Origin of the sequence: Paraburkholderia sp. (genome assembly GCF_047605525.1) — a bacterium.
In the GTDB taxonomy this organism is placed as follows: Bacteria; Pseudomonadota; Gammaproteobacteria; order Burkholderiales; family Burkholderiaceae; genus Paraburkholderia.
Window position 1 is genome coordinate 113,538 of sequence record NZ_JASGFN010000006.1, and the last position, 57,671, is coordinate 171,208.

Sequence of the window (57,671 nt, forward strand, 5' to 3'; positions counted from 1 at the left end):
ACGTCAGGCAGTTCGTGTTCAGTTCGTCGGCGACCGTGTACGGCGTGCCGGAAAGCTCGCCAATCGATGAATCGTTTCCGCTGTCGGCAACCAATCCGTATGGTCAGTCGAAGCTGATCGCCGAGCAGATCCTGCGCGATCTCGAAGTGTCGGACCCGTCGTGGCGCATCGCGACATTGCGCTACTTCAATCCGGTCGGCGCGCACGAGAGCGGTCTGATCGGCGAGGACCCGGCCGGCATTCCGAACAACCTGATGCCGTACGTCGCGCAGGTCGCGGTCGGCAAGCTCGAGAAATTGCGCGTGTTCGGCGGCGACTATGAAACGCCCGACGGCACCGGCGTGCGCGACTACATCCACGTGGTCGATCTCGCGCGCGGACACCTCGCCGCGCTGGATGCGCTGGTCAAGCGCGATGCGAGCTTCGTGGTCAATCTCGGCACGGGCCAGGGCTATAGCGTGCTCGATGTGGTGCGCTCGTTCGAGCAGGCGTCCGGCAAACCGGTGCCGTACGAAATCGTCGCGCGCCGCCCGGGCGACGTCGCGCAGTGCTTCGCCGATCCGAGCGCGGCGCAGAAGATCATCGGCTGGCGCGCGCAGTTCGGTATCGAGCGGATGTGCGCCGACCACTGGCGCTGGCAATCGATGAATCCGCAGGGGTTTGCCTGACGGACGCTGAAGATCGACCGCGGATCTGGCGAGTCGCGACGCACGGACTCCGCCGTGGTTGGTCTTTGTGGTTGGTCTTTGCGGCCTTGCTGGCGATGATGGAATTCGCTGGCAAGGTCCCCATCTGCGCATCGAATGCTTTCGCTCGTTTTTCCCTACCCGGTCTGCCGCGGCAACAGAACACCAAAGCACGTACTTTTCTGAAGACACGGTAGCGCTCGGGACTTCTTTGCTCACTCACTAGCGCTTACACACGCCTCTACGAGTCGGCGCGCAAGTTGACATAGCAGTGCGGCAACACCCTTCCCGACGAATGCGAGTTTCATTTCAGTTTTCTGTGTAAAGCACACGTGTCGAGTACTTCTACCTTCTCGCATTCATGGTGAACATCCATTCGAATGACGACGTTGATAAGAGTACTTTCGACAATCCTCTCAACCTTCCATTTCCATCAATTCGCGTTCTCTAGAAATCAACGGACGCTTAACCGTCTTCCATTTTTTCTTCGCAATGAGCGAAGATTTTCCGCACATCTGGGAAGGAAAAAAATACATGGAACTCACGCGACAGTACTTCGCATTTCGCTGTGACGACTAGCTCTCAATAGTACATTGTCCGAAAAGTACTAGCGGCTCTTCTCTGCAAGTAGTACGGAATTTCATTTATCCGACGAATTGAATGGGCACGATATTTCCCCAGCGATATTTATGAATCGCTCAAGTCAAGTAGTTCATTGTACTTTTTTGGTTGCGGGAGAAGACCTGCCGCGTACTACGCAAGATTCAAGGAAAAACTGACTCCGCAAAAACGGATGCGGGGAGCTCTCGCTTTTTTTCCCAGATCTTTGCCCACGTTGCAGAACTGAAACGTTTTTTGAGATATATTTTGTGCCCTCGAACTGCGCGGGGAAACCCTATCGCGCAATTCTTTCTGATGCAGTACACCTTGTCAGCAATAGCGCTTCGCGCTTCGCGAATTTGAAAGGTTTTTAGCCGTGGTGGAGTGTGAATGCCACGGCAACCTGAGCGCTCGCACTCAACGGGATCGACGCACACGCATCTCGATCTGGAAGAGTCGTGCCGGTCATACCAAGCAGTTCTATCGAAGTTCCACCCCGTCGAGTTCGTAAAGATCCATACGCTTTTCGCTCAGAGCGTGGACATGCATACGTCAGGATCGAAAGAAGTACACCAGGCGGGTACATCACGGAAAGCGGTCGAACGAGAGATGCAATGATAGTTACATTTTTAAACAATTTAATTGGCAGCCCCAATTATCCAGACTGTTCATTTTTTGTATGGCGGAATTTCCGCGGAAGCACTTCGATCGGCGAAGACGTCGCCTGAGTTGTCTTCCTAGGTCGACAAACGGAATGTGATCCTGGCAAGTGACCATCCCCCTGTGAGGAGGGACGGTCGCGCGAAGTACTCGAACACGCACGCCGTTACTTGACAACGCTCTTGAACCGAACAGGGCGTCGCGAGGGTTCGTCACCCCCTCCAGTCGAGAGCATCCACCGTCGGATGTCGGTGGATAACGCGTGGTGTCGAGGTGATGTAGTCACGAGGTGACTAACTGATAAGAGGAGGAGTCGAAATATTTGTCATCGAAAAAATCCGATAGCAATTCGCAATGCTCACCTGGTTATCACGTTCACGACGCGACCTGGTGAGAGCGAATCCGCTTCCGGAAGTCAGCCAACTCGCAGGGCTTTGCCGCTGCGAACGGCGTAATGGCCTTGTTGGATTTTGCCGCGGCCGAGGCGGCAGCCAAAGCGCCTTCGGGCAGGTAGCCCGTTTCTTTTCGTGGAGCCTGAGGTACAGGGCTTCGAGTCTTCAAATAAATTCGAAGGATACTGGTAGTGTCACAAAAATTGAAAACTAATATTTCGCGAGCCATGCTCGCGGCTTGTGTTACTTTTTTGGTCGTGGGTTCGGTGCAAGCGCGCGGACACTATTCGCGATCGCAACATTCGCAAAGTTCGCAAACGTCCACATCAACGTCGACTGCCTCGACTACTTCGACTGCCTCGACAACCACGTCGTCGACCGCATCGGCAGCCGTACAATCGACACTGCTGCCTGCAAACACTTCGGCGAGCGCGGCCTTCTCGGGCTTGTCGAACGGTACATTGTCGGGCGCGACCAACGTCTCGAAAGTCAACGTTCACTCGCTGCTCTATCCGGGTAACACCACGAAGGTGCTGGTGCACTATCTACCCTGGTTCGACGGCGGTAACGACACGGGCGTCAACGTCAACTATTCGAATGCCAATCCGACTTACATCAATGCATTCTTCGCCGACATCGTAAGTCGCGGCGTCGACGGCGTGATGGTGGACTGGCAGGGGCAGACCGATATCAGCGACAAGGACTGGCTGGTTTCGCAACCGCTCATTCATAATTACACGACGCTGTCGGGCGACAAGCTGACGTTTGCGATCATGCTCGACGCAAACCTGCTGAACAACTACAGCGGAAGCAACCAGACCAAGGTGCTGTCCGCGCTGAGCTACATCAACTCGCATTACCTCAGCGACCCGTCGTATCTGACCTATAACGGCAAGCCGGTCGTCGGTGATTTCGGCTTGACGGCAGCAAGCGGTCTCGACTGGACGGCCATTCAGGCCGCGTACCCGAATATCCAGTTCGTGCATCTGGACAACGCGACGTCGCCTGATGGCTTCAGCATCGCCAAGAGCGGCGGCTCGTTCCTGTGGGTCAACCCGACCTCGCAAGATGTGTCGCCGCCGGATCTGTCGGGCATGGACGACTTCTTCACCCGCGCCAATCAGCACCCGACCGAAATTGCGATGGCCGGCGCATACAAGGGCTTCAATTCACAATACGCGTCGTGGGATGGTCAGGAGTATGTCGATCAACAATGCGGTCAGACGTGGCTGAACAGCTTCACCAAGATCAACCAGTATTACAACTCGGCGAAGCAGCTTCCCTTCCTGCAACTGGTGACCTGGGATGACTACTACGAGGGCACCCCGCTCGAGACGGGTGTCGACAACTGCCTGACGCTGAACACTTCGGTGAGCGGCCGCACGATCTCGGTTTCCCCTTCGAGCACGAGCACCCTGGATCATCTGGAGTTGTGGAGCTTCAACAACTCCGCGTGGAGCCAGGTGACCTACCCGGCCACCACGACCACGATCCCGGTAACCGCCGCGGGCACCTACTACGTCAAGGCCGTGGGCAAGCCGTTCATCAAGAACACCCTTTCTTCGGCCATCACGGTCAATTAAAAGTCGCGTTCGCGCCGCATGGCATCGAATGCTGCCATGCGGCACCTCGCGTGCTGGAATTGACTGCCGGCCAGGGTCTCCGGAGGGAAGTGCGCTGCGCAATGCAGCGCTTTTCAGTCTTCTTCCCTCCTTCAATAAAACAGGTAACAACAACGGCACACAACGGCGGAACGCGACGTGCGTACACGCGGGTTGAAACCCGGTTCAGTTACGCCACGCAGAAAGCGATTTCGTTGCCGCACTCACAATCGGCAAGCTGCCGCATTGTGTCGCAACCGACGAGCTTACAGCTACCTGACGGTTTTTCTATGTTCCGGTCTGTCCACTGCACTGACGTGCCACCCTCGACCAGATGACGACCCTTCTTTCCGACACGGCAAGACCCCCTGATTGATGCATGTCATGCGCCTACATAGCAGTTCGGTGCGGCGGCGCACAGAATGAAATCTCCTTTCGTACGACATTAGCTTCGTAACACCCGCGATTAGGAGAAAACAAACGTGGACCACACTTCACATGTACCATCCGTCGGGAGGATCGTACGGACAAAATTCTCTTGCGCCATTTGCGGAGCGGGTCCGTCGGGGATGGGCTTTTTGTTCCACGCTTTCAAAACGGGCAACCTGCCGGAGATCGCGAGAAATGGCCTTCTGATCATCGACAAACGCACCGAACTCGGCGCAGGCAAGCTTGGCGAGTATGTGAACGTCACCGGCAATACCGTCGGAAATACGTTTCTCGCTTGCCTCGAACATGAAAACTTCGAAGAGGTGTTTGCCGACCTCAGAGAAAACTCGCCGCTGCACAAGCGGATGGTCGAGGTGGCCGATGGGCCGCCGAATCTCGCCGACGCCGGTGCATTGCTTGCGCTGGCGACCGAACTGCTCCTTGCTTACCTGACGGCGCGTTACGACGTCACCGTGCTGCGCGGTCACGAGATCGACAAGATTCGACGCCTTGAAAACGGCGGCTTTGAAATCGAGTATCACGATGTGAATGATCCGACCGTGGTCAGTACGAAGTCGAGCGACACTGTCGTCATGAACCTTGGTGGACAGCAACACGTGAGCGAAATCGACCAGCTGTGCGAGGGGCTGGGGCTGCCGCCGCCGGACGCAGGCATCAGAACCTACGTGTCCGACGATGTGCTCAGCCTGACGACTCCGCAATTGATCAATGAGTTCACGCGCCACTTCTCACAGCAAGGAACAGGCCGTCCGAACCGGATTACGGTTATCGGTGGATCGCACAGCGCATTCACCGTTGTCGACCGCCTGGCGGTGGAACTAGGAAGCGAAGGCCTGGATGAAATTGTCGTGATTCATCGGTCACAGGTTCGTCTGTTTTTCGAAACGGTCGAGGAAGCACACGCCAATGGTTACGAGGTCGACGAAGAGAACGATGTCTGCCCTGTCACCAGGCGAGTCAACCGTGCCGGCGGTCTGCGTTATCGGGCCTTCGACATTGCGCGCTCAATCATGGCAAACGGCCATGTCCCCGCCACGAAACCGCGCGTCGAACTGATCGAGGCGGATTCGAGTGACGCCGCCCGGTCGCGCGCGCGCGAGTGCCTGAGAGAGTCGATCGCTGTCATTCACGGCGCCGGATATGGGCCCAACATGTCGATACTCGTCGATCATTGCGACCAGCCGATTTCGCTGCAGCTCGGCCAGGGCGGAGTGGTCTCCGACAGTTACGGATGCCCATTCGATGCCAGCGGCGAAGCAGTGCGGGGGCTGTTCTCGTTTGGACTGGGCTCGGGGTTCCGTCCGGACGAACAGATCCGGCGCGAGACCGGGTTCGAGGCGGCGTTCCGCGGCCGCATTTATGGTGTATGGGCGTTTCATCATGACTTCGGCGGCCGGGTCATGAATGGGGTGCTCGAGGCGCTGGCGACTATACCGTTCGCACGCGAAATAGAAGTTGTGCTGGACGAAAGCACCGTGATCCCGAATGCGCCAGTGCAGTTGGCGGCATACGACGGGTCCAGCTTTGCGATGTCGCCGCAAAGCTGAGCGTTGCCGTCGTCGATCAGCGGATGTGCAACGGGCTCCCTTGTTGCAAAACAGCTTGCGGGAGCCTGTTGCATTGTTCCCATTCGACGATTCACCGCCCGGCAGCGTCGCTGTTTCTCAGCGTGGCCGCGGTGCTTCGTCCACCGACCTCGTGGTCCGGTTCGCGACGAGGGCTCCCCTCATCCTTCCCCTCGATCTGAGTACATTCACGTTCAGTTCGTCGGCCATCGCGCCACAGTTGGTTTCTCGTGTTGCAGGACCCAAAACAGCAACCGCCTTTCTTCGCATGGATCATTGTGGGCTAGCGTACGGAGAATGACGACAACGACGAGCAGTATATGTCTGAGGGTTCACATGATGGGTCCATGAGGTAATCAGGACGCTGCTCGAACGCCCGCGGAGAAGCGCCGACTGAACGAAGATTCGTCAGCTATATGCCGCCGTTCGATCAAACGGCCCATACACATTATCTTCGCCAGGAATATCGATGAAACTATTCTCCATGCTAGCCGGACGCGAAGCAGCCAACCTGAATAAACCGATTCCGCAAGAAAGCATCGTGTCGAAGGCGACCAGCGGTGCCCGGATCGTGTGGTTCATGGGGCCTCGGCCCAGCAGCCTGACCGGAGTGGGTCAGCATAGTCTTGCGTTGGCCGCGGGTTTGCGGAAGTACACGAACTTCAGTGTCGAAACTGTCGACATCGATGCTCAACCTCGCTCGCTCAAGCGTTACTGGACTCAACTGGTGATGTATCCGTTGCACGCGATCCGCGTGGCGCGCTCATGCGACATGATCATCCTTTACCAGGAAGATCTGAGTTTCATGATTCCCATCATCCATCTCGCCGGCGGCCGGGTCTGCCTGATGTTTCATCACGTTCAAATTCCGGGACACGCTCGCGGCATCGTCGAAAAGCTCAAGTCGCTTTACGTCAAAACGCTCCTTCCGCTGGCCCCGAAAGCAGATCTCGTCCTCGTCGAAGCCGACTCGGCGGCCAAGGATCTGATAGAGGCCGCCCCCGTAAAGCCGGAGCTCGTGCAAATCGTACCCTGTCCATTCGAAGACAAATATGCACCGCTCGCGGCGGCGACACCGGATGAGACTCGCGCTCAGGCACGAGCGATCCTGAAACAGCGCCTTGGCCTCGAGATCGGCGACGCGCTGATGCTGCTCAATGTCGGTTCCGATGAAACCCGCAAGAACAACCTTACCGTGTTCCAGGCGCTGGCCAAACTGGCGCGCAAGGATCTGATAATCGTGCGGGTAGGCAAGGCTTTCAACGCCGCCAATCGAATGGAATGCAAGACGCTCGCCGAAACGTCCGGCGTGCGTGCTCACTTTGCCGACTCCGTATCCGAGGAAGACCTTGGATATTTTTATCAAGCCGCGGATATCTACGTTTCGGCGACGCTGCACGAAGGCTTCGGCCGCACCGTGATCGAGGCGCAGATGGCGGGAACACCCGTTATCGCATCGGACATTCCGGTCTTTCGGGGATCCATGGGTGACTCGTTCCTCGCTGTCGCAAACCCGACGAATCCGGACGAGTGGGCGGCGGCAATCAGCAGTCTCGCCGACTTTCCTTCCCGGAGGGACGAATTGAGGGAACGCGGCAAGACTAATGCATTGCAGTACTCGACAGACGTGGTGTCCGCCCGGTTGCATCACATTCTGCTTCGGGCGTTTCGAGGCTGAGAAGGCGGAAGAGGTGCGGGGAGTTTACGGAAGTACTCCCCCGCATTCGCAACTCATCTGACGGACCACCCACTTCGCCTTCCAGCCTTTGGCGTCCAGCGCATCGGCGACCTGTCAAAGCAGCGGGCACTACGATGCGCCGAACCCGATGGCAACGGAATCGCCCGCACCCGGGAATCGACGCCTGAAACGGAGTCCTTGCGCGAACGAGGTGGACGCGAGATTGCGCTCGTAGCTATACGCCTTATACGTAATCGCGCGTCCAGGTGTTGCTCAGAACCACGAAACCGCTATGCGCGCTTGCGCCCTTTCATCAACGACCACCAACGGCGTTTTAACCCATAGTAAAGTCGATGTGGATCGAGATTGTTCCGTCGCATCACGCGACGATACAAAGCGATCAATTTCCCCCTGCCCTGCAGCCATTTGGCTTCAATCTCGTCGCGCGTCGTTATGTGATCGAGCCAGTTGAACTCGCGGTATTCCGTTGCAACGGTAGCAGGGATATCGAAGACGACTACATATGCAAAGCGCGCGGTCTCGGTGACATTCGGTCCTGCACCATGCAACGTACGACCCAGGTGCACCGTGCACCCGCCGACGGGTATGGGACAGAAAACCGCGTCGTTGGGATCGAATCCGTCATAGCATTCGATTCCGTGTGAACGCTCCTTGCCCGGGAGTTTTCTGTGAGGCTGAACGCTCCACCGGTGCGAACCCGGAATAAAGCGAAGACAGCCGTTTTCGATTGTCGCCGGTTGCAGAGGTAGCCAGAAGCTCACCTCCTGGTAATTGAACCGCGGGTCGTGGAACGCTTCGTCCTGATGCCAGGGGGTTTCAGGGCCGGCTACCGGCGGTTTGTAGAAGAGGTGATCCCCTGCGAAGCGCGCCTGGGGACCCAAGATCTGCCTGGCGAGGACTTCGAGACGCTTGTGGTAATCCGTCCGGCGCAGCCGGGGATTGAAGTTGCTCGGCATGCTCAGTTGAGTGAGTCCGGTCGAGGCGAGAGGATTGTCGCCGACGAAGTCGAACAAAGCGCCCTCTCGCGCACCTTTCCCGGCGAAAATAAGCCGCTCACAGATGCCTTTCAACTCGGCAATTTCCTCCATGGAAGCGATATTCTCAAACGAACTGAAGCCGCGCTCCCAAAGATCATTAATCTGATCACTGACCAAACTGTTTTGCTTGATACGGTCGGGAAGGGAAAAATTTGTTTGCATGTCTCCTCTCCAAAGTAATCCGACCAGGTGTCGCTATCTTAGGATTAACCATTTTTGACATCTGTTCGATAACACCCATATCAGCGCTCCTGCACGGCCGCGCCGTATGGTTGACGTACTTTAAAACGGTGTGGGCGGTTGCCGCCTCGCAATAACAGATGCGCAGGCTTCGACCTTCATCCTTTTTCCCACACCGCGATAAAACCTCGAGACCGTCGAACACCAGCGCCGGCTCCTGTTCGTCACCGCGACCCGGTAGTCTTTCGCGGGATCGTTGCGGAGCAGCTCGTACCGGTGCCGAACGCGTTACGACGCGCCGGTATCTGCCGGGTTAATCACATAACTCTTCGCATTTCGCTCGCCCATATTTCTCAAAGCGCGAAGGATTTTCTTTTCGATTAACACGTGCACCAACCCGCCCGCAAGCACGCTGGCAAAGACAGCAAGGATCATGTAAGCCACCCCGGCCGACCCGCCACTCAATTTCAATATCTTATATATCACCAGATACGCGAGGTTCAGGGAAAAGAAATGCGATAGATAGATGGAGTAAGAGGCATCGCCTAAAAATTTTTGCGCGAGAACAATAAACGTGGGACACCATTTTTCGAAGGACCCCTCCAGTCCAAGAACGACTGAAACGATGGTCACCGCCGGCAATCCGAAATAGATCGACCGACGGTCGGGCAGGCCGTAATAGTCGAAGATCAGGAAGGCGACCAGCGCGACCCCACCGACCGCAAACAGAGCTGCCTTTTTATCCACCAACCTGAACAGGATCGTACCGACGAGGAATTCCGCCCAGAAATCGTTGAAGATGAACTGTGCATAAAAATTCTTCGATACGATGAAAGACAAGCCCCACAGCATCGCGAGCGCAACGGCGATCGGCCGGCCGGGCATCCTCGCCGTCAGCGCAAATACAAAGTAAAAAAGAAGCTCGTACGAGAGCGTCCACCCCACCATGAGCAGCAAGGAGTGACTGGGCTCGGGAATCAACAGGTAAGAGGTGACAATTCCCGGCGGAAGCTCCGTATGCGTAAATGCCAGCTTTGGAAGAGCGATGAGCGCGCACAAAGCGATGGTAGTAAACAACCAGTCATCGGTAAAATTCTTATCGCCCGCCGGGCCATGAACGACGGCATGTGAAATTCCTTGCCGGCGGTGATGTACGACATGATGAAGCCGGAGATAATAAAGAATATCTCCACACCAAATTGCCCAAACTCAAAAAAATTAAACGGATAATCCCCTGAAACCACGCCTTTCTTTGCAATATGATAGAGGACGACAACAAGCGCGGCCAGCCCTCGAAGGATCTGGATTGAAATCATTTTTATATTCCTTAATTTTAATTTTCTAGCCTGTCCGGTTGATACACCTGCTCCTTCCCCGCCGCACCGGAATTTCCAACATAGACATCTAAAACAACGACCACGTGAGGCCTGCCTGTCAGGCCGCGCTTGCAAAAAATCGCTTTCGCTACGACAACATGCTCTTCCCGGCGGCAATAAGTCCGTGCGTTGCCGGACATCTACCGTCAGTAATGTGACCGGCCGCGTTCAGCAAGCGATACCAGCGCGCAGTACCAACACCCTGCTCATCGATCGGGAAGGCGACAATCCTGAAACGGCTAACGCCCCGCATACTGTCGAGTGCGGGGCGTTCTGCTTACGGGATTGGTTTTCTTGCCTCGTGTAAAGATGGAAAACCGACTTTAAAACTTCACCGAGAGATACTCGCCTGTTTCCCCGGCTGCTTTGCAGGGGTACCGCGCTGCACGACCTCTATCGCAATTGCTGACATTTGGCCTTCGCCCATAACGACGTTTGTCTCCGTCTCCGGAACGTACATGGGGCGCAGCAGATCACCCCAACGCCGCGCAAACACCGGCATGCTGAAATTGCGTTCGCAGAAAGCCGCAAACCGCGTCGCCGCCTCCATCACTTCATTCAGATCTTCAAGAGGATTGTGGAGGAAACGATGCAGTCTTCCTTCGTCCATTGCCAGCGCCGCATCTTCGAAATTCAGACCTTCGTACGCGGCGTCGTTGCCAACCGGAACGCAGCCGAACGAGACGGCCTCCAGTACTTTCGACTTGATGCCGCCGCGCAGGAATGTCGGGCATAGGGCAATCGAGTTAGGGGCATAGACTTCATCGAGCGTCTTTGCAAAGCCGGCGAACACGACGTTCGGCACAGGTTCGTATTGACGCGACATACGCCCGTAAATGACCAATGGCAGGCTCAACTGGAGCTTTTTCCATGACGCCACCAGGTACTCGATTGCGAGTCGGTTCTGCAACTGGCTGTCCGCGCCGACGAATACGAACCGAACCGGATCGACGGGCCGCGCCACCGGCTTGACCGCATCGACTGGTGGTGCAATCACATGCACCCGCTTTTTCATCGCGTCGGGAAGGATACGCTCCAATGCGTCGGCGTCCGTCGTCGAAACCAGCGTCACCGCATTCGACGAAGCCGTCGCCCGCCGCTCATGGCCTTTCAGCGCATATTCCTCATATCTGAGCAGCATATTGCGGGCGAATCGCGAATTGATCAGCGAGACGAGTGCTGGCGGAATCGACTTCGCAAGGTAGCCCACGGATAACGCGAAATTGCCGGTCCTCAGGATATTGGCACGTCGCGACATCAGGTCGTCCAGATCACTGATGATGTGGCTCGACGGATAGCGTCGGCGAACGAATGCGGCATAGTCGACCATCCGGATGCCGTCGAAATAGATGACATCGGGCTTATAGTCTTCAATCGCCTCGATAAGCCGCCTCTTTCCATCGACACTGGCGAACATGGCGACTTGCAATGCGCAAGGACTGGCTGTAGCCAGGCCTACGACGATTCTGAGAGCCGCGCGCAGCTTCGAAACGAGCTTGCCCGCTTCGAATACGGACTGAATCTTGAGTTCGCGCACATCAGCATTCATGCCGATCGCCTTGCGAATGAAGCTCAACGTGCGTTCACGCCCATTAGACGCAGCCGGGGGGATATCCCGGGTCATTACCATCAGTACGCGCTTTCTCATGAGGCCTCCAAACGGAGATAGTTCTTGAATCATTCCAATGGGCTAGCCAGATCGACCGTTAAGCTCGTCAAACCCCGGTATCAGCTTCGAGCGTCCCGGTCGACTTCGATCACACCCACGCCTGCCTCCTGCTGATCCTGTCTCGCGGCGGCCCGCAGGACCGCTTCGAACTGCTGCAGCTGTCGCGGCGGCAGGAAGTGATTACGCCGGTCGTGGCAACGGCGGGCGATGTCATGGTAGAAAGCCGGGTCGTCGATAAATCGGCGGATAAGCGCTCCGAGTGCCGCGACGTCGCCTCGCGGGACGGTCAATTCGGGAAAGGCACTGAACACCTCGGGCAATCCGCCGGAAGTGAACGCGATGGATGGCTTGAAAAATTCCCAAGGCTCGAATGCCACCATGCCGAACGGTTCGTTCCACATCGACGTAACGACCACGAGATCGACAAGTGGATAAAAGTCTTTCGCTGGAATGAAGCCATAGCGCACGACCCGCAGATCGGGGTACTCCGAGATCAGTTGATCCAGAATCTGTTCGTTGTCCCGGCCCGCGATATGGAGTTCGAGGTTGCCCGTGTGCGCCGCGGCCGCGCCTGCAAAAAACTCGCGGATACCTTTCGTCGCGTCGGTACGGCCGATAAAACCAAGCCGGAACGGCTTGCGCGGCTCGGCGGGCATCGAAGGAACGGCGCTGAACGGTTGCCGCGCGTTATGAATGACGCAGGGCTGCGCGGCGCCGAAAAAGCTTTGCCGTCGATGGCGTTCCAGCACGAAGTCGCTGACTCCGACCACATGTCCTACGAGCCGTGAGAACCACGCCTTCGGAGCCGAAACGGTCCGGCATCCGTTACACGCCTGCTCACATGCGCGGCCGTCGCGGAACATCGTCGAGGTCGGACAAATCAACCAATAGTCATGCAGTACATGCACGACGGGAATCCGCAGGCACCATGCGGCGAGCCATATGGCCGGTCCCATGCCCTTGAGGTTGTTCGTGCACAGCACGTCGATATCGAGGCGCCGCAAATGGCGCAATGCGTAGAAGAATACGAGCGGGTTGAACGTATCCAGTGCGCCGAACAAGGCCTTTTTCAGCCCGCTGCGCTCGGCGTGCGAGAACTGGTTGTAGATGTTCGTATTCGGCATGCTGTGCACGCGAAGACCATCCACGACCGCTGTTTCAGCCGAGCGCGAATCCGACAGCGTGAAAATGGAAACGTCATGACCCCGGTCACGAAGCTGAACCGCGAGATCGTAGACGACCACCTCGGTGCCGCCGACAACATGCGGCGGAAACCGGTTATTGCAGAGGCAGACCTTCATTGCGCCACCTTTAAACGTTGCCTCTGTCCGAACACGGCAGCCCAGAACAGCACGATTGACAGGGCCGTCCCCGTCGCCGGCGCATACATCATGAGATCCGTCGGCATCACGAACGGCGCCACGCCGATCGCGGCGATAGTCACGAGCAATTTAATGGTCATCAGCCGGTAATGCCGCGCGGCGATCAGCCACGTCGTGAGCCCGGCGTCCACGAACGTCGCAATCGAGCATGCGGTGCCGAAAATCATCACGGGGATGCCGGCTTCGAACGCGGGTCCATAGATCACGAGGAACACCGTGCGCCCGATGAACAGGCTGCCGACCAGCGCCACCGCGGCGATCACCGCCAGATACGCGCTGAGCTTGATCGCCTTGCTGCGAAGCTGGTCCTCGCCGCGCGCGACGAACACCATGGCCGGCGCAAGTGCTAGCGCGAGCGTCGTACCCACGGAGTTCCACTGTTCGACGAGCGACGCCGCGGCCGAATAGATGCCGAGATCCGTCCTCGACATCAGCGTGCCCAGCAACAGCCGGTCCATCCGCAACACCAGCACGCTCGCGGCAATCGCCGGCCACATCCTGAGTCCGCGAACGATCAGCGTTCGTTTGATCGTTTCCGAACCGTGCAGGGACGGTGGCCGATTGAACGCGAGTGTCCGATAGCGGCTGAACGGCGCGGCAGCGGCCACGTAAGCTTCGAGCGGCCATGCAAACGACGCGATGACCGCGCCGACCGACGCGTGAGCGGCGCCCAGCAGCCACAGCACCCGCACGCCGCTCGCGTACGCCTTGGCTCGCGTGATGACCCAGGGCTTGGTTTCCGCATAAGCCATCAGCGAGCCGAGCGCGATGGGTTCGCACAGCATCACCAGTCCGGCGATCAGCATCAATGCGTTGTTCGAGGACTGCGTCAGCAACGCGACGACGGCCAGAAACAGCAGCGTCACGCTGAGCGTCGAACCCAGACGCAAGCGGAACGCACGATAGAACACGAGGTGCCGCAGCCGCGGATGTCTGCCGAAAATCGGCGAGACGGCTTGAGCGCTGAAGATCAACGCGGCGCTGCTGACGACATACGCGAGCGACAACGCGAACTGCAATTCGCCGAAGAAGCGGGCGCCGTACAGCGTGGCGAACAGGTGATTGCTCGCGACCGCCGCGAGCGCGCCGATTGCCTTTTCGCACACTACGCCGGACAGCGATGAAAACAGCAAGGTTCGAAAAGATTTCACTCTGCCACCAGCCGTTTCAGTTTGATCGGCGAGGCCCGCGAATCAACCAGCACCCACCAAAGGAACGTCATCGCCACGTAAAACAGCGCGCGAACACTGAAGAAAGACCAATAGTCGCCTTGCTGGATTCCGGAGCTCGCGTAACTCAGCAGCTTCACGACCAGCCAGAGCATGACCACACCGCCACGCAACGCGAACACGATCTGCAATGCGCAAAGCGCCCCGTATATCACGCCCGTGAACGCGACGAACAGCGCGCCGCCGACGAGACCAAACCAGAATACGGGGACCGCCATCTGCCCCATCGTGAAGGAGACGTCGTCTTTTATATACGCGGAGATCAGATGCGGTTCGCCGTACGCGACCATCACGTCGCTCAGGCCGCTGAAGCCGAAGCTGTCGTCGAAGCCGGGCTGTTTCATCGACAGCAGCGACCTGGCGAAACGCCAGAAGGCCGGCGCTCCGCCCAGCGGAGGCGGGGTGAACAGATGCGCGTCGTAGTCGACCACGTACCAGACCTGCCCTTGCAATAGCGAGCGGTCCGTCAACGTGTTTTGCACATCGAGCCCCTGCCCCTGGTAGGCGGAAAATACCGAAACGATACCGATGATCAGCGCGACGCCGCCCCCGATTGCCATATACCGCAGGACCGGCTTGCCTCTCATCAGCAGCACCGCGACGATCGGGGCAAGGACCGTGAGACCGAAGTGCAGCACGGACATGAACTGCTCGCCGTGCAGGATGTAGAGATTCGTCGTCGCAATGATCAGCACGATCGAAAACCATTTGACCGCGGGGTTCTTGCTGGTGGCGAGCGCGCCGAGAATCAGCGCAAGAAAGGTCTGGTTGTTCAGGAACGTGTTGAACAACACACTATCGGTCCCGGTACTTTCGTTCCGGATGGTGTACCGGTTCACGCCGTCGAGCAGCGCGAAACCCTGCGTCAGTCCGGCTGCCACGCCAGCGCCGATAATCGCGAGCGCCAGCGTGAATCCCAGCACCACGCTGCGCGTTTCGACGGTGATCAGCGCGACCGGCACCTCCGGATCGCGGATGTTCAACGAGCGGTTAAAGCCGTAGAGCGCGCAACTGACGAAGACGACATAGAAAAGCAGGAGGCGGCTAAAAGCACCGTTCGCTTCGCCCCGGACTCCCGTTTCGATCATCAGACCGCCCGCCTCGATGCCGATGCCGGCGACGAAGGCAGTCATCCCGATCATCATGAAATACAGCATCGACACCGAAAAGAGCGGTCGCGTCGCGACCAGATAAATGACCGCGAGCGCCGCCAGCACGAAAGTCCACGTCGCGCTCGCCTGCGCGTAGCCGAGATATGGCAGCGCCGTGTTGAACAGCAACGCGACCAGGGCCACGACCGGGACGATCAGATGGGTCAGGGAAATGGTCGGCTCGCTGGCCTGTCGGATTTGCATGGCCCGTCCGGTTTTCATTTTGCAAACGTGTGCTTGCCGTCGGCAGCGTCAGTGCCGGTCAGCGAACGGGATTGCGCGGGAATGGCGATCATCCCGGCATCGAATCCCGCGCTCCTGTTCAAGGCCTGAACAGATGTCGGGCCATGCTGATGGCTCACACCGCTCCAGTTGCTCGAGCGCGGGCTCATGAACCAGACGACTCGCGGATCGCCACTCGCATCCGGAACCGCGCGCCGTGACGAATTCTGGTTGCCCAGTCGCCTGGTTACCGGTCCTGTCAGCATCGAAAAAAGTCCCATGTGTATCCCCGATTACGACAATGCGCGTCTTATCGTGTGATTAACCCGAAGTTGCCGGGTAACCGTGGACGCTTATTCAGCTCTGCTCGGACATGTACCGGTAAGCATTCGAGTAATACCCGTAACGCAGCGGCGAAGGGGTAAAGCCGTTGAACACGAGGCCATCGACAGTCGTGCCGACCTTTGCGAGCCGCGACATGGATTCGGCGACCTCCGCATAGCTCACTTCTCCTTGCCGCGCGACGAAGAGCGTCATGTCCGCGAATCTCGACACGGCAGCCGCATCGAGCACCGGAAGAACCGGTGGAGAATCGACGATCACGACGTCGTACTCCTCTCGCAGCGACGCGATCACCGGGCCGAAGTTGTCGGCGCTCAACAGCTTGGCCGCCTTGGTCGTTTTCTTGCCGGCCGGCAACGCGTGGAAATTGTCGGTCGGCTTGGCAATCACGTCGGCCGAATCGAGCGTGCCCTCGAGGACCCCGGACAAACCGTTGCTGGTATTGCCGCCAAGGTAGCGATGGACCTTGGACTTGCGCATATCCGCATCCAGCAGCAAGGTCTTGAGTCCCTTTTCGGCCAGCAGATACGCGAGGTTGGCCGAGATCAACGACTTGCCCTGGTTGGGCACCGCCGACGTGATCAGCACGACCTTGCCATCCCCCTTCTCGGCAAGCGAGCACTGCACCGCCAGCGCAAGACTTTCCATCGCTTCGATAATCGGCGTTTCCGTTTCCTCCGCGCTGATCAGGAAGGTATGTCCCGGCTTGTTTGCCGCTATTTGCTGGGCCGGTGAAATCGGCAGGATACCGAGCGTATCGATGCCGACGACCTCTTCCAGCCGCTTCGGGTCACGAATCCGGCCCGAACCGAATGCCTTGAGTTGCACGGCAATGAAGCCGAACAGCGCGCCCGCCACGCCGCCCAGGGCCAGCGCGAGCATCACGTTCGGACGGCTCGGCTTTTCCGCCACTTCCGCGTAATCAACGATCGACGCGTTGCCGCCATTGCTTGCAGTAGCGATCTGCAACTGCTGCGCGTTGTTCATGAGGCCCACATACAACTGGTTCTCGACATCGACATCCCGCGAGAGCCGCAGGTATTCCTGCTGCAGGCCCGGCAGTTGCGCGATGCGCTCAGACAGTTGATGCGACGCGGCGTCGAGTTGCTTGAGCTTTCCCAGTACCGCATCGAGCGGCGCCTGACCGAGCTGGTACTTGGTCCGCATGTCCTGGTAAGTCAGGTTGGTTTCCAGTTTGGCCTTCTCGATCGCCGCGGACTGGTCGAGCAACACCTTGATTTCGCCGCTCACATCGATGCTGCCCTGATGCAGGCGAAACGCGTTGAGTGCCTCTTCCGCTTTTTGCAGCCGCGCACGGACAGTCGGGATCTGCGCGTTCAGGAAGCTCAGGCTGCGTTCGGAATCCTGGGCACGGCGCGTGACGTTGCTCGTCAGATACGCGTCGGCAATCGCGTTGACGAGACGTGCGGCATAGAACGGGTTGCTGTCGCCGTATTCCAGCTCGAAGACGCCCGAATCCCGCTTGGTCTCGGCGACGTTGAGCTTCTTGATGATCCGGTCGACGGTCGCCTGCGTCGCATGCCTCACAAGGCCGAATTCGGTGCCCGGACGCGCCGCCACCGCCTTGACGAGCATCCGGTAGTCGCCCGAGACGGCGAGCTGGCCGACCTTCCCGCTCAGCACCTTGTTGCCGTTGCGATCCTGCAACGTCCAATTGCCGTTGCCGTCATACACGAACTCATGCTGCTTGCCCATCTGAGCCGCGGGAACATCGAACGAGCCGAGCGTCAGGTTTTCACCGCCCCATGCCCAGTGCGTCAGGCCGAGCGGCGCGCTGACGAGTCCGTCGGGGCTGCGCGGCAGGATCGTGGCGAGCCAGCGGCCCAGTATCGGGAACGTGTTCCTGACCGTAACGGTCGTCTCCGCGGCCGCTGCTTCGACTGCCTGCGTAACGACGGTCCGCGAACGCGCGACGTCGATCTCGCCGAGAATCGGGGAGCCGTTGACGTCGAGCGCGCGCGTCACCGTGGACAAAGCGCCCAACGCACTGCTCTTCTTGTCCTCAATCTGGATCAATGCGTTTGCCGAATACATCGGCGAGGCAAACAGCACATATACGCATCCGAGCAGCAGTCCCGACAAAAGGACGCTGAAAAACAGATTGCGATAAGTCAGAATATTTTCCAGCACGTCGAACGCCGAAAACGCCGACGCGTCCTGAACAATAGCGGAGCTTCGCCCGCGACCGACATCGTTACGCATATGCAAACTCCAATTATTGAAAACGCTATTTGGCGTCGGGCAGGCACCGCCTGGCGGTGCTCGGAACGCCAGGATTTGCGTTCCTATGCGTCCGGCAGATAAAACTGACAGTAAAAGGCCCTATTGGACTGGAATGCCCCCCGCCCGCGAATAACTCATAGAATGCAAACTTTCGATCCACACTCTCAGTTATGACCACGGTCAAATGGATACTGCCCGCGGTAGCCCTCTGTTTCAGTGCGCTACCCCTCACTACAAAATGCGAAGAGCCGGTTCGGAATCTGATGCCGCCCAATACATCGGCAAGTCATACTTTTGCGGCTACGCGCAACGGTAATCTTGGCGGATCGACATCCGTTTCCGATGTCAATATCCATACGCTGCTCTATCCGGGGCACACGACGAAGGTGCTCGCGCATTATTTACCGTGGTGGTTCGACCCCAAATCGCGCGGGGTCGCGGTCGGTTATCGCTCGGACGATCCGGCTCAGGCGTTCCGCACGTTCAAGGACATGCAGGCGCGCGGTGTCGATGGCGTGATCGTCGACTGGTACGGGCAGAACGATGCAAACGGCCAGCCCGAGCCCATCGATGTCGCGTGGCGCAAATCGATGCCGGAACTGGCGAAATTCCCCAATATGTCTTTCTCGATCATGGTCGACGCCGGGACCTACAACTTCAATCGTTGCAAGGGCTGTGACGTCACCCAGACGGTTCTTTCCCAGCTCGACTATCTGTCGCGCACCTACTTTTCGTCCCCGCAATACCTGAGGTATGACGGCCATCCGGTGGTGTACGAATTCGGCCTCGACTGGGCCGGCAAGGTCGACTGGTCACGCATTCAGGCCGCGCATCCCGAGATATCCTGGGTTCACATCCACAAGCAGGGCTTTGATCGGGACGACAGCGCGGGGGCCTTCGTATGGATCGCCCCTGGCTTCGCGGCGCGGAAGACCAGCGTCGCGGATTTGACGGAGCTAAAGGAGTTCTATCGATATGCGCGCACGGAGCCGACGAAGATAGCAACGGGCGGCGTTTTCAAGGGCTTCGACGATCTGCTGGCCGCGTGGGCGAAGCCCAACGAAAAACATTACATGCCGCAAGCCTGTGGCGATACCTGGCTGCAGACCTTCGATCTGGTCAACCAGAACTACAGCGCGACACGCCAGTTGCCCTTTCTTCAGTTGATCACCTGGAACGACTACGAGGAAGGCACGGCGCTGGAGCCCGGGATCGACAACTGCGTCACGCTGCAGACGCATCTTTCCGGTAACGCGCTCGACGTCAAACTGTCTCACGCCGAGACAGTCGATCACCTCGAGCTGTATCAGTCGTTAGCCGGCGGCGAGTTTCGTCTGGTCAACCGGTACACCCCGGCGACAGCCTCGATCGCACTTCCGGCAGGCGTTTCCGGCACGCTTTACCTGAAGGCGGTCGGCAAACCGTTCTTCAGGAATGTCGTATCCGAACCGATCACGGTCGGGCGGCCGAAATGACACCCGACTCACGCTGCGGCTCGTACGCCTCGCCTTGCCCAAACCAGTCGAGCAGGTCGGACAGCCTGTCGATGCGCGAGCCGAGCGACGCGGTCAACTCGAGCTCGTACTCGCCTGCCGGTGCCAGCAGGAAACGATGTCCTACGCCGGCGCGCGCCGCGGCTTGCAGATCCGACGGCTTGTCGCCGACCACCAGCGACCTTTCCATGTCCAGATCGAAGTCCACGCGCGCCTGTTCGAACATGCCGGGTTGCGGCTTGCGGCAGGCGCAGGCCTGCCGATACTCGCCGAGCCCGAACTCCGGATGGTGCGGGCAGTAATAGACCCGGTCTATTCGCGCGTCCCTGCTTCGGAATTCGCCGAGCATCCAGTCGGTGAACGCCTGGAACTGACCGGCCGTGAAATAGCCGCGCCCAATGCCTGCCTGGTTCGTGACGAGAACCACCACATAGCCGGCGTGATTCGCCGCCCTCACCAGTCCGAAGATGTCTTCGATGAACACGCATTCGTTCGACGCGTGCAAGTACCCGGTATCGACGTTGACGACTCCGTCCCTGTCGAGAAATAGCGCTTTACGAGTCATGGGCGGATTGTTCACACATGAGCGGCACCACGTGCTGGGCTCGCGCATAGTCCGACGGAATGCCGATATCTATGAACTCCGTGATGTCGGGGAAGACCCGGATGTCGAGCGAGCTGAGCTGGCGGCGCAGGAAATCGTCTTCAAATGAAAAACGATCGGGCAAGTCGAATTCGAGCAGGCGCGCCGCATCGACCGCGTACACGCCGGCATTGATGAAACCCGGCGCCTGCACGGGTCTCTTTTCTTCAAACGCGATCAGACGCTTCGAGCCGGCGTCGAATTCGAGCGTTCCATACCGTGACGCATCGGGCACGCTGGTCGCCGCGATTGCCAGATCGGCACCCGTGGCGTTGAAAAAGCCGGCGAAGCCGGACAAATCCAGGTCCGTGATCGTGTCGCCGTTCAGCACGATCATCCGGGGTGCGCCGTAGGTGCGCAGCGCATGCATGATCGCGCCGCCCGTGCCGAGCGGCTGGTCCTCTTCGATGACGGTCACGGACAGTCCCGGCGACTGCCCTGCCAGCCAGCCGGTGATCTCGCCGCATCCATAACCCAGCGACAGCACGACCTCCGTCACCCGCTGCTGTTCCAGCCAGCGCAGCATCCACGCGAGAAACGGCTGGCCACCCACGCTGGCCATCGCTTTAGGGAGGCCTTCGCCGAGGACCGGCCGCAATCGCGTGCCCAGACCGCCCGCCAGGATCATGCACGGAAGCATCCTGCTCATGATGCAAAGATGTTCTCTTCCACGATACCGCAGACGATATGGCCGCAAACCAGATGGCCTTCCTGAATCTTCGGCGTGGACGTCGACGGAATCTCGATGCACAGATCGGTGCGCGCGCGCATCAGGGCCGCGCCCTCCGGATGGCTGCCCGTGAAGCCGACGCTGAACATGCCGCGTTCCTTCGCAACGTCGAGCGCGCGCAGGATGTTCGGCGAGCGGCCGGACGTCGAGTACGCCCAGAAGATGTCGCCGGGGCGGCCGACAGCTTCGAGCTGCCGCGCAAACAGCTTTTCATAGCCGTAGTCGTTGCCGATCGCCGTCATCACGGACGTATCGACGGTCAACGCAAACGCCGCCAATCCCGGCCGATCGAAATTGAACCGGCTGACGAACTCACCGGCAATATGCTGCGCGTCGGCCGCACTGCCGCCGTTGCCGGCCAGCAATACCTTGTTACCGGCGCGCAGTGCTTTGGTGACCTGCTGCGCCAGTGCTTCGACCTTCTCGATCACCTGCGGGCTGTTGGCAAGCGCGCTCAGAACCGCAACGGTCTTCTCGATTTCGTTGGTGACGGAAATGCTCACGATATTCTCCAGGATTGGGCGCCGTTTTCGGTAAACGTGCAGGACATGACCTGACCATCGTGGCTGCCAAGCGCGCGCGTCACAGCCGGACGGTCGATCGGATCGACGAAGAACATCATGAAACCCCCGCCTCCCGCGCCCGAGACCTTGCCGGCTTTCGCGCCCGCGTTGGTGGCGATTCGCCACAATTCGTCGATCGACGGATTGGAAATGCCTTTGGCCATGCGCTTCTTCGCTTCCCACGAGTCGCTCATCGAGGCGGCAATGCCGGCGAAGTCGGCACGCAACACGGCCTCCTTCATTCTGGTCGCTTCAGCCTTGACTTCGTGAAGAGCGGCAAGCGGATCGGTCTGATTCTCCACCACGTTGTTGGTCTGCTCTTTGATGATATTGGCCGATTCACGCGAGACGCCGGTATAAAACAGCACGAGCGACGCTTCCAGTTCGGCCTTCGTATCCTGCTTGATTCGCAGCGGGTTCACGATGACCTTGTCGCCGTAAAACTCCATGAAGTTCAGGCCGCCGAAGGTCGCCGCGTACTGGTCCTGCTTGCCGCCCGCGAGGGCAAGATCGACCCGTTCAATGTCGTGAGCGAGTTTCGCGACATCGTATTCGCCGAGCGGCAGCGAAAGCAGCTCGCAAAACGCCTGCACGAGCGCCACCACCACGGTCGACGATGAACCCAGTCCGGATCCCGGAGGCGCCTCGGAGTGCGTGGTGATCGATACGGCCAGCGGGTGCCCGCCATTGAATTGCCTGACGATCCGGTTGTACACGCCGACATGCAACCCCAGCCCCTTGATCGGCGGGAGTTCGGACGAAATCTCTCCGATCCAGCTCACCTGCGTGTCCGCGGCGGTCAGCTCGATCTTCGCGTCGTCGCGCGGCACGATCGACGCATAGGCAAACCTGTCGATCGTTACGTTGAGCGTGAGTCCGCCAAAACGATCGGAGTATGGCGAGACGTCGGTTCCACCTCCAGCCAGTCCAAGCCGCAGGGGCGCGCGGGAGCGGGCGATAAAGTGCGTCATGATTTGTCCTTCCTCGGCAATAGAGCGGCCATGTGAACCTGTTATGAACGGACAGTGCTCTTCAGTCAGTAATCGATTGGCAGATGAGGAATGCTTGGCAATGGATCCGCATCTGCCGTCAAAAACTTCTTCTCCGTCCGTCAATTACTCACCGAAAGCAACTTCTTCAAAACCGGGCCGCAATCAGGTGCATCGGTATAACGAATGGCATCGAGCGGGCGACCACGTTGCAAAGCACTGCGTCGCCGCTACGAAAACCGGATTCCGTGATCAACTTTTCAACCTTTTGCTTCCACCAAAGGTTCCATTTTCGAGTGCTGTCCGACCAGGAAGTCACGCACCCGCTCGCAGATGAACGTGATGTCGTCGCGCATCAGCGCCGGGTAACTCGGCAAGTTGATGCCCCGGCTCGCAATCTCGTCGGCAACCGGGAAATGCTGGCCCGGCACCGCGTACATCGACATTTGATGGAGCGGATAAAAGAGCGGACGGGTTTCGATACCGTCGCGTTGGAGCGCGGCGCGCAACGCGTCACGGTCGCCGGCGTCGTCGACGAGTATCGATACCATCCAGTAGCTGTGCAGCGTGCGCGGATGAGTGCGGTGCACTTGCAAGGGCAATCCGGCCAGACCCTGCCGATACCATTCGGCAATTTGCTGCTTCTTCGCGATCAGGTCGTCGATGGACTCCATCTGCGCGCACCCGATTGCCGCGGCCACGTTCGTCATCCGATAGTTGAAGGCGATTGCGTCGTGCCAGTACTCGCGCTCGCTGCTCACGCCCTGGCTTCTGAGATGGCGGATTTTCCGGTCGAGCTCGGCGTTGTTGGTGACCACCATGCCGCCTTCGCCGGTCGTAATCGTCTTGTTGCCGAAAAAGCTGAAACAGCCGACGTCGCCGATCGTGCCCACGTGTGTGCCGTCAAACCGCGTGCCGATTGCTTCGGCGCAGTCTTCGATCACATACAGCGAGTGCTTTTTCGCCAGCGCCATGACCGCATCCATGTCGGTCGCCTGGCCATAGAGATGCACCACCATAATCGCTTTGGTTTTGCTGGTGATCTTGCGCTCGGCATCTTCGATGTCGATCTGCCAGTACTCGCGTTCGCTGTCGACGAAAACCACATCCGCGCCGGTGTACTTCACCGCATTCGCGGACGCAATGTAGGTCAAGGTCGGAACCAGTACCTCGTCGCCCGGACCGATGCCCAAGGCAGCCAGCGCGACGTGCAGCGCGACTGTGCCGTTGCTGACGGTAATCGCGTGCCGCGCGCCGAGCCAGGATCCGAACGATTCCTCGAACTGGCCTACGTATTTGCCTTTCGAAGAGATCCATGTCGAATCGAGACAGTCCATCACCAGCGCTTTCTCGCGACCATTGAGGTAAGGAGAATAGACCGGATATTTGAGGTTCATAGTTGCGTCCTATGATCAACGGCAAAAACCAACGATAGAAAGAAATGCTGAGCGGTCTGATACCCACTGTTATCGCCGCTCACTCTCAACGCCCGCCGTCCGGTCTGGACTTCGAGTGTCGCCCTTGTCTTTATCGACTTAAGTTATTGTTGTTGCCTCTGCCATAGCGGATTGGAAGATCCGTCGCGAACGCAAGCTCGAAAATGGCATGCGCGCACACTGATCGGTCAACCTTATGCAGAACGTCTTAATCTTCGTTGCACTCCGTCGCCGTGGAATCCGGACCGAATCAGGACGAGCCTGATGCAGTTAGCGGGTCGCTCGTAATCGTGGGCGCCCGTGCTCTGCCGTTGGTAGGTAGATTAAGGTTCGTTCTCCGCGCGATCCGTGCGCTGCACAACACAACATCTGTTACCGCCGCGGCGGAGAGGCGCGTGCGGATTGAGCGGCTATGGCCGGCTTAACGTCGATCAGATCTCAATGGAGAAGGCCGGGTTTGCCGGCGACGCGCGCTTTTATCGTTCTCGCCGACGCTCATCGAAACCCGGAGAACTCGTTGGCCCTGAAGACCGCCAGCACTGAGTCGGAGCCGTGACGAGCGAACGCCTGCCAGCCAGGGAAAACGTGGTCCGCCCCGACGAAAGTGCTGAATTTCCGAAAAGTATCTGGAGTTATCCGAAGAGCGTGGCCGCGAAGGACACCGGGATATGGAATGGGCAGACACACCACGTCAGGCAGTCTCTTCTGCATGACGGATTGCAAGATCGCGTTTCGCGAAGATTCTTTTGATTCGTTCCGCTCGCGATGCCGCGGCGGCCTTCCACGCGACGGCGCTTGTCTCCCGACTCGTAGTCGATGCACACGTTGCGCGGCGGCGGCGACCCGGAGCCGCGCCGCGTTAATGGCCGTCCGGCCTACTCAACCTGCGCGTCGAGCCGAAACACCGACACTGCATCGCGCAATGCCAGCGCATGCTCTTCCAGCGACTTTGCAGCCGCCGCGGCCTGCTCGACGAGCGCTGCGTTGTGCTGCGTGACCTCGTCGATCTGCGACACCGCCTTGTTGACCTGCTCGATGCCGTCACTCTGCTCGAGCGCCGATGCTTCGATCTCGCTCATCACGCCCGTTACGCGCTCGACCGCTTTCATCGCTTCCTGAATCGTCTTCTGCGCATCGGACACGAGCGACGCACCCTCCTCGACCTTGGCCGCCGATTCGCCGATCAGTTCCTTGATCTCCTTGGCCGCCGCGCCCGAGCGCTGCGCGAGGCTGCGTACTTCCGAGGCCACCACCGCAAAGCCGCGCCCCTGCTCGCCCGCGCGCGCTGCTTCGACCGCCGCGTTCAACGCGAGGATATTGGTCTGGAACGCGATCCCTTCGATCATGCCGATGATCTCCGTGACCTTGCGCGACGATTCGCTGATGCCGTCCATCGTTTCGGTGACGCGCGACACCACCTTGCCGCCGCGCGTGACCGTGTCGAGCGCGCCGTGCGCGAGGCGGTTCGCCTGCTTCGCGTTGTCGGCGTTCTGCTTCACGGTCGCCGACAACTGCTCCATGCTCGCCGCGGTCTCCTGCAACGCGGCCGCCTGCTGCTCGGTACGCGCGGACAGGTCGGCGTTGCCCGACGCGATCTCGTTCGCCCCCTGCGTGATCGCTCCGGTGCTGCCGCGCACTTTCGCCACGGTTTCGACGAGACCGTCGCGCATCCGCGTCAGCGCGCCGAGCAACTGGCCCATCTCGTTGCGCGAGCGGACCTTGATCGCAACGCTCAGGTCGCCGGCCGCCATGCGTTCGAAGTGCCTGACCGTTGCGTTGACCGGTTTGATCAGCGCGGCCGACAACGCGACGCGCGCCGCCACGCCGACCGCGAGCCCGATCACCGCGATCGCGCCGAACAGCAGCGTCGCGAGCTCGAAGCGCCGCGCGCCGGTCGCGGCCTGCTGATGCTGGTTGTCGATCAGCGCGTTTCCGAGCGTGTCGATCGCCTTCGAGTAGGTCGCGTAAAGGGTGTTCGCGGTGTCGCCCTGGAGGTTGCGGAACGTGTTGAAGTCGTAATCGGCGAGCGCCTTGAATTCCGGCTCGAGCGCCTTGTCGACGAGCGCGGCGCGCGCCTCTCCGACGCTCTGCGCGAGCTTGCGCTCGGCGTCGCTCGAAAACGGCCCGGCCATGTAGTTGCGAAAGTCGTTGTTCGAGTCGGACAGCACCTTGTGCGCGGCCGGCAGCATGCCGTCGGTCTGCTTGCCGACGCTGAACAGCGTCTGGAAGGTGCCCAACGCGAGCTGCACCTGCAGAAGCTTCTCGGAACTCGCCTTCAGATGCGACAGCGCGACGGTGCTGCGCTGGGTGTCGTCGAGGCTGTCGTTGGCGAGCTTCAGCGCGCCGTAACCGACAGCGATCACCGTCAGCAGGAAGGCGACGAACACGCTGATCACCAGCGTCAGCCCGCCACGAATTGTGATGTTGTTTAGCATTGGATCTCCGGAACGTCTTGCCTGGCCGCGGCGACACAGGTTGGCAACGCGCGCGCGCAAACGGGCGCGGCTTACACTTCGCCGCATCCAGGTTTACGGCTGTTGCGCGCGCGCACCGCATAAGGGAAATCCATGAGGGGCCAGCATTGGCGCGCCTCTCCAGCCGGTTGCGGCATCACTATCTGGGATTTTTCGCGACCGCGCGTGAAAGCTTCGCCCAGCCGATGCGCGCCGGTCGCGCTACGTTTCGTTTGTATAATTCCGCGTCTTCGCTCAGGCCCACTTTCATGCTCAGTTTTGCGCTCGGCTTTCTCGTTTCCCTGCTGATCACGCTGTTGATCGTGCGCTATGCGCATCTGCATGAAAAGTTCTCGACCGATACCGATCTGGCCGGCGTGCAGAAATTCCACGCGCATCCGGTGCCGCGCATCGGCGGGACCGGGATTCTGGTCGGGTTGATCGTCTCCGCCGTGCAACTGCATCACGCGTATCCGGCCGTGTCCGGCAGCATTCTCGGCCTGATTGCGTGCGGCATGCCGGCGTTCGGCTCGGGGCTCGTCGAAGATCTGACCAAGCGCGTGTCGCCGCTCGCGCGACTCGTCTGCACGATGGCCGCCGCCGCGCTCGCGTTCCTCCTGCTCGATATCGCCGTCACGCGCATCAGCGTGCCGCCGCTCGACTTCCTGCTGTCGTACGCGGCGATCTCGTTCGCGGTCACGGTGCTCGCGGTCGCGGCGCTCGCCAACGCGATCAACATCATCGACGGCTTCAACGGGCTTGCATCGATGGTCGCGTTCATGATGTTCGCGTCGCTCGCGTACGTCGCGTTCCAGGTGTCCGATCCGGTCGTGCTGTCCGCATCGTTCATGATGATGGGCGCGGTGCTCGGCTTCTTCATCTGGAACTTCCCGGCCGGGCTGATCTTTCTCGGCGACGGCGGCGCGTACTTCATCGGCTTCATGCTCGCCGAGCTGTCAATCATGCTGGTGATGCGCAATCGCGACGTGTCCGCGTGGTATCCGGTGCTGCTTTTCATGTACCCGATCTTCGAGACCTGCTTCTCGATCTACCGCAAGAAGTTCATTCGCGGCATGTCGCCGGGCATTCCGGACGGCGTGCATCTGCATATGCTGGTCTACAAGCGGCTGATGCGCTGGGCCGTCGGCGCGCGCACCGCGCGCGAGCTCACGCGCCGCAATTCGCTGACATCGCCGTATCTATGGCTGCTGTGCCTGATCGCGGTCGTGCCGGCGACGCTGTTCTGGCGGCACACGCTGCACCTGTTCTGCTTCGTCGTGGTGTTCGCGGCCACCTATGTGTGGCTGTACGTGAGCATCGTGCGGTTCAGATCGCCGAGATGGATGGTGGTGAGGAAGCAGAAACGGTAAGCAGCGAACAGAGACGAGAAACGCGAAAAGGCGCCCCGGGGCGCCTTTTCCGTTGGTGCTTCGACGGCTTTCTTCAGCGGCTCGCGCAACGGCGAAAACCTCGCGCGCCGGTGCACTTACTTATCTACGACGCCCGCGGTACCGGCGTCACGCTGCGCAGCGTCGCAGCCGTCGCCGGCTGATACTCGGGCACCCAGCGCCGCAAATCGCGGCGCACTTCGTCGTCGGACGGCACGCGATGCTGCATCAGCCACGGCAGCAGATTGTCGAGCAGGCTGTCCGGCACTTCGCGCGCCTGCGCGATGCGCAGCTTCGGATGCGGCGTGCGGGTGGTCGTTTCCTCATCCGCGAGCAATTCCTCGTAGAGCTTTTCGCCGGGCCGCAGGCCCGTGAACACGACGCGAATCTGCTCCTCGGTAAAGCCGTACAGGCGAATCAGATCGTGCGCGAGATCGGCGATACGCACCGGCTTGCCCATGTCGAGAATGAAGATCTCGCCGCCGCGCCCCATGCTCGACGCCTGCAACACCAGTTGCGACGCTTCCGGAATCGTCATGAAGAAACGCGTGATCTCCGGATGCGTGACCGTCACCGGACCGCCGCGCGCAATCTGCTCCTGGAACTTCGGAATCACGCTGCCGGCGCTGCCGAGCACGTTGCCGAAGCGCACCGTTTCGAACTGCGTGCGCCGCGCGCCCTGCTGCTGCAGCGCCGAGCACGCCATCTCGGCAAGCCGCTTGCTCGCGCCCATCACGTTGGTCGGGTTGACGGCCTTGTCGGTGGAAATCAGCACGAAGTGGGCGACGTCATGACGGACCGCCGCGCGCGCGACGCGATACGTGCCGAGCACGTTGTTGCGTACCGCCTGCCACGTATTGACCTCTTCCATCAGCGGCACGTGCTTGTAGGCGGCCGCATGAAACACGATATGCGGGCAGTAGCGCGCCATCACCTGATCGAGCAGCAGCGAATCCTTCACGTCGCCGATGATCGGCACCACCGACACTTCCGGATACTTGTCGCGCAGCTCTTCATTCAGGCGATAGATCGAGAACTCGGAGATGTCGTACGCGACCAGTTGCACCGGGCCGAAGCGCAGGATCTGCCGGCACAGCTCCGAGCCGATCGAGCCGCCCGCGCCCGTCACCATGACGACGCGGTTCTTCAGCAGCGCCTCGACGTGATCGGTGTCGATCGTCACCGGATCGCGGCCGAGCAGGTCTTCGAGGTCGATCTGGCGGACCCGTGACAGGAATGCCTGGCCTTGCGTAAGCTGCGTGAGCGCGGGCAGCGTCATTGCCCTGACGCCCGCGCGCACGCACAGCGTCGCGATGCGCCGGTGCGCTTCGACCGAGGCCGACGGCACCGCGATGATCGCGTGCTCGACCTTCAGCTCCGCGCTGATTTTCTGCAGGTCGCCGATCGCGCCGAGCACGCGATAGCCGTAGATTTCACGGCCCTGCTTGATCGGATCGTCGTCGAGCAGGCCGACGAGGCGCCATTGGCCCGAACGCTTCAGCTCGCGCACGAGGTTCGCGCCGGCATTGCCCGCGCCGAGCACGAGCACCGGCTTGCCCTGCCCGACCAGACCGCCGTAGCGATAGAACTCCTTGGCCGCGCGATAGAGCGCGCGCGAGCCGCCCATCGTCAGGAACAGCAGCATCGGCGAGACGATCAGCACCGAGCGCGGCACGATCGGCAGCGGCTGCAACAGCGCCGAGGCGATCATCACGACCAGCGCGCCGACGCCGATCGCCTTCGCGATCCGCACGAGATCGGGCAGACTCGCGAACACCCACATACCGCGATAAAGGCCGTAGCTGCGGAACATCACCGCGTAGATCAGCAGCACCCAGACGAGCGCATGCATTCCGCTCGACCAGAACGGCGCGGGCACCGGCCCGTTGAACCGGATCACATAGGCCAGCATCCACGTCATGGCCACCGCGCATAGGTCGAACGCAAACGCACTGAACGAAAGCCACCTGGCTTTGAAGCTTTTCATTGCGCAGAACCTCAGGTTTGCCCGGAACGGGACATATGGCGCCGCCAGCGGCGATCAATACACAACCCCGCGACGACCAGCACAACCGCCCATGCAACGACCACCAGCCATTGATACACGAGAGTGAATTGTAGTGCCCATAAAGCAAGCATTATGCCCGCCGCCATGAACAAATACCAGGTCCATGCAGTCGATGCATGTCCCAAGCCGGACTGCACCAGTCTTTGATAGTAGTGTTCCCGATGCGCCTGCCAAAATTTTTCGCCACGCAGCAAACGCTTAAGAAGCGTCACCGACGCATCGCCGATGAACGGCGCGAAGCACAGCGCCGGAAACCACACCGGCCAGACGCCCTCGCGCCAGCCCCAGTAGCCGAGCGCGCCGGCCAGAAAGCCGAGCGGGATCGAGCCGGCGTCGCCGAGAAAGATGCGCGCCGGGTGAAAGTTGAACAGCAGAAAGCCCGCCGCCGCGCCCGCGACGATCAGGCTCGCCGCCGCGAGCGCCGCATCAGGATGGACCGACACCGACGCGGCCAGCGCATAGCCGCCGAAGCCGAACAGCGCCATGCCGCCCGCGAGACCGTCCGAGCCATCCATGAAGTTGTAGAGATTGACCAGCCATACGAGTAAAACCGCCATACACGCGAGCGCCCACCACGGGACGTCGGCCGGATACACGGCGATGAGCGCCGCCACCGCCGCCGCGTGGCCGCCGAAACGCACGCGCGCGGGCAAGCCGCGGCGGTCGTCGATCTGCGACAGCGCGGCGAGCAGCGCCGCGGCCAGCGCGGGCAGCCATAGCGACGGCGCCGCGAGCCCGATCAGCACCACGGCGACCGGCACGATGCCCCAGCCGCCGACGCGCGGCGTGGGGCGCGTGTGCAGCGAGCGGTCGTTGGGGATGTCGGTGGCGAGCCGCCACGCGAGGCCGCTGCGCAGCAGCGCCCACAGGATCGCGGCGCACGCGGCGAGCGCGGCGGCGCCCCACGGCAGCAGGGAGACGATGGAAAAGGCGGAATGCGAAACGGGCGGCATCGATAGGTTTTATGCGTTCAAGGCAGATTCAGGCCAAAGCTCAGTACTCACTCAGTGCTCAGTGCGTGGCGCGATACCAGGCGGCGGTTTCAAGCAGGCCATGCTCGACCGTGTACGGCGGAACCCAGCCGAGACGCTCGCGGATATGCGAGCTGTCGAGGCGCAATTCGCCGATCAGCCGGTCGATCTGCGCCGAGCGTCCGGTCAGGCGGCCGGCCACCCGCAGCACGCCGGCCGGCACCGGCACGAGGCGAGCCGGCGCATGCAACTGCGTGGCGAGCGCGCGAGCGAGTTCCGCCACGCTGAGGTCACGGCCGTCGGTGACGTGAAAGGTCTCGCCGGCCGCGCGCGGATCGGTCGCGCAATGCACGAGCGCATCCGCGAGATTGTCGACGAACACGAGGCTGCGGCGCGCCGTGACCGCGCCGAGCGGCAGCGGGATGCCTCTGGCGAGCGCGTTCATCAGTTGCAGGAAATTCGCGCGCACGCCCGGCCCATAGACGAGCGGCGGCCGCGCGACCACGATCTCGAGACCCGACGCGCGGCCGTAGTCGAACAATGCGCGCTCGGCTTCGAGCTTCGAGATGCCGTATGGATCGACCGGCGCGGGCGTGTCCGTTTCGCCGATGGGACGGCCCGTGCTCGCTTCCGCCATCGCCTTGACGCTGCTCACGAACACGAAGCGGCGCGCGCCCGCGCGGCGCGCCGCGGCGGCGACGCGCAACGCGCCTTCGACATTGGTCGCGCGATAGGCGACAAGCGGATCGGCCACGGTCTCGCGCATCACGTGGACGCGCGCGGCAAGATGGATCACCGCGTCGCAACTGAAGCCGACCGGCCAGCGTGGCTCGATGCCTTCGAAGTCTTCGGTGTCGAGCAGCCATTCGCGCACGCCTTCGGCGGCGGTTTGCGCTCGACGCACCACGCCGACCACGCCGTCTCCGCGCTGCAGCAGCGCGCGCGACACCGCCTTGCCGACGAAGCCGTTGGCGCCGGTGACGAGAACCTGCAGGCTCATCGACGCGCTCCCGAAGCCGCGGCGATGCCCGCGCCACGCCGTTGCCGCCGCGAACACAGGGGGGCGCCGTCAGCACTTGCCCCACCGGAACACGGCGGGAAAGACGGGGGAGACACGATACAATCTGGCATCGACGGTGCTTTCTCAGGAAGTCTGGCTGGGAACGTATTGTATGCGGGCGAAACCCGCCGCCGCCCCTGTTCGCGGGTCAGGACCGGGGCGCTAGAATGTGCCGCGGCCGCCCGGGTTGCAAACAGCGCGCAAACCATGCGCAAGCGGTACGCAAGCAACGCCTCACACGCGGCGGGAGCCCGGGCCGTGATAATAAAACGGACATGCGCCCGCTGGCGCGCAGTTCGTACACTTCGTAACAACTCAAACATATTCGCGCATGTGGAATTCGTGGTATCGATCCGACGTGCTCGACGACAGCACAATCAGGCCTGTCCCCCGGCCGCGCGAACGGGCAGCCGCCCGCGCGCCGGCGAGCCAGCGCCTGATTGCCGCGCCACCGCGCGGCACGCACCCATGTGAATGCTCCGACACCAGCTGCTCAGGCCGCGCCCGCGCGTGCCGCACGGAGCGCCGGTCGATGCCGCTCACGTCGGCGAAGCGCGGGGTGTCTGAAACCATCGACATGTGGAATACAACGTGCTGGTCTGGAGAAAAGAACGTGTTTGAGCCAATAGAGCCCCGCCTATGAAAGTGCTGTTCGCCACTTACCCGATGGCTTTCCATACCCCCGGGGGCGGAGAGATCCAGTTGCTTGCGTATCACAGGCATCTGCCCGCGCATGGCGTGGACGTCACGCTGTTCGATCCATGGAAGCCGCGTTTTCTCGAACACGACGTCGTGCATTTCTTCTCGTGCGTCGGCGGCTCGGTTCACTTCTGCAACTTCGTCAAGCAGTTGGGCTTGCCGCTCGTCGTGTCGTCGAGCCTGTGGGTGACGGAGGAGACGAAGCATCTCTATCCGATCGGCGAGATCCATCATCAGTTTTCGCTCGCGGACCGCGTGGTCGCGAACTCGGAGATCGAGTGCGACACGCTCGCGCGTATCTTCGACCTGCCGCGCGAGAAATTCGTGAGCGTGCTCAATGGCGTCGAACAGAGCTTCTACGAACCGGTCGCGCCGGAGCTGTTCCGCCGCGAATTCGGCATCGAAGGCCGCTTCATTCTGAACGTGGGCAACATCGAGCCGCGCAAGAACCAGCTCGCGCTCGTCAACGCGATGAAGTCGTTCCCGGAGCTGAAACTCGTGCTGATCGGCCATCAGCGCGATCCTGAATACGCGAAGGCGTGCTTCGCCGAGGGCGGCGACCAGCTCGTCTACGCGGGCACGCTCGCTCACGATTCACCGCTGCTGCGCTCGGCCTATGCGGCCTGCGAAGCGTTCGTGCTGCCGAGCACGCTGGAGACGCCGGGGCTTGCCGCGCTCGAGGCGCATGCGGCGGGGGCGCGGATCGCCGTAACAAAAGTCGGCTCCACGGAAGAGTACTTCGCGCGGCATGTCGCCTACCTCGATCCGTTCGACGTCGACAGCATTGCCGGATCGATTCGCGCGGCGCTCGCGCAACCGCGCGGCGCCGCCGCGGACAACGCGCGCGACCTGACCTGGCAAGCCGTTCTGGCTCCCCTGAAAGACCTCTACGATTCCCTGCTGACAAAATGAAGAACCTCGTGAAGAAATTCGAACTCCGTCCTCTGAATAACGTCGAGGTTTCCTCGAAGCCTGAGTTCGCGTGGAAGGCGACCAACAACGATCCGCAGTTCGAACTGACGGGATCGGAAGCGTTGTCGAGGTGCGCGGCGCGTATTTCGTTCGAGCTCCTGAAAGAGGACATGCCGGCTTCGCCATGCATGATCTATTTCGACGCGGGCGCGGGCATGTCGGAACACGCGACGATCGGGCTCGTGGTCAGCGCGGAGGGGAAAGTGGATCAGGTGGTGGCGTTTCCGCCGCTCGCCGGCCCGCTGCGGCTCGACCCGATCGCGCACCCGGGACTGTTCTCGATTGAGAACTTCAACGTCGAACCGGTGGCGGACGCCGATTGCCCGGAAGAGCTGCTCGAACGCGCGCACCGTATGGCATCGTGGCGCGGCGGCGCGCAACCCGCACCGGCCCCAACCGTGGGCCACACCTATCAGGAATGGATCGAGTTGCACGAACCGCCTGCGTCGCTCTACCCCGAATTGCGCGCGCGCTCGAAAACGTGGGCGCTGCAACCGCTGATCAGCATCGTCATGCCGACATACAACACGCCGGAAAAATGGCTGCGCATGGCAATCGATTCGGTCATCAATCAGGTCTACGAGAACTGGGAATTCTGTATCGCGGACGACTGCTCGACGAACCCCGAAGTGAAGGAGGTTCTGGACAGCTACGCCGCAAAGGACCCGCGCATCAAGGTCGCGTACCGCACCACGAACGGCCATATCAGCACGTCGAGCAATACCGCGTTGGAACTTGCGGTCGGCGAGTTCGTCGGCCTGCTCGATCACGACGACGAATTGCATCCCCTCGCGCTCTATTGCGTCGCCGAAGTGATCAATGTGCATCCGGATGCGGCGGTGATTTATAGCGACGAAGACAAGATCTCAATCGATGGGGTCCGCTCAGACCCTTACTTCAAGTGCGACTTCAACTACGATCTGTTCCTGAGCCAGAACATGATTTCGCATTTCGGCGTGTACAAGACCTCGATCATGAAAGAGGTCGGCGGCTTCCGCACCGGCTTCGAAGGATCGCAGGACTACGATCTCGCGCTGCGCGTGATCGACCGCGCCGGTCACCACACGGTCTATCACGTGCCGCGCGCGCTGTACCACTGGCGCATGATTCCCGAGAGCACGGCGGCCGGCCACGCAGCCAAGCCGTATGCGCATATCGCGGCGATGCGCGCACTCGACGAACATCTCGCGCGCAACCAGATCAACGCGCATACCGAACACGCGCCCGGCACGGACGCCTTCAACAAGGTCGTGTACGACCTGCCCGAAGTACTACCGTCGGTCGAAATCATCATTCCGACACGCGATTCCTCTGAACTCGTCGAGCAATGCGTGGAATCGGTACGGCAGAAATCGAGCTATCCGAACTTCCACATCACGATCATCGACAACGGCTCGGTCAAACAGGAAACGCATGACCTGTTCGCGCGCCTGAAAAAAGACGAGCGGATCCGGGTCGTGCGCGACGATTCGCCGTTCAACTACTCGGCGCTGAACAACCGCATCGCTCTCGCGAGCACCGCGGATTTCGTCTGCCTGATGAACAACGACATCGAAGTGATCAACGCCGACTGGCTCGAGGAAATGGTGTCGGTCGCGTTGCAGCCGAACGTGGGCGCCGTCGGTGCGAAACTGCTGTATCCGGACGACACGATTCAACACGGCGGCGTGATACTCGGTGTCGGCGGCATTGCAAGCCACGCGCACAAGCACTTCCCGAACACGCATCCGGGCTACTTCGCGCGCGCGCGCCTGCGCAACGAGATGTGCGCCGTGACCGCCGCGTGCCTGCTGATACGCCAATCGATCTACAAGGAAGTCGGCGGCCTCGACGAACAATTACATGTCGCCTACAACGACATCGATTTCTGCCTGCGCGTGCGGCAAGCGGGCTACCGCAATGTGTGGACGCCCTATGCCGAGCTTTATCATCATGAATCGGCAACGCGCGGCGCCGAAGACACGCCGGAAAAAATTAGCCGCTTCAACCAGGAATCTGAGTTGGTCAGACAGCGCTGGGGTCATCTGCTGATGAACGATCCCTGCTATTCGCCCAATCTGACGCTGACTGCCGACGACTTTTCCTTCGCCTGGCCTTCAAGGATTGCAAATCTTGGTTAATCTTGGATCGAAAAAGAACAAGACCGGGTGGCTGGCGGAGTACCGCCACCCTTCGCCGGAGGAACTCTTCTGCCTGCCGAGCGCGATCTACTTTCTGATGAAATTCAGAGCCGATCTCGCGCGCTTCAATTCCAAAGCGCTCAACGACCGGATCACGCTCTACTTCTGGTGGGAAATGTCTGCGCGCGAAACGTATCCGGACTTCGACTGGGTGCTGCGCCAGGAAGATCTGGAATATTTGCGCCAGCTCGACAACGACACGCTGATCGAGCGTCATCCGGAAGCCGTCATGTATTGGCTCGGCTCGACCAGGCCCAGCGTACTCGACACGAAGCACCTGAACGAGACGCTGCTCGAGCCGCAAACCGTACAGGAAGAAGCCGGATTGCAATTGCCGAAGCTGATCACGATGATCGTAAGCAACCGCGGTGATCTTTCGCAGGCATTCAGCCTCGGCACGCTGACCGGCTATTTGAATTGCCTCGACTGGTGGGACGCGCACGGCCAAAGCGCGTGTCCGCGCATCACGTGGCAACCGCCCGTTTCGTGGTCCAGGCTGCTGGAACCGATCGACGCCCCCGACTCCAGCGCGATGCCCTTTCCGCGCTTTCTCGCGCTCATCACCACCGAGCGGCCCGATCTGCGCAGCGCATTCGATCTGAACAGCTTCACCTCGCGGCTCGCCTGTCTGAGCTGGTGGGAGGAGCATGGCCAGCGCGAGTATCCGCGCATCAAGTGGCCACTGCCGCCTATCGGCGGCGCGATGCTCGAGCCCGAGCAGCCACCAGTCGACGACGGCCCGCACGTGCCGCGCTTTCTCTCCCTGATCGTCAAGGAACGGCCAGACCTGCAAGCCTCCTTCGAGCTGCGATCCGTCAAGGGGCGGTTAAGCTGCCTGTCGTGGTGGATCGAGCACGGCCAGCATCAGTACCGGTCAATCCGATGGCTGCCGCCCACGGTGCCCGCCGCGCTGTTCGAGCCGGAATGGGGTACACATTCCGACTGGCTGCCCGTACCGCGCTTCCTGCGGCTGCTTTATGAGGAACGGCAGGACCTGCAGGCGCTGTGCACGCTCGACAGTTTCACTGGACGCCTGAAGTGCCTGTCGTGGTGGGTCGAACACGGGCAGCACCAATATCCGGCCATTCACTGGGTAATTCCGCCGCTGCCCGAAGACCTGTTCAGAATGGAACCCGGCCAGCAATGCGCGCTGCCGCTACTGCCCCGGTTTCTGCTGCTGATCTGGAACGAACGCCCCGATCTGCAGGCATCGTTCAATCTGAACAGATTCAGCGAACGGTTAGGTCTCGTTTCGTGGTGGGACAGGAATGGGCACGACGAGTACTACGCGATCAAATGGTCGCCCACCCACCTCGCCGAGGAGCTGGCCAGAATAGACGACGAGCAGCCGGCCGAGGACACGTTGCTGCCGCGCTTTCTCGTCATGATCGCGAGCGACCGCCCCGACCTGCGCAAGGCTTACGACATGAGCACCGAGACGGGACGCGACCAGCTCGTGCGGTGGTGGAATGAATGGGCCCCCACCGAATACCCGTTGCTCGGCTCACTGAAAGTGCGCTGGGCGGACAGTCCCGACGACGATGCCGATGACGACGCGTGCGAGCCGGCCCGCTATCACGCGCGCGTGGAAGGCGTCGGATACGACTTCGGTGTGAACGTGATCGGCTTCCCGCAAGGTGTGCTCGGACTCGGCGAAGACGCACGCATGGCCGCGCGCGTGCTTAAGCTGGCCTCCACGCCGATCACGTTGGTCAATGCACCGATGTCGGGGCCGGCGAAGCTCGATCATTCGGTCGATCATCTGATCAGCGACGAGCTCAAATACAACATCAGCCTGATCTGCCTGCCGGCTCCAGAGATGGTGCGTCTCGCGCTGGAGGGCGGCCGCGAATTGATCGATGCGCCGACTCACAAGATCGGCGCGTGGCCGTGGGAGCTGCCTCACTGGCCGAGCGCGTTCGGCAACGTGCATCAGATGGTCGACGAAATCTGGGCCCAGAGCCGCTTCGTGCAGAGCGTCTATACGCGCCTCGGCAACACGCCGGTTTATCACATGCCGATGGCCGTCGAGGTGCCCGCGCCGCTGGAGCCGAAACGCGAACGGTTCGGATTGCCGTCGAACGAGTTCCTGTTTTATCTGATGTTCGACGGCAACTCGTGGCTAAGCCGCAAAAATCCGCTCGCCGGGGTGCAGGCGTTCAAGCACGCATTCGGCAAGAGCTCGCCGGGCGTCGGGCTCATCATCAAGGCGATGAACGTGCGCGAGGACGACCCGGTCTGGCGGGCAGTCCTCGAACTGGTCGCGGACGACAGCCGTATCCACATCGTGTCCGAGCGCCTGAGCCGCCAGGATTCGACCGACTTCATGGCCTGTTGCGACGCCTACATTTCGCTCCATCGCAGCGAAGGCTTCGGCCGCGTGATCGCCGAGGCCATGGCGTTGGGGCAGCCCGTCGTGGCCACGAATTTCTCGGGCAACGTCGACTTCTGCGAGCCGGACACCGCGTTCCTAGTGGACGGCGAACTCATCCCGCTACGCCCCGGCGACTATCTGTTTGCCGAAGGCCAGTACTGGTGCGATCCGGATGTGTCGACCGCGGCCGAACAGCTCAAACGCATGATTGACGATGCGCCTCTGCGTGAACGCATCGCGCAGGCAGGCAAGGCGCGCATCGAGCGTGACTACTCAGTTGAAGCAGTCGCACGCGCCTATGCGCGACGATTGACCAACATTGCGGAGGCAAAGGCAAAATGACGCTGCGGGTGTGTGCTCCGGACATTTTCTCGGGCGATGCGGTGGGCAATCACTGCATTGGTTTCGTTCGCATGGCTGAACGGCTCGGCATGGCGGCCGAGTTATATGCCAGCGGTTTCGATGAGGGAACGAACGGGGTCCGCCCAATTGAAGCGTTATTTACCCAAGTGACTCAGAAGGACGTCATCGTCCTCAGTTACTCGATCTTCGATCCCCATCTCGAGCGGATTCTTGCGCTCGATTGCAAGAAAATCTGCTACTTCCACGGCATAACCGACCCGCGACTCCTGCTCGCGCTCGAACCGCGCACCGCGCAGTTGTGCGAAAAAGCGCTGGCACAACTGCCGCTGCTCGCAGGCTTCGATGCCGTCGTCGCGAATTCGCGGAACACGGCGGAAAGTCTCTCCGGCATCCTCGAGGTAGACGCGATTAAAGTCGTCCCGCCAATCTTCCCGGACATGTTCGTATTCCGGCGCGACCCGCCACGCAAAGGCCGCAAAAGGCACGAGCCGAACTTGCTGATGGTTGGCCGCGTGGTGCCGCATAAACGCATCGAAGACGGCATCGAGATTCTGGCGCTGCTGAAACAACGTGAATTCATTGCGACGCTGAGTATCGTGGGCAGCACGCCGAACTACGATTACCTGAAGTTCCTGATCAATCACGCACGGCGCCTCGGCGTACTCGAGCAAGTCGACTTCAAGGGCATGCTCGACGACGCCGATCTGTTCGAGTGCTACGAATCCACCAATGGACTACTCGCGATGAGCCGTCATGAAGGCTTCTGCGTGCCGGTGCTGGAGGCCATGCATTACGGCAAGCCGGTATTCGTGCGCGGCGGCACAGCCGCCGAGGAAATTTGTCCGCGCGACGGCGTGTTCGACGCCAGTGCCGAACTCTCGGCGTGGGTACCGGTGGTGATGGAACACCTTGACCATCGCGCCAGCTGGAGCCCGATCCACGCAGCTTATGTGAAACACGCCGACGGCATACTGCTGCGTGCAAGCGACGACGTCTGGCGGAACATATTCGTTGAGATCGGCGCAACGAATGGGTTCTCGCATTCGCGCGCGAATGCGAATACGGTCGTTGCCACCACGAAAAGGGGATAGCCGGCGACTGCGCGCATTGCGCGAATCGCGCCGCCGTACGCCTTCCTTCGTGGCGCTACTTGTCGCTCCGGTCGAAGTCGATTGGTTGCCCCGTATGCGGATGCGGGGTAAACGAAAAGTGCGCGCGCACGTACTTCTGCGACAGCGTGCACAGCAAATCCATCAACGCAATCTGCTCGGCCGGAAAGACCGGCGCGCGATCCGCCGCGTCGATCGGCTTTTGCATGTAACGCACGATGTCTTTTTCGAAATCGCTGACGCAGTAGTCCAGCACCCGGTCGCCCTCGATCGGATACGCTGCCACCTTCACCTCGGGATGCAGCGACAGATACGTGCTGAACAGACGCTCGGCAACGAATGGCAGAAACGGCGCGTCGTCCGAATGGATCGTCGGTTCCAGCACGCCACGCGCGGCTTCGCTATCGCTTTGGGTTTCGAGGAAGCTGGCAATCGGTTCGAGCACCTTGCCTACATAGTTCTCCCAGAACGACTGCGAGCCGACCCAGAAATTGCAATAGCATAGCGTGTGCGCCGACTGTCGCGGCGCCTCGCGCAGATTCCACGGAATGCCAACGGCGTCGAGCAATTGCTGGCTGCGTTCCACGAGTCCCGGGTGCGCATGCTCGCCCTGCATCCATGCAGTGAAAGAGAAATAAGCCAGTTGCGGAAAAGGATTGATCATGCAGACGTCGGCATCGGCGTTGGCCTGCACGAACTCCAGAAACCGGCTGCCGTCTATCCGCGCCTTCAACGAGAACTTCGGCGAGAAAAGGGCCATAAAATCCTGCTCCAGATGCATGCCCTTGCGGTACATGTCGACCAGGATATAAAACTCGCGCCACGCAGCGTGAGCGTTGTTGCGAAGGACAAGCGGATGGAAGGCCTGTTCGGAGAGGACCTGCCCCGGCGCGTAAAGCGGCTCGAAAATCTTGATCGATGCACTCATGACAGCCCTGCGATCTGCAAATAGAAGTTTCCGGTATGCGCGTTCTGCCGGAAGACCGTGATGGATGCGTTCGGCACCAGCACGTTAGGAAATTTGGACAACGGGATGTTCAGCAGATACTGCGAGATCACCGAGATCGGTCCCGCATGGCAGACGGCCGCAATCAGGCCAGGCTTGTCCGCATGTCGCAGCACCTCCTCCTCGACCCAGTTTACCGACCGTGCGGCCAGTTCGAGGTGGGACTCGCCGCCCTCATAACGGTCCGACAGACGCTGGCCCCAATCAGGAAATGCCTGTCGAAAGTCCTCGGCTTTCCATGTCGCGAACCGTCCAGCATTGGTTTCACCGAGACGGCTGTCGACGGTCCAGTCGCACTTGTCCCTGAAGAGCACCTCGGTGGTTTGCAATGCGCGCCGCCACGGGCTGGAAAAAACGCGGTCCGGTGCGAGGCCCTGGCTTTCCATCACCGTGCGCAGCTTCGCAGCCTGCTGAATGCCGTGTACCGTCAACTCATCCTGTTCGGTCGAGTTCAGCAGACCGGCAACGTTGGCGAACGATTGACCGTGACGAATCAGAAGAAGATCCATAAGAGTTAGCTGCGTGAGGACTGTGGGCCGATTAACGGGCAGACTTGGGGTCGGGCAACGCCTTCAGGAACATCGCCGAAATGCGCCGGACACTGAAACGGTCGAACACGTCGGCATACGCATGCTCGCGGATTGATTGCCGAAGCTTCGCATCATCGAGCATGTCTTCGAGCGCCTGAGCCCAACTCTGCGCGTTGTTCGACGCAATGTATCCCGTCATCCGATGCTTGACGTTCTCGCGATAAGTCGGGCAGTCGGAATAGATGCTCGGGATGCCGAGGCTTCCATAGTCCGCATATTTGATCGGTGACTTGCACGAGTTGAAAAATAGCGTCTCGGGATCTTCTTCCGCGCCGAGCGGCACGATCGCGAACGTGTAGCCTTCGTCGCGAATGGCCTTCTTATACTCGAGATTGCCGCGGCTACCGCGATGCGTTATGCGTGGAATCGTATTGAGCTCGGGAAACGGATCACCCCAGAAGTCGATCGTCACGCTTTCGTGGCGTGTCAAGAAGCTGCGCAATGTGGCAAAGAAATCCTTGCGGAAGTTCACCAGCTTGATGCCGTCGAGATTGGAGAAGACGATCTTCGGCGGCTGTTTTTCCGTCCAGAGTCCGGGCGAAAGATCGAACGCCTGATCGTCGAACCCGTTGGGAATAATCAGCACGTCCGAGCGCCGCACTTTACGCATGCGCTCCTGCAGCAACTGATTCGATGCCGTGGCTGCGCTCGCCTCACGAATCATCGCAAGCACGTTGTAGAGTACGTCCTCGTTCATTTCGAGCACGCTCCACGAAGGCAGATCGAGCAGCCAGTCATCGAGATCGTAAATGGTATGGAGACCGAGTTCGTTTGCCATCCGCATGATCTTCAGCGAAAGGTTCGATACGTGCTTGTTGAAAAGCACCACCTCGAAGCGATGCAGATGGCTCACGCCAACGTCCGTCTCCGAGATCTGCTCCCACTCGATCAGCTGATGCCGCTGCATATACGACAGCAACGGCGCGAACCGCGCGCCGATCGTGCGCGAATTCATACGCCCATCGGTCATGGAGCGCCGCTGGACGACGAGCAGGCGGGGAATCTTAGTAATTTGTGAGGCCGGCATCGATCAGGTGTTTGATTAAATCTGCTGCTACCGTGCTCGACGAGTGCCGTGCATAGACGCGTTCGTAATTGCTTGCAATTTTTTCGTCCCTGTCCTCGTCGGTCAGGGCTGCCCGGATGGCGGGAACGATGTCCGGCGCGCTGGTGGAACTCGCGTACCAGACATTGTCGCCGAAGTGCTCGCGCTGCCAATCCCCATCAACCATGACGAGCGGCTTCTTCACGAATGCGCCTTCGAGGCAGGAGCGACCCGGCGGATCGAAGCTCGGCTCCGCCACCACCTGCGCATTGGCGAGCGCGGAGCGCAGCAGCGCACTGCACGGCTGAATGAAGGGCAGGAAATGAATGCCGCGATGCGCCTCGCGCACGCATCGCCGGTAGTATTCCTCGTCCCTGAAGCCGCCCACCATCAGCCCGTTCATCTGAAGCTGGTTGAGCGCCCTGATCAGTTCGAGCTGATTCTTGACCGGCTCGATCAAGCCGAGGCATAGGACGTAATCCGAGACGTCGCAAACTGTAGGCAGTAAATCTTTATCTGCCGGCAGCAGGAATCGGTCAGATATACCTGAGCCCACCACCACACACCTGTCCGGCTCGACGGCAATGTACCGGTTGAAATGATCGAGCTCAGTCGAGGACTTGAAGAGCAGGCGGTCGGCGCGCGCGACAAGTGCCTCGATCCGGCTGATTTCAGCCGGGTCCGGCGCGCTCAGCCACCAGACGTTGGGCCATATTAAAAGCTTTTTGCCTTGATTGAGCGTCTCGCGAACGATCGCCTCGCCGTCCGCATGAACGGAGAAATGCATCACCGCGTCGTAAAAACGTAGCGGCCGGCTACGGATGCCGTAAATATCAGCCTGTACGTCCGAATCGTTGAGGAGTTCGGCGACCTGCACGAGTTCCGACTCACCACCACCGCTCGTCATGAACGCGGTACTGTGGGTGGTCAGGAGAATTTTGAAATGCATATGTGGGCTCCGTCCCGAATCGTCCAGTATCGTGGGCGCTAGCGCCGTCCGCGGGACTGCACGGAATCCAGACGTCCGAGACCGCCAGCGAAACAGGCTCGGACCGTTATCGGCAGGGGCCTGATTTTACGCCAAATCACGGCGCAAACGGCCTGCGCGCCGGCTCGGACGACACCGGCTCCAAGCTTTCGTGAGCGGAGGGAATCATACGGAACGCACCTTACCGTTTGCGTACACGCCTGTGCAGATTGATACGCCGAATATTTTGTAAGCAACGGTAAATGCGGGCCATGCCGCACGCTCGCCCGCAATAATAATCATTGCGCTGAATACTTTCTTACGTCAACGGCTCTACGTTAGACTTAAGTCAGCTGAACGCCGTGGGCCCGGAACATCGCATCCGATTCGCCTTCCAGGAATACCTCGACGAAATCCATCACGCCGGAGACGCAAGATGTCGGCATCGACCGAACTTCTCAATTCACTTGCCGCAAAACATCCCGAGGTTGCGGAGTTGATTGCCGAACGGGACAAGTATCGCGATTCGCTTCAGACTAACATTCCGCACTTTTCGAATCTTGGCGATGTCCCACCCGGTCACTACTACTCGCCGATCCCTTCGATCCCCGATATTCAGAGAAACGAAGCGCGCCTGTTCGGCACCATTTCGCGCACGCTGCCCGGCATCGAGTTCAACGAAGAAGCGCAGGTGCGGCTCGTCGAGGAATTCGCCGACAAGTACTATGGCGACATGCCGTTCGAACCGCACAAGAAAGACGGGCTGCGTTTTTACTTTGAAAACGTGATGTTCTCGTATGGTGATGCGACGTCGCTGTACTGCATGATTCGCCATCTGCGGCCGCGCCGCATCGTCGAAATCGGCTCGGGCTTCTCGTCCGCCGTTTCGCTCGACACAAATGACCTGTTCTTCGACGGTCGGATCAAGTGCACCTTCGTCGAGCCGAACAACGAACGGCTGCTGTCGCTGCTGACCGACAAAGACAAGGTCACCTCGAAGATCGTGAAATCGCTCGCTCAGGACGTCGATCTGTCGGTATTCACGGAACTGGAAGCCAACGACATACTGTTCGTCGATTCGTCGCATGTAAGCAAGATCGGCAGCGATGTCAACCGGATCGTATTCGAGATCCTGCCAATTCTGGCTCCGGGCGTGCACGTGCATTTTCACGATGTGTTCCTGCCTCTCGAATATCCGCCGCAGTGGATCTACGAAGGCCGCGCGTGGAATGAAGCGTATCTGCTGCGCGCATTCCTCCAGTACAACAATGCTTTCGAAGTCGTGCTGATGAACACGTTCATGGGCCACTTCCACGCCGACCTGATGAATGCGCGCATGCCGCTATTCATGCGCAATCCCGGCGCAAGCTTCTGGATCAGGAAAGCTCGTTGACCCGACCCTATCGCATCCGCCCACGTCTTACGAGATTTGAGGAGATTCACAGATGACTTCGACGAGCGCGCTCGAGTATCGCACCGAAGGCGCGTCCATGCGGGCCGGCTTGCAGGATGGCCTTCGCACGATGAAGGTTGGCCGCATGCCGATACCTGAATTGCTGCCCGGCACCGTCATCGTCAAGGTGGCAACTGTCGGCATATGCGGCAGCGATCTGCATGCCTACCGAAACGTCGATGCCCATCAAAGCTTTCCGAACGGTCACGAACTGAGCGGCACCGTGGTCGAAGTCGGCATTGGAGTGACAACTGTGCGCGTCGGCCAGCGCGTCACGATCGATATGGTGATGGGGACCGCCTGCGGCAAGTGCGAATACTGCCAGCTCGGCACGCCGATTCATTGCCGCGTACGCGAATTTCCGTTCGGCGGCGGCTTCGCCGAATACGTCCGCACAAAGGAGGCGGGCGTGTTTCCGTTGCCGGATGCGGTCGACGATAAGCTCGGCGCAATCGTCGAGCCGGTAGCCGTCGGTGTGCACGCGTGCCGCAAGATGCGCATTGCGCCGGGTTCGGTCGGCGTGGTGGTCGGCGCGGGCACGATCGGCCTCGCGGCGCTCGCCGCCGCGCTCGATGCCGGCAGCGAAAAAATCTACGTGGTCGCGCGGCATGCGGCGCAGGCCCGCGCGGCACTGGCGATGGGCGCCACTGCAATCCTGCCGGCCGATCGAGCCGAAGCGCTGCGCGTGATCCAGGAGGCGACCGGCGGCCTCGGTGCCCACTATGCGATCGAAGCCGTCGGCGGAACAGCCGACACCTTCGACTACGCCTGTCAGTTCGTCCGTCCGCTTGGCCAGGTCGGCGTGCTCGGCGCGTTCGATCACGGCTTCAGGGGCATCGAGATCATCGCGCCGCATATCAAGGAACTGACGATCCATTTGCCGAACTGCTACGGCTATATCGACGGTCAACACGACTTCGCCCTTGCGATCGATCTGCTCGCGCGCAAGGGAGACACGTTGCGCGCGATGATTACGCACGACCTGAGCCTCGACGACATTCAGGAAGCCTTCCGACTGGCTTGCGACAAAAGTTCGGACTCGATCAAGGTCCAGGTTCATACCTGATGGAGTGAGCAGTCCCACGTAATGCGGTGAACCTCAGTCATAACTTCAAGCTGTGCCGTCCAATACAGGAGGCAACATGGCAAAGGAAGACAATGGTCTCGGCATCGGTGAAATTCGAGATAGGCGACGCTGCCGTCTGCTGAAAGGGCTCAACCTCAAGGGGAGCGTGGGCGTCGAAATCGGCCCGCTATGCTGGCCTCTCGTGCGGCGCGGCGATGGCGGCGAAATCATCTACGTGGACCATACGGACACGCCCCATCTGCGTCAGAAGTACAAGGACGATCCGCATCTGAACATCGACGAGATCGTCGATGTCGACGCGGTGTGGGGCCGCAACACGCTGCATGAGGCGATCAAGGGCCGCTATGTCGATTACGTCGTGGCCTCTCACGTGGTCGAGCATGTGCCCGACCTGGTCACGTGGCTCACCGAGCTGGCCTCGGTCCTCAAACCGACCGGCGAAGTGCGCCTCGCGGTCCCCGACCGGCGCTTCACTTTCGACTACTTCCGCCGCGAAAGCCAGCTTCCAGAAGTGCTGGCGAGCTATATCGCGCGGGCCCGCATCCCGCAGCCCTACTCGCTGCTCGATCACTGCCTGTCCGCTGCCGAGGTCTCCACCCGCGAAGCGTGGCGCAAGCGGATCGAGCCGGACTCGGTCAAGCGGCATCACACGTGGCAAGGCGCGCTGCACCTCGCGCGCGATGCGTTCGAGAACGGCACCTATCACGACGTCCATTGCTGGGTATTTACGCCGCGCTCGTTCGCGAAACTGATCGCCGATCTGAGCGAAATGGAACTGCTCGATTTCGCCTGCGAAGACTTCCGCGACACGCTGCCCGACGATATCGAGTTTTCCGTCGTGATGAGACGCTCGCGCGACCGCCGCTACATCGCCGACAGCTGGCAACGGATGGCGGAGTCGGCCCACGGCGCGACGCAGTACGGACCCGGACTGTTCGAGCGCACGCGGCGCAAGCTCGAAGCGCTGCGCGAGACGCGCGACAGCGGCACGGGCCTCAGCGCGATCCGCGTCAGTGGACAGCGCAGCGAACTGGACCCCGACGAACCGATTGCGCTGCCCCCCAACTTCAATGGCGAGGAATATCTCGCGGCCAATACCGACGTGGCCGCGGCAGGCATTGATCCGGCTCAGCATTATCAGCATCATGGGTGGCGCGAGGGGCGCATGCTGCGCCGTCCCGCCTTTGCATCGCCGCCGGCCACCGTCAAGGCGCGCTGAAAAATCTGAAACGAAACGGTCGCCGGCACGCCGAGTGCCCGACAGTGTTCCGAAATGTTAGGATGGCGCGCTATCACGACCCACGCGCCTGCCACTCATGCATCCAATTGAATCTGCCGAGCGGACGTCATCGCACCGGCAACTCGCGATATGCGTTGCGATCGTCATCCTGGCCCCGCTGCTAGTCAAGGCGCCATTGTTGTTCAGGATACTGATTTCCGACCCGCTCGCGCTTTACGCTGGCCTCGCCACCAATGTGCATCCGGGTCCGCTGGGCGGCTTTCCGCCGTTTCCGACCATCGATCCGAATATCGCGTTCACGAGCCACGCGCTCGGCCATCGCGCGGCGCTCGATGTGCTATCCGGACATCTGCCGTGGTGGAATCACTACGAGGGTGTGGGGGCGCCGCTAGCCGGCGAGATGCAGGCTGCCGCGCTGTCGCCGCTCAACGTGCTGCTCGCGCTGCCCGACGGCCAGCTGTACATGCATCTGTCGTTGCAGATCATCGCCGGGTTGTCGACGTGGGCGCTACTGCGCAAGCTCGGATGCGCGCCGCTTGCTGCGCTTGCCGGCGCGCTGGCGTTCGAATTCAACGGCACGTTCGCGTGGCTCGCCAATGCGATCGTCAATCCGGTGCCGTTTCTACCGATGGTGCTGCTCGGCGTCGAAATGCTCTACGAGCGAATCAGCCAGGGACGACGTGGCAACGCGGCATGGATCGCCATCGGCATCGCCGCGTCGCTCTATGCTGGCTTTCCGGAAGTGGCGTATCTGAACGGCTTGCTGATCGTCGTATGGACACTGGTGCGCGCGGCTTCGCTGCCGCGTGCGGTGGGACTGCGCTTCATCGTTCACGTCGCGGCCGGCGGACTGGTCGGCCTCGCCGTCGCCGCGCCGGTCGTGCTCGCGTTCTTCGATTACCTGCCGATTTCCGATACCGGCGGCCATGCGGGCGACGGTTTCGCGAGCGTGTACATGCAGCGCTCGACCGTGCTCGGCACGTGGATGCCGTATGCATTCGGGGGCATCTTCCAGCTGCCCGGCATCGAGGGCTTCTGGGGCGCCATTGGCGGCTATGCCGGCATCGCGTTGTCCGTGCTCTCCGTCTACGGGATGTTCGGCAAGCGCCTGCGCAGTCTGCGTATCGCGCTGGCCGTGTGGGTCGTGCTGACATTGGGCATGACGTACGGCGTGCCCGGCATTCATGCGCTGGTGCGCTTGATTCCCGGACTCAAATTCGCCGCGTTTTTTCGCTATTTCCCGCCGTCGTGGGAGCTGGCGCTGTGCGTGCTGTCGGCACTCGCCTTGACCGACATCGCTTCGCAACCGCGCCCGGTACGGCTGAAGCTCGCGGTCGTTGCGACCACCGTCGCGTGTTTGCTGAGCTTGATTCCATTGGTCCAGCACCACGTCGTACCGACGGGCGCCATTGCTCACGGCGGCGCGATTTTCGGCATCGCGGTGCTGTTCGCGATGGCGATCATTGCATGGCGAACCGATACGCTCCGCTCGCCGGCAGTCGCACTCGCGGTCGTGCTGATTGTCGAGAGTGTGGTGAACTTCGCAGTGCCGATGCTCAGCGCTCCCCGGCACTCGACCATTCACCTCGCGGGCGTCCGCTTCCTGCAGGACAACCTCGGCCTGAACCGCTTCGCAACGTTCGGCCCGATCGCGCCGAACTATGGCTCGTATTTCGGCATTGCGTCGATCAACTACAACGATCTGCCCGCGCCGACCGACTGGACGCATTACGTCACCGCGCATCTCGATAGCAATCAGGATGGTATCCCCGGCGTCACGCGTCGCGACCCGAACGGTCCTTCGGCGGCAGACAGTCTGGTCGCGAACCTGGATGCCTACCGGCGAATTGGGGTGCGCTACGCGGTCGTGCCGTTCAATATCGAGACGCCGGCATACGAAAAGCTGCACCGCTATCTGACCAGCGCGCCGACGCCGGGCCTGAAGGAGGTGTATCACGACGAGGTGATGCGGATTTTCGAACTGCCCGCTCCCACGCCGTATTTCGATGCGCCCGGCTGCACGTTGACACCGCAGGGCCGCGACGCGCTTCACGCGCAATGCGACAAGCCGTCGCCACTGTCGCGTCTCGAACTGTTCATGCCGGGCTGGCGTGCGACCATCAATGGCAATGACGCACCGATCGTGCGCACCGCGGAGATTTTCCAGCAGATCGACCTGCCCGCCGGCGAGTCGCAGATCCAATTCCGCTTCCTGCCGATGCATATGAAGTGGGCCTACCTCGCGCTGCTGCTCGGCTGTCTCGCGTTCGTCCTTGACGTCGTACGCGGCTTGCGCACCCGCAAGGCCGGCTGATTCCGCTATTACCCGATTCCGCATGCTACGCAACTCCACACGCGGCATGCGACGCTCTCGACGGCCTCCGGGACGCCATTTGGCTTGAGGTAAAATTCCATCCAACCGCGCCACTCCACAGAGCCTTTCATCACTGACAGGCCGCCTGCGCTCGCGACAAGTCGCTACCTGGAACAGCACTCATAGAATATGGTCGAAACCCCTATTATTCGAATTGCCGTCGTCATTCCGTGCTACAACGAGGCAGCGGCAATCGGCACTGTCGTGAGCGACTTCCGAAAAAGCCTGCCCACCGCCGACATCGTCGTTTTCGACAATAACTCGAAAGACGATACCGCGGAAGTCGCCCGCGCCGCTGGCGCCGAGGTGATCGCCGTGCCGCTACAAGGCAAGGGCAACGTCGTGCGCCGCATGTTCGCGGACGTCGACGCCGACGTGTTCGTGATGGTCGATGGCGACGCGACCTACGATGCCGCCGTCGCGCCGATGCTGGTCGACCTGCTGGTCGAAAACAAGCTGGACATGGTGGTCGGCTCGCGTCTGAGCGACGAGCAAACCGCTTACCGGCTCGGTCACCGCTTCGGCAACGTGCTGCTCACGCAATGCGCGGCAACCATTTTTGGCAAAACCTTCAAGGACATGCTGTCGGGCTACCGGGTGTTTTCGCGCCGCTATGCGAAGACCTTCCCCGCGCACTCGAAAGGCTTCGAAATCGAAACCGAACTGGCGGTCCATGCGCTCGGTATGCGCATGCCCGTCGCGGAAGTCGAAACGCGCTATTCGTCGCGGCCCGAGGGCTCGGAGAGCAAGCTCAACACCTACCGCGACGGCTTCAGAATCCTGATGATGATCATGAAGCTGTTTAAGTCGGAAAAGCCGTTCGCCTTTTTCACGACAGGCTTCGCGATCTGCACGCTGCTCTCCATCGCGCTGGCCATTCCGGTCTTCACGACGTATGTCGAAACCGGTCTGGTGCCGCGCATTCCGACCTTCATTTTGAGCACCGTGCTGATGTTGCTGGGCGCAATCCTGCTGATCTGCGGCATCGTGCTCGATACGGTGACGCGCGGCCGCAACGAACTCAAGCGCATCGCCTATCTCGCGATTCCGGCACTGAAGTCGCGGAGTCAAGGTGGCTAAGCTGCACCGCGAATTCATCTGGTTTGCGATTGCCGGCGCGGTCGGCTTCGGCGTCGATGCGAGCGTGCTCTATGCCGCGCTGGCGCTCGGCTGCGGCCCCTACCTGGGCCGCGCGATCTCGTTCATCTGCGCGGCCTTCGTGACGTGGCAGATCAACCGGCGCGTCACCTTCACTGCGACGAAGGGCGAATCGCTGTGGCGCGAATGGTGTCAGTATCTGGCCGCGATGTCGCTGGGCGGCGCATGCAACTACGGCGCGTATGTGCTCGCGCTACATCTGCTGCCGCGCAGTGCGGCGAGTCCGTTGCTGGCGGTCGCGGCGGGTTCGATCGCTGGGATGTTCGTGAACTTCGCGACGGCCAAGCTATGGGTGTTCAAGGCTACGCCGCAGAAAGACGCGGAATAACACAGCATGCGCCGGACGAGCGGTAGGCGCTCGCGCGCAGCAATGACATAGCAATAGGCTGCTAGCGCGCTGTCACCTCTTCATAAAGCCGGCGATACGCCGCCCCCAACGCCCCCCCCGAAAACAACCGCTCATACCGCTCCCGCGCCGCCGCCCCCATCCCGCGCGCAAGCGCTTCGTCGAGAACAAGCCGGTTCATCGCGGCAGCCAGTTGCTCCGGCGCCTCGGGCGGAACGACCCACCCCGTCACCCCATCCTCATTCACAAACGACGTCCCCGACCCCACCTCGCAACACACCATCGGCTTGCCGAACATCGCGGCCTCGACGAGCACCATGCCGAACGCTTCGGAGCGCAGGTGAGACGGCAACACCATCGCGCGGCAGCCCTTGAGCAGCGCGACCTTTTCCTCGTGCGTGACCTGCCCGGCAAACACGACGTTGGTCGCGCCGTGCTGCCGCGCCAACGCGGCGAGGCGCTCGCGCTCCGGGCCCGATCCCGCGATCACGATTTTCGCCTGAACATGCGGCGCCGCCTCGACGAGCGTATGCAGCCCCTTGTAGTAACGCAGCACGCCGAGTGCAAGAAAATAAGGCTCGCCATTCACGAGACCCAGCCGGGTCTCCACGTTGCGCTGCGCGTCGGCCGGCTGCGGCACGTCACGATAATCGATGATACCGAGCGGAATGGTCTTCAGACGCTCCTTCGACACGCACGCGGCCAGCGTCTCGCTGGTCCGCGCATAGGCCGGCGACGTCGCGACCACCGCGGACATGCTGCGCAGCGTGCGCCGCATCAGCGGCCCATACACGGCGCCCAGCGCCTTCTGCCGCACGATGTCGGAGTGATACGTCATCACCGTCGGCTTCTTCGTGCGCCCGAGCAGATGCAGCACGTCGGCGAACGGCCACGGAAAGTGGAAATGCACGACGTCGGCCCACTCGACCATCTCGCGATATCTGATCACCGAGCACGGACCACCAAGATCGCACGAAGCCGGCGCGGCCCACGATTTTTCGCGAATCACCTGCCCTTCGGGATAGTCGACGACGGTCGGCACCGGTGTCGGCGACAGCGTCAGGATGCGCGGTTCGACGCCGCGCTCGCGCGTCGACAGCGCAATCTGGCGAATGGCTTCCTGCAAGCCGCCGGGCGGATCGGGGAAGTACGTGCGGTACACATGAACGACCCTCACGTGCGTACCTCCGCACCGCATTCCCGCGCGCCGCCGGCCGCCTGCTCACGATGAAAGGTAATCGCCAACATCTTGTCCAGCCGCGCCTCCCACGTATTCTCTCCAACCGCCGCGCGCGCCTCCTCGGCGCTCAGCTTGCCGCGCGCCAGTTGCTTTTCGATCGCCGCGATAAACGCATCGGCATCGCCGCCCACCTCGAGCCCCGCGCGCGGCTCCTTCGCGAAATCGAGCGGCGTCGACACGACCGGCAGACCGGCCGCGAGATATTCGTAGAACTTCATCGGGAACATCGAGTGCGTGTATTCGTTGATCAGCGTCGGCAGCACGCCGACCCGCATGCCGCGCAGGTACTGCGGCAGGACCTGATACGGCCGGTAGCCGAGCGGATGCACGTTAGGCAGACGCGCGAGCTGTGCGAACAGTTCGCTGCGCTGCCCTTCGCGCTCCTCGCCGACGATCACCCACTGCCACTCCGGCCGCGCCTGCGCGGTCTTCAGCAACAGCGGAAAGTCGACCTTGAAGTCCGACAGCACGCCGTGATACACGAGCCGCGGCTCGGCGATCGCGGCCAGCTCGGCGGGCAGCGGCCCGTCGGCGCGCGCTTCGCCGAAATGCATGTCGTCGACGACATTGCCGAAGAAATGCGTATTGCGGTTGAACGGCAGGCACACGTCCTTCAGCGACTGCGCGGTCGTAAACACCGCCTCGCAGCGTCCGAGCAGGTCCTGCTGCGCGTTGCGGAACGCCTCGACGTCGACCCCCGGAATCGCCGCGATATCGTCGACGCAGTGATAGACGAGCGGCCCGCGCGGCAGCGTCGCGATCGAGTCGAGCATGTACGGGTGATAAGTCCACACGACAGGCTTGTTGAAACGATGCGACTTCGCGAAGCGGTTCACGGAAAAACGCAACATCGCCTGATTCAGCGCGCGCACGAACGGCACGTGATGTCCCGCCGGCACCATCAATGGCGACAGCACCCAGATATTGTCCGCGCGGTGCGGCGGCCCGAGCACCAGCGACTGCACGCCGCGCCACAGGCGCCGCCACAGCCGCGACCAGTCGCGGCCGCTGCCCACTTTCGGCGAGCGGAAGCCGACGCTCTCCACGTACAGGATCCGCCAGCCGCGCGCGGCGAGAATGCTCGCCGTGTGCTGCTTGTTGGTCCAGTACGGTTCGTCCCAGTCGGCGGTCGAAAACAGCACGCAGTCTTGCGCGGCGAGCGCGGGAAGGGCCGTGCTCTTGCCGTCAGCCAACGAACACCTCGACCGGCCGGCCCAGCAGGCTCTCGACGATGCGCCGCGACGCCTGGCCGTCGCCGTAAGGATTCGCGCGATTGCGCAGCGCGGCACGGCGCGCGGGATCGTCGAGCCAGCCGCACACCGCGCTTTCGATGCTCGCCGCGCTCTGGCCCGCGAGCGTCGCGAAGCCGGCATCGACGCCTTCGCGGCGCTCGGTGTGATTGCGCATCACGACGACCGGCACGCCGAAGGTCGGCGCCTCTTCCTGAATCCCGCCCGAATCGCTGACCACGACCGCGCTGCCGCTGATCAGATGCAGGCTCGTCGGATAGTCGACCGGCTCGATCAGCGCGAGGTTCGGAATACCATCCAGTTCGCGATGCACGGGCCCGCGCACGGCCGGATTCAGATGCACCGGGAACACCCAGCGGTAATCGCCATACCGCTCGCACAGATCGCGCAGCACGCGGCAGATGTCCTGCAGCACGTCGCCGAAATTCTCGCGCCGGTGGCAGGTGACGAGCACGTGCTGCTTCTGCGCGCCGTGCCACTCGGGCAGCGGGCTCGCCGGCGGCGTGACGTTCCAGCTCTCGCGCACTTCGGCGATCGCATCGACGACCGTATTGCCGGTGACGAGAATCTTCCGTGCCGCCACGCCTTCGGCGAGCAGGCTGTCGCGCGCGCGCGAGGTCGGCGCGAAATGCAGCGTCGCGATGCGGCCGAGCAGGCTGCGGTTCGCTTCTTCCGGAAACGGACTCGCGAGATCGCCGGTGCGCAGCCCCGCCTCGACGTGGCCGACGCGGATACCGCGCTGGAACGCCGCGAAGCCCGCGCAGAACGCTGTCGTCGTGTCGCCCTGCACGATCACCCAGTCGGGGCGCACTTCGTCGAGCGCGCGATCGAGCGCGGCGATCAGGCGCGCCGCGAGCGCGTTCAGCGATTGCCCGGGATGCATCGTCTCGAGCGTAATGTCCGGCTCGATACCGAAAAATTCGAGCGCCTGCGCGGCCATGTCCCTGTGCTGTCCGCTCACGCAGACGATCGTCTCGAATTCGCCGCGCAACGCCCGCACCAGCGGCGCGAGCTTGATGACCTCGGGCCGCGTGCCCATCACCACCATGACTTTCATTGCAGTGCTTTCCCCGCCTCGACCTGCGTATGTGTACCCCGGAACTCGACGCCGAGCGTGAGCGGCGTCGTATGAGCGAACGGCGTGACGACGCTGAACGCGCCGTCCTGTTCGACGATCTGCGCGAGCGACCTGAAGCGCAGGAAATCGAGCGCGGCTTCCTCGTGCAGAAACAGCGGCCGGCGCGCGTTGCCGCGTATGTACGCGATGAACTGCTCGTGTGCGTCGATGCGCGCTACCTCGTCGGACCAGCCGTATGCGTAGCGTTCGGAGAACGGATGGTCGAGATAGCCGAACAGCGTGTTGGTCGCGTAGGCGTTGTCGAAGGCCTGCTTGAAGATTGCGAGCGGATCGCCCTGCTTCATCATGCAGTCGCCGTGCAGCATGCACTGCTGGCTATGGCCGACGAAGCCCGCCGGCAAACCCGCCAGCGCACCGCCGCGCGCGCTCAGAAACTCCGGATCGTTGCGGATGATGCCGCCGATACAGCCCGCGTAGCCCGCGTCGATCAGGCCGCGCATCGCATACGGCGGCGACTGATGAAACGGCGACACCGCGTAGCGCACCGGCACGCCCGTCGCGCGTTCGAGCAGTTCCGCCGATTGCGCGCCCTCGGCGAGCGCGGTGTCGTAGCTGCCGCCCCAGTTCGGCGAGTGCGTGGCCGTGTGCGACAACACCGCGCCCTGCTGCCGGTCGGCGAGCAGTTCGCGCAGGATTTCGTGCTGGCCGCCGCGTTGCAGGTTCTGCGTATGCACGGCGAGCGTGAACGGCACGCCGAGACGCTGGTAGGCCTGCCACAACGGGCGCGCCGATTCGACGTCTTCATCGCAATCGAGCCGCGACGTGATCGCCGCGTCGTAGCCCCACGGCAATTCGCTCAGCACCGGCTGACACGGCAGCGCATCGGCGCGGTAGCCCGACAGAAACTGCTCGACGATGCGCCATTCGAACGAATCGCACGGGCCGACCGGCCGGTTGAACCACAGCACACCCGACGCGCCGGCATCCCACAGCGCCGCGTACGCGAACTGCCGCTCGCCGTTCACGACGACCGCGGCCAACTCCGCCTCGACGGGCACCTCGGGCGCTTCGGCGAGCGCCCAGATCGAGCCATCGGCGCGAATCGCGCCGTAGCCGAGGTTGTTCCATTCGTCGGTGAAGTCGAAGCGCTCGAACGGACGATGCCACGGCCGGCCGCCGAGCGTTTGCGCCAACGCGCCATAGCGCACCGCCGCCGCGCTTTCGCGCGCTTCGCCGGACGGCGCCTGCGCGCTGCGGCTCGCCTGCGCAAGTTCGGGCGGCAGGCTCGCCGGCCGGTAGCGCAGGTAGTCCGCGAGCGCGATCGGCATGTGGCCGAACACGATCAGCTTGCGCGGGCGCGCTTGCACGAACGCGATCAGATCGGCGCTCCAGGCGTCGGGCGCGTCGACGGCGACCACGGCATCCGGCGCGATCTCACGCAGCATGCCGCGCGTAATCGCCTGCGCCTGGGTCGCGCTGACCGAGCGCCGCAGCGCCGCCAGCACGTACTGGCCGGCGTCGGCGCGCGCATCCGGAAACGCGACGCCGATCATGCGCTCACCACGTGGCGGAATTTGGCGCGGCTGCCCACGCGCACGAAATCGTCATGGCCGACGTAGGCGATCGTGAACGCGTCCTGCCAGAAGTGGCGCAGCTTCGCGGTCGTCTCGTCCGCATTCGCGTGCGGTTCGAGAACGATGCGCAACGTCGGCGGGTTGGTGCGCAGATCGATCTGGAATTCCTGGATCCCGCCGACGCGGTGATCGAGCATGTCCTGGATGTGGTGCGTCGGGTGCGCGACGCCATTGATCGGCACGACGTCGTGAATCCGCCCGACCACGTCGGTCAGGAAGAAGCCCTTCTCCGTTTCCTGGACGCGCGCGAGGTCGCCGGTCGTGTAGCGGATCAGCGGCATCAGCCAGTTGCGGAAACCCGTGAATACGAGTTCATGCGCGCCATCGGGACTGTCGGGCGCGACGCGGCTTTCCGGCCAGCCTTCGGATTCGAGGATCTGGAAACCGCCATCATGGCCGTCGAGTTCATACGCCATTACGCCGAGCTCGGCGAGGCCGTAGCGGTCGATCACGCGGCAGCGCAATGCCTTCGCGATCATCTCGCGCGCATGCGGCTCGAGCAGCTCGCCGCTCGACTCGAACACCTGGAACGCGTTGCCGCCGCCGTACTTGCGCTCGACGTAGCAGGCGAGCGCGTACATCGTCGACGGATGCGAGTGCGCGAGATACGGCCGGCGGCGCTTGAGTGTGCGCCACATTTCCTCGAGGCCCTCGTCGTCGATGCGGTCGAAGAAGATGTTGCTGCGATTCATCGCGAAGCATTTGAAGTCTTCGCGCGACGGCCATTCGGGCACGCCCTGGTCCGGGAAGCGGCACGCGAAGTGCAGCTCGGAGCGATGACGCAGCTTGCCGATGCGCTCGCGACAATAGCTCGTGACCGCCGATGAATAATCGGCGCCTTGCTGGTCGTAGTAGATCGTCGTCGAGAGTCCGGTCGAGCCGCCGGTCTTGCACGCGTGGTGCTTGCCCGCTTCGAGCGGCCCCGACAACAGACGCGGGCCCTGCTCGCGGATGATGTCCTTGGTCAGATACGGCAGTTCTTCCAGATAGCGCGGGTCGTCCTTGACCCTGGCGGGATCGAACTGCTTTGCCTGGAACAGGTCGCGGTAGTAAGGCACTTTCGCGCCGGCGAATTCGAGCGTCGCGACGAGCCCTTCGAGCGCGATGCGGCGGCGATGCGGCATCGGCAGCGAATAGTGCTCGCGCAGCTCGCGGATTTTCGGCCGCACGCTGCGTTTTTCAGCGTTCTCCGCAATCGGATACGCGATATAGCCGCCCGCGAAACCC

The 57,671-nt window shown here is 61.3% G+C and carries 43 protein-coding genes (2 of these 43 cut by a window edge); 16 read left to right on the forward strand and 27 right to left on the reverse strand.

What is annotated here, in order from left to right:
- From galE to QM685_RS10890, 4 genes are all read left to right on the forward strand, one after another.
- Positions 1-668 carry the 3' portion of a UDP-glucose 4-epimerase GalE gene (galE, locus tag QM685_RS10875; RefSeq protein WP_415115616.1) on the forward strand. The gene continues 355 nt to the left of window position 1, outside the view, so 668 of the gene's 1,023 nt are visible here — the last part of the coding sequence; the start codon falls outside the window, past its left edge; it ends in the stop codon at positions 666-668.
- A 2,116-nt stretch (positions 669-2,784) separates the two neighbouring features.
- Positions 2,785-3,921 carry a hypothetical protein gene (locus QM685_RS10880; protein WP_415115618.1) on the forward strand — a complete coding sequence of 379 codons (1,137 nt, stop codon included), beginning with the start codon at positions 2,785-2,787 and terminating at the stop codon, positions 3,919-3,921.
- A gap of 587 nt (positions 3,922-4,508) precedes the next feature.
- A complete protein-coding gene (locus QM685_RS10885) occupies positions 4,509-5,936 on the forward strand; it encodes a hypothetical protein (RefSeq protein WP_415115620.1) in 1,428 nt (475 codons plus the stop codon).
- Between the two features lie 487 nt (positions 5,937-6,423).
- Positions 6,424-7,632 (forward strand): glycosyltransferase, encoded by a 1,209-nt coding sequence (locus tag QM685_RS10890; RefSeq protein WP_415115622.1) that lies wholly within the window; start codon positions 6,424-6,426, stop codon positions 7,630-7,632.
- 290 nt (positions 7,633-7,922) lie between these two features.
- Here the strand turns inward: QM685_RS10890 and QM685_RS10895 are convergent, their stop codons facing one another.
- The 9 genes from QM685_RS10895 to QM685_RS10935 form a co-directional block, all read right to left on the reverse strand.
- Positions 7,923-8,852 (reverse strand): phytanoyl-CoA dioxygenase family protein, encoded by a 930-nt coding sequence (locus QM685_RS10895; protein ID WP_415115624.1) that lies wholly within the window; start codon positions 8,850-8,852, stop codon positions 7,923-7,925.
- A 306-nt stretch (positions 8,853-9,158) separates the two neighbouring features.
- The gene (locus QM685_RS10900; protein WP_415115626.1) at positions 9,159-9,827 is read right to left on the reverse strand and encodes an acyltransferase family protein; all 669 of its coding nucleotides are present in this window, start codon (positions 9,825-9,827) and stop codon (positions 9,159-9,161) included.
- 20 nt (positions 9,828-9,847) lie between these two features.
- Entirely contained in the window at positions 9,848-10,186 is a 339-nt protein-coding gene (locus QM685_RS10905) for an acyltransferase family protein (protein WP_415115628.1), read from the reverse strand.
- A gap of 391 nt (positions 10,187-10,577) precedes the next feature.
- Complete coding sequence (locus QM685_RS10910) at positions 10,578-11,894, reverse strand: glycosyltransferase (RefSeq protein WP_415115630.1); 1,317 nt, start codon at positions 11,892-11,894, stop codon at positions 10,578-10,580.
- An 80-nt stretch (positions 11,895-11,974) separates the two neighbouring features.
- On the reverse strand, positions 11,975-13,216 hold the full coding sequence (locus QM685_RS10915; RefSeq protein WP_415115632.1) for a glycosyltransferase: 1,242 nt from the start codon (positions 13,214-13,216) through the stop codon (positions 11,975-11,977).
- Positions 13,213-14,448, reverse strand: coding sequence for a lipopolysaccharide biosynthesis protein (locus tag QM685_RS10920; RefSeq protein WP_415115634.1), 1,236 nt, complete (start codon positions 14,446-14,448; stop codon positions 13,213-13,215). The genes QM685_RS10915 and QM685_RS10920 overlap by 4 nt, the downstream gene beginning before the upstream one ends.
- On the reverse strand, positions 14,445-15,881 hold the full coding sequence (locus QM685_RS10925) for a DUF6418 domain-containing protein (protein ID WP_415115636.1): 1,437 nt from the start codon (positions 15,879-15,881) through the stop codon (positions 14,445-14,447). The genes QM685_RS10920 and QM685_RS10925 overlap by 4 nt, the downstream gene beginning before the upstream one ends.
- A 14-nt stretch (positions 15,882-15,895) precedes the next feature.
- The gene (locus tag QM685_RS10930) at positions 15,896-16,165 is read right to left on the reverse strand and encodes a hypothetical protein (protein ID WP_415115638.1); all 270 of its coding nucleotides are present in this window, start codon (positions 16,163-16,165) and stop codon (positions 15,896-15,898) included.
- Positions 16,166-16,256: 91 nt separating this feature from the next.
- Positions 16,257-18,464, reverse strand: a complete 2,208-nt coding sequence (locus QM685_RS10935; protein WP_415115640.1) for a polysaccharide biosynthesis tyrosine autokinase — start codon at positions 18,462-18,464, stop codon at positions 16,257-16,259.
- A 191-nt stretch (positions 18,465-18,655) separates the two neighbouring features.
- Here QM685_RS10935 and QM685_RS10940 point away from each other — a divergent pair, with 191 nt between their 5' ends.
- Positions 18,656-19,960 (forward strand): hypothetical protein, encoded by a 1,305-nt coding sequence (locus QM685_RS10940; RefSeq protein WP_415115642.1) that lies wholly within the window; start codon positions 18,656-18,658, stop codon positions 19,958-19,960.
- Here the strand turns inward: QM685_RS10940 and gmhB are convergent.
- From gmhB to QM685_RS10970, 6 genes are all read right to left on the reverse strand, one after another.
- Entirely contained in the window at positions 19,938-20,543 is a 606-nt protein-coding gene (gene gmhB / locus QM685_RS10945; RefSeq protein WP_415115644.1) for a D-glycero-beta-D-manno-heptose 1,7-bisphosphate 7-phosphatase, read from the reverse strand. The two genes, QM685_RS10940 and gmhB, sit on opposite strands and share 23 nt — an antisense overlap.
- A complete protein-coding gene (locus tag QM685_RS10950; RefSeq protein WP_415115646.1) occupies positions 20,533-21,249 on the reverse strand; it encodes a nucleotidyltransferase family protein in 717 nt (238 codons plus the stop codon). Before QM685_RS10950 ends, gmhB begins: the two co-directional genes overlap by 11 nt.
- Before the next feature lie 17 nt (positions 21,250-21,266).
- Positions 21,267-21,866 carry a D-sedoheptulose 7-phosphate isomerase gene (locus QM685_RS10955; protein WP_415115957.1) on the reverse strand — a complete coding sequence of 200 codons (600 nt, stop codon included), beginning with the start codon at positions 21,864-21,866 and terminating at the stop codon, positions 21,267-21,269.
- Entirely contained in the window at positions 21,851-22,885 is a 1,035-nt protein-coding gene (locus QM685_RS10960) for a dehydrogenase (protein ID WP_415115959.1), read from the reverse strand. Before QM685_RS10960 ends, QM685_RS10955 begins: the two co-directional genes overlap by 16 nt.
- 278 nt (positions 22,886-23,163) lie before the next feature.
- Entirely contained in the window at positions 23,164-24,300 is a 1,137-nt protein-coding gene (locus tag QM685_RS10965) for a DegT/DnrJ/EryC1/StrS family aminotransferase (protein WP_415115648.1), read from the reverse strand.
- Positions 24,301-25,214: 914 nt separating this feature from the next.
- A complete protein-coding gene (locus QM685_RS10970) occupies positions 25,215-26,774 on the reverse strand; it encodes a methyl-accepting chemotaxis protein (protein ID WP_415115650.1) in 1,560 nt (519 codons plus the stop codon).
- A 287-nt stretch (positions 26,775-27,061) separates the two neighbouring features.
- On the opposite strand from QM685_RS10970, the gene QM685_RS10975 reads away from it, so the two are divergent.
- The gene (locus tag QM685_RS10975; RefSeq protein WP_415115652.1) at positions 27,062-28,162 is read left to right on the forward strand and encodes an MraY family glycosyltransferase; all 1,101 of its coding nucleotides are present in this window, start codon (positions 27,062-27,064) and stop codon (positions 28,160-28,162) included.
- Between the two features lie 124 nt (positions 28,163-28,286).
- Here the strand turns inward: QM685_RS10975 and QM685_RS10980 are convergent, their stop codons facing one another.
- The 3 genes from QM685_RS10980 to QM685_RS10990 are packed head-to-tail and all read right to left on the reverse strand — an operon-like array spanning position 28,287 to position 32,219.
- On the reverse strand, positions 28,287-30,167 hold the full coding sequence (locus QM685_RS10980) for a polysaccharide biosynthesis protein (RefSeq protein ID WP_415115654.1): 1,881 nt from the start codon (positions 30,165-30,167) through the stop codon (positions 28,287-28,289).
- Positions 30,168-30,178: 11 nt separating this feature from the next.
- Positions 30,179-31,201: an MraY family glycosyltransferase gene (locus tag QM685_RS10985; RefSeq protein ID WP_415115656.1), complete on the reverse strand. Its 1,023-nt coding sequence runs from the start codon at positions 31,199-31,201 to the stop codon at positions 30,179-30,181.
- A 58-nt stretch (positions 31,202-31,259) separates the two neighbouring features.
- On the reverse strand, positions 31,260-32,219 hold the full coding sequence (locus tag QM685_RS10990) for a UDP-glucose 4-epimerase family protein (protein WP_415115658.1): 960 nt from the start codon (positions 32,217-32,219) through the stop codon (positions 31,260-31,262).
- A gap of 699 nt (positions 32,220-32,918) precedes the next feature.
- Here QM685_RS10990 and QM685_RS10995 point away from each other — a divergent pair.
- From QM685_RS10995 to QM685_RS11010, 4 genes are read left to right on the forward strand one after another with little or no spacing between them, the layout of a single operon-like run.
- On the forward strand, positions 32,919-33,890 hold the full coding sequence (locus QM685_RS10995; RefSeq protein WP_415115660.1) for a glycosyltransferase: 972 nt from the start codon (positions 32,919-32,921) through the stop codon (positions 33,888-33,890).
- Positions 33,887-36,070 (forward strand): glycosyltransferase family 2 protein, encoded by a 2,184-nt coding sequence (locus QM685_RS11000; protein ID WP_415115662.1) that lies wholly within the window; start codon positions 33,887-33,889, stop codon positions 36,068-36,070. The genes QM685_RS10995 and QM685_RS11000 overlap by 4 nt, the downstream gene beginning before the upstream one ends.
- On the forward strand, positions 36,063-38,846 hold the full coding sequence (locus QM685_RS11005; protein WP_415115664.1) for a glycosyltransferase family 4 protein: 2,784 nt from the start codon (positions 36,063-36,065) through the stop codon (positions 38,844-38,846). Before QM685_RS11000 ends, QM685_RS11005 begins: the two co-directional genes overlap by 8 nt.
- Complete coding sequence (locus QM685_RS11010) at positions 38,843-39,958, forward strand: glycosyltransferase (RefSeq protein WP_415115666.1); 1,116 nt, start codon at positions 38,843-38,845, stop codon at positions 39,956-39,958. The genes QM685_RS11005 and QM685_RS11010 overlap by 4 nt, the downstream gene beginning before the upstream one ends.
- Positions 39,959-40,013: 55 nt before the next feature.
- Here QM685_RS11010 and QM685_RS11015 read toward each other — a convergent pair whose 3' ends face one another.
- Genes QM685_RS11015 through QM685_RS11030 form a run of 4 tightly spaced genes read right to left on the reverse strand, consistent with a single transcriptional unit; the run spans position 40,014 to position 43,566 of the window.
- The gene (locus QM685_RS11015) at positions 40,014-40,904 is read right to left on the reverse strand and encodes a hypothetical protein (RefSeq protein ID WP_415115668.1); all 891 of its coding nucleotides are present in this window, start codon (positions 40,902-40,904) and stop codon (positions 40,014-40,016) included.
- Positions 40,901-41,491, reverse strand: a complete 591-nt coding sequence (locus QM685_RS11020) for a histidine phosphatase family protein (protein WP_415115670.1) — start codon at positions 41,489-41,491, stop codon at positions 40,901-40,903. Before QM685_RS11020 ends, QM685_RS11015 begins: the two co-directional genes overlap by 4 nt.
- A gap of 31 nt (positions 41,492-41,522) precedes the next feature.
- Positions 41,523-42,527, reverse strand: a complete 1,005-nt coding sequence (locus QM685_RS11025) for a glycosyltransferase (RefSeq protein WP_415115672.1) — start codon at positions 42,525-42,527, stop codon at positions 41,523-41,525.
- 49 nt (positions 42,528-42,576) lie between these two features.
- Complete coding sequence (locus QM685_RS11030; RefSeq protein WP_415115674.1) at positions 42,577-43,566, reverse strand: glycosyltransferase family 4 protein; 990 nt, start codon at positions 43,564-43,566, stop codon at positions 42,577-42,579.
- 454 nt (positions 43,567-44,020) lie between these two features.
- Between QM685_RS11030 and QM685_RS11035 the strand changes: the two genes are divergently transcribed.
- From QM685_RS11035 to QM685_RS11060, 6 genes are all read left to right on the forward strand, one after another.
- Positions 44,021-44,977 (forward strand): class I SAM-dependent methyltransferase, encoded by a 957-nt coding sequence (locus tag QM685_RS11035; protein ID WP_415115677.1) that lies wholly within the window; start codon positions 44,021-44,023, stop codon positions 44,975-44,977.
- A 52-nt stretch (positions 44,978-45,029) separates the two neighbouring features.
- Positions 45,030-46,103 carry a zinc-dependent alcohol dehydrogenase gene (locus QM685_RS11040; protein ID WP_415115679.1) on the forward strand — a complete coding sequence of 358 codons (1,074 nt, stop codon included), beginning with the start codon at positions 45,030-45,032 and terminating at the stop codon, positions 46,101-46,103.
- A gap of 76 nt (positions 46,104-46,179) precedes the next feature.
- Positions 46,180-47,343 (forward strand): methyltransferase domain-containing protein, encoded by a 1,164-nt coding sequence (locus QM685_RS11045; RefSeq protein ID WP_415115681.1) that lies wholly within the window; start codon positions 46,180-46,182, stop codon positions 47,341-47,343.
- A gap of 199 nt (positions 47,344-47,542) precedes the next feature.
- Positions 47,543-49,678, forward strand: coding sequence for a hypothetical protein (locus tag QM685_RS11050; RefSeq protein WP_415115683.1), 2,136 nt, complete (start codon positions 47,543-47,545; stop codon positions 49,676-49,678).
- Between the two features lie 189 nt (positions 49,679-49,867).
- The gene (locus tag QM685_RS11055; protein ID WP_415115685.1) at positions 49,868-50,818 is read left to right on the forward strand and encodes a glycosyltransferase family 2 protein; all 951 of its coding nucleotides are present in this window, start codon (positions 49,868-49,870) and stop codon (positions 50,816-50,818) included.
- On the forward strand, positions 50,811-51,224 hold the full coding sequence (locus QM685_RS11060; RefSeq protein WP_415115687.1) for a GtrA family protein: 414 nt from the start codon (positions 50,811-50,813) through the stop codon (positions 51,222-51,224). Before QM685_RS11055 ends, QM685_RS11060 begins: the two co-directional genes overlap by 8 nt.
- 61 nt (positions 51,225-51,285) lie before the next feature.
- Here QM685_RS11060 and QM685_RS11065 read toward each other — a convergent pair whose 3' ends face one another.
- The 5 genes in view from QM685_RS11065 to QM685_RS11085 are tightly spaced (each overlapping or abutting the next) and all read right to left on the reverse strand, a layout consistent with a single transcriptional unit that may run on beyond the window.
- Positions 51,286-52,419, reverse strand: a complete 1,134-nt coding sequence (locus tag QM685_RS11065; RefSeq protein ID WP_415115689.1) for a glycosyltransferase — start codon at positions 52,417-52,419, stop codon at positions 51,286-51,288.
- Positions 52,416-53,675 carry a glycosyltransferase gene (locus QM685_RS11070; protein WP_415115691.1) on the reverse strand — a complete coding sequence of 420 codons (1,260 nt, stop codon included), beginning with the start codon at positions 53,673-53,675 and terminating at the stop codon, positions 52,416-52,418. Before QM685_RS11070 ends, QM685_RS11065 begins: the two co-directional genes overlap by 4 nt.
- Positions 53,668-54,789 carry a non-hydrolyzing UDP-N-acetylglucosamine 2-epimerase gene (gene wecB / locus QM685_RS11075; protein WP_415115693.1) on the reverse strand — a complete coding sequence of 374 codons (1,122 nt, stop codon included), beginning with the start codon at positions 54,787-54,789 and terminating at the stop codon, positions 53,668-53,670. Before wecB ends, QM685_RS11070 begins: the two co-directional genes overlap by 8 nt.
- Positions 54,786-56,363: a polysaccharide deacetylase gene (locus QM685_RS11080; RefSeq protein WP_415115695.1), complete on the reverse strand. Its 1,578-nt coding sequence runs from the start codon at positions 56,361-56,363 to the stop codon at positions 54,786-54,788. Before QM685_RS11080 ends, wecB begins: the two co-directional genes overlap by 4 nt.
- Positions 56,360-57,671, reverse strand: partial view of a phenylacetate--CoA ligase family protein gene (locus QM685_RS11085; RefSeq protein ID WP_415115697.1) — the 3' portion only. 71 nt of this gene lie beyond the right edge of the window; only the last 1,312 of its 1,383 coding nucleotides appear in the window; the start codon falls outside the window, past its right edge; its stop codon occupies positions 56,360-56,362. Before QM685_RS11085 ends, QM685_RS11080 begins: the two co-directional genes overlap by 4 nt.

Excerpts from the sequence above, each read along its gene's own strand:
- QM685_RS10990 (WP_415115658.1), bottom strand. The coding sequence starts at position 32,219 with ATGAGCCTGCAGGTTCTCGTCACCGGCGCCAACGGCTTCGTCGGCAAG.
- QM685_RS10890 (WP_415115622.1), top strand. The coding sequence starts at position 6,424 with ATGAAACTATTCTCCATGCTAGCCGGACGCGAAGCAGCCAACCTGAAT.
- QM685_RS10895 (WP_415115624.1), bottom strand. The coding sequence starts at position 8,852 with ATGCAAACAAATTTTTCCCTTCCCGACCGTATCAAGCAAAACAGTTTG.
- QM685_RS10940 (WP_415115642.1), top strand. The coding sequence starts at position 18,656 with ATGACCACGGTCAAATGGATACTGCCCGCGGTAGCCCTCTGTTTCAGT.
- QM685_RS10925 (WP_415115636.1), bottom strand. The coding sequence starts at position 15,881 with ATGCAAATCCGACAGGCCAGCGAGCCGACCATTTCCCTGACCCATCTG.
- QM685_RS11040 (WP_415115679.1), top strand. The coding sequence starts at position 45,030 with ATGACTTCGACGAGCGCGCTCGAGTATCGCACCGAAGGCGCGTCCATG.
- QM685_RS10960 (WP_415115959.1), bottom strand. The coding sequence starts at position 22,885 with ATGACGCACTTTATCGCCCGCTCCCGCGCGCCCCTGCGGCTTGGACTG.
- wecB (WP_415115693.1), bottom strand. The coding sequence starts at position 54,789 with ATGAAAGTCATGGTGGTGATGGGCACGCGGCCCGAGGTCATCAAGCTC.
- QM685_RS10980 (WP_415115654.1), bottom strand. The coding sequence starts at position 30,167 with ATGAAAAGCTTCAAAGCCAGGTGGCTTTCGTTCAGTGCGTTTGCGTTC.
- QM685_RS10950 (WP_415115646.1), bottom strand. The coding sequence starts at position 21,249 with ATGATCCTGGCGGGCGGTCTGGGCACGCGATTGCGGCCGGTCCTCGGC.
- QM685_RS11055 (WP_415115685.1), top strand. The coding sequence starts at position 49,868 with ATGGTCGAAACCCCTATTATTCGAATTGCCGTCGTCATTCCGTGCTAC.
- QM685_RS10935 (WP_415115640.1), bottom strand. The coding sequence starts at position 18,464 with ATGCGTAACGATGTCGGTCGCGGGCGAAGCTCCGCTATTGTTCAGGAC.
- QM685_RS11030 (WP_415115674.1), bottom strand. The coding sequence starts at position 43,566 with ATGCATTTCAAAATTCTCCTGACCACCCACAGTACCGCGTTCATGACG.
- QM685_RS10985 (WP_415115656.1), bottom strand. The coding sequence starts at position 31,201 with ATGCCGCCCGTTTCGCATTCCGCCTTTTCCATCGTCTCCCTGCTGCCG.
- QM685_RS10965 (WP_415115648.1), bottom strand. The coding sequence starts at position 24,300 with ATGAACCTCAAATATCCGGTCTATTCTCCTTACCTCAATGGTCGCGAG.
- QM685_RS11015 (WP_415115668.1), bottom strand. The coding sequence starts at position 40,904 with ATGAGTGCATCGATCAAGATTTTCGAGCCGCTTTACGCGCCGGGGCAG.
- QM685_RS11035 (WP_415115677.1), top strand. The coding sequence starts at position 44,021 with ATGTCGGCATCGACCGAACTTCTCAATTCACTTGCCGCAAAACATCCC.
- QM685_RS11000 (WP_415115662.1), top strand. The coding sequence starts at position 33,887 with ATGAAGAACCTCGTGAAGAAATTCGAACTCCGTCCTCTGAATAACGTC.
- gmhB (WP_415115644.1), bottom strand. The coding sequence starts at position 20,543 with ATGACTCGTAAAGCGCTATTTCTCGACAGGGACGGAGTCGTCAACGTC.
- QM685_RS10915 (WP_415115632.1), bottom strand. The coding sequence starts at position 13,216 with ATGAAGGTCTGCCTCTGCAATAACCGGTTTCCGCCGCATGTTGTCGGC.
- QM685_RS10905 (WP_415115628.1), bottom strand. The coding sequence starts at position 10,186 with ATGATTTCAATCCAGATCCTTCGAGGGCTGGCCGCGCTTGTTGTCGTC.
- QM685_RS10995 (WP_415115660.1), top strand. The coding sequence starts at position 32,919 with ATGAAAGTGCTGTTCGCCACTTACCCGATGGCTTTCCATACCCCCGGG.
- QM685_RS11020 (WP_415115670.1), bottom strand. The coding sequence starts at position 41,491 with ATGGATCTTCTTCTGATTCGTCACGGTCAATCGTTCGCCAACGTTGCC.
- QM685_RS11080 (WP_415115695.1), bottom strand. The coding sequence starts at position 56,363 with ATGATCGGCGTCGCGTTTCCGGATGCGCGCGCCGACGCCGGCCAGTAC.
- QM685_RS10970 (WP_415115650.1), bottom strand. The coding sequence starts at position 26,774 with ATGCTAAACAACATCACAATTCGTGGCGGGCTGACGCTGGTGATCAGC.
- QM685_RS10930 (WP_415115638.1), bottom strand. The coding sequence starts at position 16,165 with ATGCTGACAGGACCGGTAACCAGGCGACTGGGCAACCAGAATTCGTCA.
- QM685_RS10975 (WP_415115652.1), top strand. The coding sequence starts at position 27,062 with ATGCTCAGTTTTGCGCTCGGCTTTCTCGTTTCCCTGCTGATCACGCTG.
- QM685_RS10910 (WP_415115630.1), bottom strand. The coding sequence starts at position 11,894 with ATGAGAAAGCGCGTACTGATGGTAATGACCCGGGATATCCCCCCGGCT.
- QM685_RS11010 (WP_415115666.1), top strand. The coding sequence starts at position 38,843 with ATGACGCTGCGGGTGTGTGCTCCGGACATTTTCTCGGGCGATGCGGTG.
- QM685_RS11025 (WP_415115672.1), bottom strand. The coding sequence starts at position 42,527 with ATGAATTCGCGCACGATCGGCGCGCGGTTCGCGCCGTTGCTGTCGTAT.
- QM685_RS10885 (WP_415115620.1), top strand. The coding sequence starts at position 4,509 with ATGGGCTTTTTGTTCCACGCTTTCAAAACGGGCAACCTGCCGGAGATC.
- QM685_RS11045 (WP_415115681.1), top strand. The coding sequence starts at position 46,180 with ATGGCAAAGGAAGACAATGGTCTCGGCATCGGTGAAATTCGAGATAGG.